58 protein-coding genes, 5 tRNA genes and 2 rRNA genes (2 of these 65 running past the window's edge) are annotated in these 52,329 nt (G+C 51.6%); 8 read left to right on the plus strand and 57 right to left on the minus strand.

Translation table 11 applies throughout. From position 1 onward, the window contains the following. The 6 genes from uvrA to ACJJIV_RS08345 all read left to right on the plus strand — a co-directional run. Window positions 1-1,842 carry the 3' portion of an excinuclease ABC subunit UvrA gene (gene uvrA, locus ACJJIV_RS08320; RefSeq protein WP_252084428.1) on the plus strand. 984 nt of this gene lie to the left of the window's left edge, so 1,842 of the gene's 2,826 nt are visible here — the last part of the coding sequence; its start codon lies beyond the left edge, outside the window; its stop codon occupies window positions 1,840-1,842. 172 nt (window positions 1,843-2,014) lie between these two features. Beyond that, window positions 2,015-2,617 carry a hypothetical protein gene (locus ACJJIV_RS08325; RefSeq protein ID WP_444891413.1) on the plus strand — a complete coding sequence of 201 codons (603 nt, stop codon included), beginning with the start codon at window positions 2,015-2,017 and terminating at the stop codon, window positions 2,615-2,617. Between the two features lie 36 nt (window positions 2,618-2,653). Beyond that, entirely contained in the window at window positions 2,654-3,403 is a 750-nt protein-coding gene (gene pxpA, locus ACJJIV_RS08330) for a 5-oxoprolinase subunit PxpA (protein WP_252084426.1), read from the plus strand. Window positions 3,404-3,432: 29 nt separating this feature from the next. Then, the gene (gene pxpB, locus ACJJIV_RS08335; RefSeq protein ID WP_444891414.1) at window positions 3,433-4,137 is read left to right on the plus strand and encodes a 5-oxoprolinase subunit PxpB; all 705 of its coding nucleotides are present in this window, start codon (window positions 3,433-3,435) and stop codon (window positions 4,135-4,137) included. 7 nt (window positions 4,138-4,144) lie between these two features. Next, window positions 4,145-5,122, plus strand: coding sequence for a 5-oxoprolinase subunit C family protein (locus tag ACJJIV_RS08340; RefSeq protein ID WP_444891415.1), 978 nt, complete (start codon window positions 4,145-4,147; stop codon window positions 5,120-5,122). 411 nt (window positions 5,123-5,533) lie between these two features. Then, a complete protein-coding gene (locus tag ACJJIV_RS08345; RefSeq protein ID WP_444891416.1) occupies window positions 5,534-6,988 on the plus strand; it encodes a pectin acetylesterase-family hydrolase in 1,455 nt (484 codons plus the stop codon). A gap of 52 nt (window positions 6,989-7,040) precedes the next feature. On the opposite strand, the gene ACJJIV_RS08350 is transcribed toward ACJJIV_RS08345, so the two are convergent. From ACJJIV_RS08350 to rpsJ, 30 genes are all read right to left on the minus strand, one after another. Then, window positions 7,041-7,676 carry a hypothetical protein gene (locus ACJJIV_RS08350; RefSeq protein WP_252084422.1) on the minus strand — a complete coding sequence of 212 codons (636 nt, stop codon included), beginning with the start codon at window positions 7,674-7,676 and terminating at the stop codon, window positions 7,041-7,043. 158 nt (window positions 7,677-7,834) lie between these two features. Beyond that, the gene (locus tag ACJJIV_RS08355) at window positions 7,835-8,089 is read right to left on the minus strand and encodes a YeaC family protein (protein WP_252084421.1); all 255 of its coding nucleotides are present in this window, start codon (window positions 8,087-8,089) and stop codon (window positions 7,835-7,837) included. A gap of 72 nt (window positions 8,090-8,161) precedes the next feature. Further along, entirely contained in the window at window positions 8,162-8,548 is a 387-nt protein-coding gene (gene rplQ / locus ACJJIV_RS08360; RefSeq protein WP_152451171.1) for a 50S ribosomal protein L17, read from the minus strand. Window positions 8,549-8,671: 123 nt separating this feature from the next. Beyond that, on the minus strand, window positions 8,672-9,676 hold the full coding sequence (locus ACJJIV_RS08365; protein ID WP_252084420.1) for a DNA-directed RNA polymerase subunit alpha: 1,005 nt from the start codon (window positions 9,674-9,676) through the stop codon (window positions 8,672-8,674). Between the two features lie 44 nt (window positions 9,677-9,720). Further along, on the minus strand, window positions 9,721-10,341 hold the full coding sequence (rpsD, locus tag ACJJIV_RS08370) for a 30S ribosomal protein S4 (protein ID WP_108731669.1): 621 nt from the start codon (window positions 10,339-10,341) through the stop codon (window positions 9,721-9,723). 15 nt (window positions 10,342-10,356) lie between these two features. Continuing rightward, window positions 10,357-10,746, minus strand: a complete 390-nt coding sequence (rpsK, locus tag ACJJIV_RS08375; protein ID WP_020411406.1) for a 30S ribosomal protein S11 — start codon at window positions 10,744-10,746, stop codon at window positions 10,357-10,359. 87 nt (window positions 10,747-10,833) lie between these two features. After that, complete coding sequence (gene rpsM, locus ACJJIV_RS08380) at window positions 10,834-11,190, minus strand: 30S ribosomal protein S13 (protein ID WP_152451165.1); 357 nt, start codon at window positions 11,188-11,190, stop codon at window positions 10,834-10,836. A gap of 348 nt (window positions 11,191-11,538) precedes the next feature. Continuing rightward, complete coding sequence (gene rpmJ / locus ACJJIV_RS08385; RefSeq protein ID WP_010133825.1) at window positions 11,539-11,655, minus strand: 50S ribosomal protein L36; 117 nt, start codon at window positions 11,653-11,655, stop codon at window positions 11,539-11,541. A 41-nt stretch (window positions 11,656-11,696) separates the two neighbouring features. Beyond that, window positions 11,697-13,043 carry a preprotein translocase subunit SecY gene (gene secY, locus ACJJIV_RS08390; protein WP_252084419.1) on the minus strand — a complete coding sequence of 449 codons (1,347 nt, stop codon included), beginning with the start codon at window positions 13,041-13,043 and terminating at the stop codon, window positions 11,697-11,699. An 11-nt stretch (window positions 13,044-13,054) separates the two neighbouring features. After that, on the minus strand, window positions 13,055-13,489 hold the full coding sequence (gene rplO / locus ACJJIV_RS08395; RefSeq protein WP_020411403.1) for a 50S ribosomal protein L15: 435 nt from the start codon (window positions 13,487-13,489) through the stop codon (window positions 13,055-13,057). A gap of 1 nt (window position 13,490) precedes the next feature. Beyond that, window positions 13,491-13,676, minus strand: coding sequence for a 50S ribosomal protein L30 (gene rpmD, locus ACJJIV_RS08400; protein WP_020411402.1), 186 nt, complete (start codon window positions 13,674-13,676; stop codon window positions 13,491-13,493). Between the two features lie 38 nt (window positions 13,677-13,714). Continuing rightward, the gene (gene rpsE / locus ACJJIV_RS08405) at window positions 13,715-14,221 is read right to left on the minus strand and encodes a 30S ribosomal protein S5 (RefSeq protein ID WP_252084418.1); all 507 of its coding nucleotides are present in this window, start codon (window positions 14,219-14,221) and stop codon (window positions 13,715-13,717) included. Between the two features lie 10 nt (window positions 14,222-14,231). Beyond that, the gene (gene rplR / locus ACJJIV_RS08410) at window positions 14,232-14,582 is read right to left on the minus strand and encodes a 50S ribosomal protein L18 (protein ID WP_252084417.1); all 351 of its coding nucleotides are present in this window, start codon (window positions 14,580-14,582) and stop codon (window positions 14,232-14,234) included. Window positions 14,583-14,595: 13 nt separating this feature from the next. Next, complete coding sequence (gene rplF, locus ACJJIV_RS08415; RefSeq protein WP_252084416.1) at window positions 14,596-15,129, minus strand: 50S ribosomal protein L6; 534 nt, start codon at window positions 15,127-15,129, stop codon at window positions 14,596-14,598. Window positions 15,130-15,141: 12 nt separating this feature from the next. After that, entirely contained in the window at window positions 15,142-15,534 is a 393-nt protein-coding gene (gene rpsH / locus ACJJIV_RS08420) for a 30S ribosomal protein S8 (protein ID WP_252084415.1), read from the minus strand. A gap of 40 nt (window positions 15,535-15,574) precedes the next feature. After that, window positions 15,575-15,880, minus strand: a complete 306-nt coding sequence (gene rpsN / locus ACJJIV_RS08425; RefSeq protein ID WP_020411397.1) for a 30S ribosomal protein S14 — start codon at window positions 15,878-15,880, stop codon at window positions 15,575-15,577. A 9-nt stretch (window positions 15,881-15,889) separates the two neighbouring features. Beyond that, window positions 15,890-16,429, minus strand: a complete 540-nt coding sequence (gene rplE, locus ACJJIV_RS08430) for a 50S ribosomal protein L5 (RefSeq protein WP_020411396.1) — start codon at window positions 16,427-16,429, stop codon at window positions 15,890-15,892. A gap of 31 nt (window positions 16,430-16,460) precedes the next feature. Continuing rightward, entirely contained in the window at window positions 16,461-16,772 is a 312-nt protein-coding gene (gene rplX / locus ACJJIV_RS08435) for a 50S ribosomal protein L24 (RefSeq protein WP_108731661.1), read from the minus strand. Window positions 16,773-16,792: 20 nt separating this feature from the next. Beyond that, window positions 16,793-17,161 carry a 50S ribosomal protein L14 gene (gene rplN / locus ACJJIV_RS08440; protein ID WP_067151032.1) on the minus strand — a complete coding sequence of 123 codons (369 nt, stop codon included), beginning with the start codon at window positions 17,159-17,161 and terminating at the stop codon, window positions 16,793-16,795. A 46-nt stretch (window positions 17,162-17,207) separates the two neighbouring features. After that, the gene (gene rpsQ, locus ACJJIV_RS08445) at window positions 17,208-17,471 is read right to left on the minus strand and encodes a 30S ribosomal protein S17 (RefSeq protein WP_108731660.1); all 264 of its coding nucleotides are present in this window, start codon (window positions 17,469-17,471) and stop codon (window positions 17,208-17,210) included. 2 nt (window positions 17,472-17,473) lie between these two features. Then, window positions 17,474-17,665 carry a 50S ribosomal protein L29 gene (gene rpmC / locus ACJJIV_RS08450; protein ID WP_020411392.1) on the minus strand — a complete coding sequence of 64 codons (192 nt, stop codon included), beginning with the start codon at window positions 17,663-17,665 and terminating at the stop codon, window positions 17,474-17,476. Then, the gene (gene rplP / locus ACJJIV_RS08455) at window positions 17,665-18,078 is read right to left on the minus strand and encodes a 50S ribosomal protein L16 (RefSeq protein ID WP_020411391.1); all 414 of its coding nucleotides are present in this window, start codon (window positions 18,076-18,078) and stop codon (window positions 17,665-17,667) included. Before rplP ends, rpmC begins: the two co-directional genes overlap by 1 nt. Before the next feature lie 11 nt (window positions 18,079-18,089). After that, entirely contained in the window at window positions 18,090-18,770 is a 681-nt protein-coding gene (gene rpsC, locus ACJJIV_RS08460) for a 30S ribosomal protein S3 (protein ID WP_444883682.1), read from the minus strand. A 19-nt stretch (window positions 18,771-18,789) separates the two neighbouring features. Beyond that, window positions 18,790-19,122, minus strand: a complete 333-nt coding sequence (gene rplV, locus ACJJIV_RS08465; protein WP_020411389.1) for a 50S ribosomal protein L22 — start codon at window positions 19,120-19,122, stop codon at window positions 18,790-18,792. Window positions 19,123-19,137: 15 nt separating this feature from the next. Beyond that, complete coding sequence (gene rpsS, locus ACJJIV_RS08470; RefSeq protein WP_020411388.1) at window positions 19,138-19,416, minus strand: 30S ribosomal protein S19; 279 nt, start codon at window positions 19,414-19,416, stop codon at window positions 19,138-19,140. A gap of 37 nt (window positions 19,417-19,453) precedes the next feature. After that, window positions 19,454-20,278, minus strand: a complete 825-nt coding sequence (gene rplB / locus ACJJIV_RS08475; RefSeq protein WP_020411387.1) for a 50S ribosomal protein L2 — start codon at window positions 20,276-20,278, stop codon at window positions 19,454-19,456. Window positions 20,279-20,292: 14 nt separating this feature from the next. Next, complete coding sequence (rplW, locus tag ACJJIV_RS08480) at window positions 20,293-20,589, minus strand: 50S ribosomal protein L23 (RefSeq protein ID WP_152451143.1); 297 nt, start codon at window positions 20,587-20,589, stop codon at window positions 20,293-20,295. After that, a complete protein-coding gene (rplD, locus tag ACJJIV_RS08485) occupies window positions 20,586-21,200 on the minus strand; it encodes a 50S ribosomal protein L4 (protein WP_252084413.1) in 615 nt (204 codons plus the stop codon). The genes rplW and rplD overlap by 4 nt, the downstream gene beginning before the upstream one ends. A gap of 18 nt (window positions 21,201-21,218) precedes the next feature. Next, the gene (rplC, locus tag ACJJIV_RS08490) at window positions 21,219-21,854 is read right to left on the minus strand and encodes a 50S ribosomal protein L3 (RefSeq protein ID WP_444891417.1); all 636 of its coding nucleotides are present in this window, start codon (window positions 21,852-21,854) and stop codon (window positions 21,219-21,221) included. A 111-nt stretch (window positions 21,855-21,965) separates the two neighbouring features. Further along, window positions 21,966-22,277, minus strand: coding sequence for a 30S ribosomal protein S10 (rpsJ, locus tag ACJJIV_RS08495; protein ID WP_010133849.1), 312 nt, complete (start codon window positions 22,275-22,277; stop codon window positions 21,966-21,968). 175 nt (window positions 22,278-22,452) lie between these two features. Between rpsJ and ACJJIV_RS08500 the strand changes: the two genes are divergently transcribed. Continuing rightward, complete coding sequence (locus ACJJIV_RS08500) at window positions 22,453-22,929, plus strand: aminoacyl-tRNA deacylase (RefSeq protein WP_444883681.1); 477 nt, start codon at window positions 22,453-22,455, stop codon at window positions 22,927-22,929. A gap of 669 nt (window positions 22,930-23,598) precedes the next feature. Here the strand turns inward: ACJJIV_RS08500 and tuf (ACJJIV_RS08505) are convergent. The 25 genes from tuf (ACJJIV_RS08505) to ACJJIV_RS08625 form a co-directional block, all read right to left on the minus strand. Next, complete coding sequence (gene tuf, locus ACJJIV_RS08505; protein ID WP_252084404.1) at window positions 23,599-24,792, minus strand: elongation factor Tu; 1,194 nt, start codon at window positions 24,790-24,792, stop codon at window positions 23,599-23,601. Window positions 24,793-24,868: 76 nt separating this feature from the next. Then, window positions 24,869-26,974, minus strand: a complete 2,106-nt coding sequence (fusA, locus tag ACJJIV_RS08510; protein WP_252084410.1) for an elongation factor G — start codon at window positions 26,972-26,974, stop codon at window positions 24,869-24,871. A gap of 90 nt (window positions 26,975-27,064) precedes the next feature. Next, complete coding sequence (gene rpsG, locus ACJJIV_RS08515) at window positions 27,065-27,535, minus strand: 30S ribosomal protein S7 (protein WP_143729448.1); 471 nt, start codon at window positions 27,533-27,535, stop codon at window positions 27,065-27,067. A gap of 110 nt (window positions 27,536-27,645) precedes the next feature. After that, window positions 27,646-28,020, minus strand: a complete 375-nt coding sequence (rpsL, locus tag ACJJIV_RS08520) for a 30S ribosomal protein S12 (RefSeq protein ID WP_067150990.1) — start codon at window positions 28,018-28,020, stop codon at window positions 27,646-27,648. Window positions 28,021-28,269: 249 nt separating this feature from the next. After that, entirely contained in the window at window positions 28,270-32,499 is a 4,230-nt protein-coding gene (gene rpoC, locus ACJJIV_RS08525) for a DNA-directed RNA polymerase subunit beta' (protein ID WP_444891418.1), read from the minus strand. Between the two features lie 131 nt (window positions 32,500-32,630). After that, complete coding sequence (rpoB, locus tag ACJJIV_RS08530) at window positions 32,631-36,704, minus strand: DNA-directed RNA polymerase subunit beta (RefSeq protein ID WP_252084408.1); 4,074 nt, start codon at window positions 36,702-36,704, stop codon at window positions 32,631-32,633. 294 nt (window positions 36,705-36,998) lie between these two features. After that, complete coding sequence (gene rplL, locus ACJJIV_RS08535) at window positions 36,999-37,367, minus strand: 50S ribosomal protein L7/L12 (RefSeq protein ID WP_252084407.1); 369 nt, start codon at window positions 37,365-37,367, stop codon at window positions 36,999-37,001. Between the two features lie 78 nt (window positions 37,368-37,445). Continuing rightward, a complete protein-coding gene (gene rplJ, locus ACJJIV_RS08540) occupies window positions 37,446-37,940 on the minus strand; it encodes a 50S ribosomal protein L10 (RefSeq protein ID WP_020411124.1) in 495 nt (164 codons plus the stop codon). Between the two features lie 279 nt (window positions 37,941-38,219). Next, window positions 38,220-38,915: a 50S ribosomal protein L1 gene (gene rplA / locus ACJJIV_RS08545; protein ID WP_152451120.1), complete on the minus strand. Its 696-nt coding sequence runs from the start codon at window positions 38,913-38,915 to the stop codon at window positions 38,220-38,222. Further along, on the minus strand, window positions 38,916-39,347 hold the full coding sequence (gene rplK, locus ACJJIV_RS08550; RefSeq protein WP_252084406.1) for a 50S ribosomal protein L11: 432 nt from the start codon (window positions 39,345-39,347) through the stop codon (window positions 38,916-38,918). It lies immediately after the preceding gene. A 158-nt stretch (window positions 39,348-39,505) separates the two neighbouring features. Continuing rightward, window positions 39,506-40,039: a transcription termination/antitermination protein NusG gene (gene nusG / locus ACJJIV_RS08555; RefSeq protein ID WP_252084405.1), complete on the minus strand. Its 534-nt coding sequence runs from the start codon at window positions 40,037-40,039 to the stop codon at window positions 39,506-39,508. A 10-nt stretch (window positions 40,040-40,049) separates the two neighbouring features. Beyond that, window positions 40,050-40,418, minus strand: a complete 369-nt coding sequence (gene secE, locus ACJJIV_RS08560; RefSeq protein WP_152451114.1) for a preprotein translocase subunit SecE — start codon at window positions 40,416-40,418, stop codon at window positions 40,050-40,052. A 116-nt stretch (window positions 40,419-40,534) separates the two neighbouring features. Then, window positions 40,535-40,610, minus strand: a tRNA-Trp gene (locus ACJJIV_RS08565). A 101-nt stretch (window positions 40,611-40,711) separates the two neighbouring features. Further along, a complete protein-coding gene (gene tuf, locus ACJJIV_RS08570) occupies window positions 40,712-41,905 on the minus strand; it encodes an elongation factor Tu (protein ID WP_252084404.1) in 1,194 nt (397 codons plus the stop codon). Window positions 41,906-42,035: 130 nt separating this feature from the next. Then, window positions 42,036-42,110: transfer RNA gene (locus tag ACJJIV_RS08575), tRNA-Thr, on the minus strand. A gap of 68 nt (window positions 42,111-42,178) precedes the next feature. Further along, window positions 42,179-42,252, minus strand: a tRNA-Gly gene (locus ACJJIV_RS08580). Between the two features lie 60 nt (window positions 42,253-42,312). Further along, window positions 42,313-42,396, minus strand: a tRNA-Tyr gene (locus ACJJIV_RS08585). Window positions 42,397-42,507: 111 nt separating this feature from the next. Next, a tRNA-Thr gene (locus ACJJIV_RS08590) sits at window positions 42,508-42,583 on the minus strand. Between the two features lie 192 nt (window positions 42,584-42,775). Beyond that, entirely contained in the window at window positions 42,776-43,450 is a 675-nt protein-coding gene (locus tag ACJJIV_RS08595; RefSeq protein WP_444891419.1) for an SPOR domain-containing protein, read from the minus strand. Window positions 43,451-43,465: 15 nt separating this feature from the next. Then, window positions 43,466-44,203 carry a type III pantothenate kinase gene (locus tag ACJJIV_RS08600; RefSeq protein ID WP_444891420.1) on the minus strand — a complete coding sequence of 246 codons (738 nt, stop codon included), beginning with the start codon at window positions 44,201-44,203 and terminating at the stop codon, window positions 43,466-43,468. Then, the gene (birA, locus tag ACJJIV_RS08605) at window positions 44,200-45,201 is read right to left on the minus strand and encodes a bifunctional biotin--[acetyl-CoA-carboxylase] ligase/biotin operon repressor BirA (RefSeq protein ID WP_444891421.1); all 1,002 of its coding nucleotides are present in this window, start codon (window positions 45,199-45,201) and stop codon (window positions 44,200-44,202) included. Before birA ends, ACJJIV_RS08600 begins: the two co-directional genes overlap by 4 nt. 5 nt (window positions 45,202-45,206) lie before the next feature. Then, window positions 45,207-46,319 (minus strand): alanine racemase, encoded by a 1,113-nt coding sequence (alr, locus tag ACJJIV_RS08610; RefSeq protein ID WP_444891422.1) that lies wholly within the window; start codon window positions 46,317-46,319, stop codon window positions 45,207-45,209. 25 nt (window positions 46,320-46,344) lie between these two features. Beyond that, window positions 46,345-47,535 carry an ABC transporter permease gene (locus ACJJIV_RS08615; protein ID WP_444891423.1) on the minus strand — a complete coding sequence of 397 codons (1,191 nt, stop codon included), beginning with the start codon at window positions 47,533-47,535 and terminating at the stop codon, window positions 46,345-46,347. Continuing rightward, complete coding sequence (locus ACJJIV_RS08620) at window positions 47,532-48,287, minus strand: ABC transporter ATP-binding protein (RefSeq protein ID WP_252084398.1); 756 nt, start codon at window positions 48,285-48,287, stop codon at window positions 47,532-47,534. Before ACJJIV_RS08620 ends, ACJJIV_RS08615 begins: the two co-directional genes overlap by 4 nt. Then, window positions 48,284-49,744: an alpha/beta hydrolase gene (locus ACJJIV_RS08625; protein ID WP_444891424.1), complete on the minus strand. Its 1,461-nt coding sequence runs from the start codon at window positions 49,742-49,744 to the stop codon at window positions 48,284-48,286. The genes ACJJIV_RS08620 and ACJJIV_RS08625 overlap by 4 nt, the downstream gene beginning before the upstream one ends. Window positions 49,745-49,897: 153 nt before the next feature. On the opposite strand from ACJJIV_RS08625, the gene ACJJIV_RS08630 reads away from it, so the two are divergent. After that, complete coding sequence (locus tag ACJJIV_RS08630) at window positions 49,898-50,860, plus strand: hypothetical protein (RefSeq protein ID WP_444891425.1); 963 nt, start codon at window positions 49,898-49,900, stop codon at window positions 50,858-50,860. 788 nt (window positions 50,861-51,648) lie between these two features. On the opposite strand, the gene rrf is transcribed toward ACJJIV_RS08630, so the two are convergent. Together rrf and ACJJIV_RS08640 are read right to left on the minus strand one after the other, a co-directional pair. Then, window positions 51,649-51,764, minus strand: a 5S ribosomal RNA gene (gene rrf, locus ACJJIV_RS08635). Between the two features lie 204 nt (window positions 51,765-51,968). Continuing rightward, window positions 51,969-52,329, minus strand: a 23S ribosomal RNA gene (locus ACJJIV_RS08640); it runs 2,521 nt beyond the window's last position.

The following is a 52,329-nucleotide window of genomic DNA, read 5'->3' on the forward strand; positions in this document are numbered from 1 at the left end:
TTCGATCTGGACAAACCCTGGAAGAAACTACGCAAGGGGCACCGCAAGATCATTTTACAGGGCAGTGGCGATGAGGAAATCGACTTCAGCTATGTGAATGATCGCGGCGATGTTACCGTGCGGCAGCACACTTTCGAGGGCATTATTCCCAACTTCCAACGCCGTTATCGGGACACCGAATCCCAATCTGTACGCGAAGAACTGGCCAAATACCTGAGCACACAAAAATGCCCTGAGTGCCATGGCACCCGACTGCGCCGCGAGGCCCGTCATATCTTTGTGGACAATCGCACCCTGGCACAGATTACCGAGCTGCCCGTCGGCGATGCTTTCAACTATTTTGATCACGAGCTGACCTTCAGAGGTGCCCAAAAAGAAATTGCCGATAAAATTCTTAAAGAGCTGCGCGATCGCTTTCGCTTCCTGGTAGATGTGGGGCTCAACTACCTAACTCTGAATCGCAGCGCAGAAACTCTATCTGGCGGTGAGGCACAGCGGATTCGCCTGGCCAGCCAGATCGGGGCCGGCCTGGTGGGCGTAATGTATATCCTCGACGAGCCTTCTATTGGCTTACACCAACGGGACAACGAACGCCTACTTAACACTCTTACCCATCTACGCGATATCGGTAACACAGTCATTGTCGTTGAGCACGATGAGGACGCTATCCGCAGTGCCGACTTTATTGTCGATATAGGCCCCGGTGCCGGTGTTCATGGTGGCGAAGTAGTCGCGGCTGGTACCGCGGATAAAATCACCAAATGTAAAAAATCTCTCACCGGACAATACCTGTCCGGAAAAAAGAAAATTGCTGTACCGGAAGAGCGCTATATCCCCAACGAGGACTATATGCTGCGCCTCGAAGGTGCCAGCGGCAACAATTTGCAAAACGTAGACCTGGAAATCCCCGTAGGCCTCTTTACCTGTGTCACTGGTGTCTCGGGCTCTGGTAAATCTACCCTAATCAATACCACCCTCTACCCTCTTGCTGCCACAGCACTCAATAAAGCCACCACCTTGAAGGCCTCCCCATATGAGTCCGTTCATGGGTTAGAGCATTTCGATAAATGTGTGGATATCGACCAGAGCCCTATAGGCCGCACCCCAAGGTCTAATCCGGCCACCTACACAGGTATTTTTACCCCGATTCGAGAGCTATTTGCCGGTACCCAGGAAGCGCGTTCACGTGGCTACAAGCCAGGCCGTTTCAGCTTTAATGTAAAAGGTGGTCGCTGTGAGGCTTGTCAGGGCGACGGTGTGATCAAAGTCGAAATGCATTTCCTGCCGGATATCTATGTGCCCTGCGACACCTGCCATGGTAAACGGTACAACCGCGAAACCCTGGAAGTACATTACAAAGGCAAAAATATCCACGAGGTATTGGAAATGACAGTGGAAGATGCGCGAGAGTTTTTTGACCCCGTGCCCGCAATTGCCAAGAAATTACAAACCCTGATGGATGTCGGTCTCTCCTATATCAAACTTGGCCAGGCGGCCACCACACTTTCCGGCGGCGAAGCACAGCGAGTAAAACTCTCCCGTGAACTGTCCAAGCGCGACACCGGCCAAACCTTGTATATCCTTGACGAACCCACCACTGGCCTGCATTTTGCCGACATCCAATTATTACTGGATGTCTTACATCGCCTGCGCGATCACGGCAATACCATCGTGGTTATCGAACACAATCTGGACGTCATTAAAACTGCCGACTGGATTGTGGACCTGGGCCCGGAAGGCGGCTCCGGTGGAGGACAGATTATTGCAGCAGGGACTCCAGAGGATGTGGCAGAAATGAAAGTTTCTCATACAGGGCGTTTCCTTAAACCCATGCTTGGATAAATTGATGGCCAGAACGCTTGGCCCCCTCGGCACTTTTCTGGCAAATCTCTATGCTGCTCTTAAAAGACTCTAAGTATTTTGTCTTGCTTCAGGGGGGCTATCCCCCTGAAGCAAGAGAAGTGCCTCTGTGAATTACTCGAAGGCTCCCCTTACCTTTTAAAGACCTAAACAAATGAATTTTCTCAATAAAGAAAGGCTCAACTTAATAATTGCATTATGCGCAATTTTAATTTCTATAGCCTCTTTTTATGCCACTTATCTGCAAGCCAAGGCCGCAAATAAACAAGTCCGAGTTATGACTATGCCTGTGGTTAAATTTGACCAAGGAAACTTTGATGGAGCGACACAAAAACCAACCATAATTTTCTCATTACATAACGCCGGCTCGGGACCCGCAATCCTGAAGTCTCTAGAGTTCACTTATCATGATAAGACTTACTCAGACCTTGAAGCTTTTCTAACCTCTTGCTGCCACAAAGAAGAAAAAAATTTATATCAGACGATTCACAATCTAGAAAATAAAGGAGAAAGCACTCTCGCGGCAAGGAGTGGCTTAAACACAGTAATATTGGAACAAGCCATTATCGCTTCACATTTCTCCCTAAAATTCTTGACACTTCAAAGAACAGCCGCCAATGAACCACTTTGGACAAAGTTAAATGCATTAAGAAATGACATTGAAGTGAAAGCATGTTTTTGCTCACCTCTGGGCGACTGCTATGAATCAAAAGGTGTGCAAATTTCTTCAGAGGTGAAGTCTTGCCCTACAAGTTGAAAATGAAATAGTTTAGGCCTAAAAGGGACTGATATTATGCGCATAGACATCAACTGTGACCTGGGTGAAGGTAGCGATCTAAAAAGCTGCATTAGGGACACGCAAATCATGCCCTTTATTTCCCGCTGCAATATCGCCTGTGGCGCTCACGCAGGAAACCGGGACATTATGCGCCTTTCCATTTTCAATGCACAAAAACATCATTTAAAAATTGGAGCACACCCCGGCTATCCAGACCGGGAAAATTTTGGAAGAAAGTCTGTCAAACTCCCAATAAATCTATTACTTGACTCATTGTTTCAACAGATCGAGCAGCTGCAATCCCTGACTACTGAAGCAGGTGTACTGCTGGATCACGTTAAACTACATGGCGCTTTATATAACGATGCCGAAGCAGATAGGTTACTCTCTAAAGAAATTATCTCACTCTTCGCCAAAGAGTATCCCTCTCTGAAAATTATCGGTTTAGCCAACGGTGCGATGGAGTCTGTGGCAATAGAGAAGCAGTGCACCTTTTATCGGGAGGGTTTTATAGATAGGCACTACTTAAACAAAGAAAAATTGGCCCCACGTAATCTACCTGGCTCAGTGCTAAATAATATTGAAAACTGCCTAGAACGAGCTATCGCATTGGCAAAGGGTACAGACTTCACAAGCTATTATGGCACACCGCTGAAATTCTCTGTGGATACGATTTGTTTACATGGTGACAATCCTGCCGCTCTAAAAATCGCAAAAGCACTAGTCAAGCACCTACAACATCATGGCCTGAACATACAATCGTGACATCCTCCAAACAAAGAAATCACTCGACTATGCTCGATTTTAGTGTTTACCCAAATGGAGATAGTGCGTTAGATATCCGCTTCAACTCAGAGCCAAGTGAAAACCTTAGCCGTCATATTATTGGGCTTAAAGAATATCTCCTTAACAAAAACCCCAATAACTTTATTGAATTAATTCCTGCCTATCAATGTCTGACTCTGATTTTTAACCCTGCTTTATTTGATAGCGAGATGCTCTCACAGAAAGTTCAACAATCAATTCAAGACTTCCTTAAAGCCCATAAAAACATTTCACGAAAATCCCGCACTATTCGCATTCCTGTGTGCTATGAATCAATTTTTGCTCCAGACATTTCAATATTGAGCAGGCACACTGGCTTATCCAGAAAAGAAATCATTAAGCTGCATACAGCACCCTCTTATCTCGTACATATGCTGGGCTTTACTCCCGGATTTTTGTATCTCGGCGGCCTCAACCCTAGACTGGAATGTCCTCGTAAAAAAAATCCACGAGTGCGCATACCTGCAGGAGCTGTTGGCATCGGCGGCAGCCAGACAGGAGTTTACCCACAGGCCACACCAGGGGGGTGGCAAATTATCGGCCAGACTCCCATTCAATTATTCCACCCCTATAGCAGCCATCCATTTCTTGCAGATCCATTAGATATCATTAAGTTCTATTCGATCAATCAAGCAGAATTTGACGATATTCATCAGTCTAGAATATGGAACTGATCCAACTATGAGTATCTATTTTATTCGTCCAGGACTACAAACGAGCATTCAAGACTTTGGACGCCCAGGTCTAATGCACTGTGGAATTCCCCAGGGGGGCGCAGCCGACATCCTGTCCATGCAACTTGTCAATCTGCTATTGGGTAACTGCCTTAACAACCCTGTATTGGAATTAACGTTAACTGGTCCAGTTATTAAGTTCGAATGTGATATATCAATAGCTATCGCAGGAGCACAATTCAATGTTCTGTTAAATAAAATAACTGTAGAAAATTACAAGGTCATCCAAGTTAAGCGGGGAGATATTTTAGAATTTGGTCAACTACTAAGTGGCACCAGAGCATATATTGGTTTATCCGCCACAATTTCCACCTCTCAGTCTTTCAACAGCGTATCAACACACTTAATCAGTCACTTTGGAGGCAACAAAGGAAAGGCTATCAGTTACGAAGAACGCCTTCATTTGAAAAATATTCGCATCGCAAAATCCGCTCACATAAATCGAAACCTGCAACCCTGCTATCAATCTCGACCACTTTTGAGAGTTATCTACGGACCAGAAAAAAAGCGATTTACAGAGTTAGCATTAAGTAATTTTTTCAGAAAAACCTTTCAAGTATCCGCCCAGAACAATCGCATGGGGATTCGCCTATCCCCATCAATCATTGTAGATTCAAAAGCTATTACGGACAGTTCGGATGAAATGATTTCCTCCGGACTTTACCCTGGCAGTATTCAGACACCTAACAATGGCGAACCCATCATTTCTTTTATTGAGGGGCAAACTATCGGCGGATATCCTCGTATTGCCCATATTATTCGAGCCGACCTGCATAGATTAGGACAACTCAAGGCTCAGGATAAAATTAACTTTCAACTAGTTCATCAAGCACAGGCAAGAGAGATACTATTAAAAAAAATGAAGTATCTTGAGAACCTTAAAAATAATCTAGCACCAGAAAATAATGAGTCTTTCATCCTCTAAAGCAAGGCTTAGGTTAACGCTTTTCACTTTATGTAAGACAAACAATTAAACTACGAAAGTCGCCTACTTATGTAGCAGCCTGGTCACACATTGTGGCTAAGCAATATTTATCCAAACCCTTAAAACCAACGCGCGTTCCAAAAACCATCGACAACCCCAGCTTAATAAAATATTTTCCACGAAACCTGTCAGACCAATTGGTCCAGCATGACTTATCAGTTTTAACTAGTCTTTAGCTAGACCAAAACTCCATTATTAACTAGTCTTCTTGGGTTTTACCTAAAGCGCGATTTGGACGAGTGTCCTACTTGGCTAACTGCAAGCGTTGAAGTGACGTTATTTTCTACAACTTGTGTTCGCGATGCGGCCTGGTCCAGAGAGAAAACACCAATTACCGGAAGGGGATTAATAATGATAAAAATTCTCCGTGGTTTAATCATGGCATTTATTGCCAGCTCACTCCTTATCACCTCATATGCACAAGCAGAACCAGGTGATTACAATTTCTGGAAAACCCTCAAACACCTCTTTGATCCTCCCAACGCTGATGCACCGGTCTCTACCCAGCAAGCTCAGGGAATGTACCCTCTGACCATGCATGACCCAAGCTTTAACGATGACTTCGAGCCTAAAGATTTTAATACTTGGCAAAAAGTAGATGTTCCTGCCAGTACTGGCGCCATGTGCGGTAATGGCTCCCCCTATAAATTTTTTGTTTATCGGGTGCCCGATACCAGCAATACCATTTTTTATTTTGAAGGTGGCGGTGCCTGTTGGGACTACGAAAGCTGCTCCGGCCAGACTGGTATTCGCGGGGCACGCAACCCTAATGGCATCCCTGATGACTATCTCAGTAATGTACACCTCTTAGATTTCACAAATTTCGATAATCTCACTACCGCAGGTGTTTCACCCCTTATTTATACTCACCACCCTTACAACCAGTATAAAACTGGCGAGTGGAACATGGTTTACGTTCCATACTGCACTGGTGATATTTATGTTGGTGATAAGACAGAGATATATAAGGATAAGACTGGACAGAATTCGGATCTAATTTGGCATCATAATGGCCTGCGCAATGTGCAGGCAGTAACCTCATGGGTAAAGAATAATTTGCAGAAACCCAAGCAAATGCTTGCCGCTGGTTGCAGTGCAGGCAGCGTAGGGGCTCTGTTAAATTACACGAAGCTTCGTGAGGATATGGATGTCGAATACGGCTATCTGATAGATGATTCCGGCCCGCTTTACAAAGCGCCTCTGGACAGTGATAACAACACTCAATACCCATCCTTACCGTTACACAACGAAGTGCTTCATTCCTGGACTACTTATACAACTGATGGGGATCCCAATGAAGAGAATCCTATTAATGCGATAAAATCTTTTACTCCAGGATTTGACAGCAATCAGCTGGCTTCGATATACCGCGCACTGTCAGATAAATTCCCTACAGATCGCCTGGGTATCACGCACTTCCTGGCGGATGGTAACTTTTCTTCATACTCCTATGAGCGCTTCTACGAAGATATTTACAACGACCCAGATGCCAACTCTCGTTTAGATAAACTGCGCCAGCGCTGGCAAAAGGACACCCATGAAAATCTAATACCACTCTTGGATCAAACCAGTAATTGGGGCTACTACTTCCCAATGTTTCGCAACCTAAATGAGAGCCACTGCACCACGATTATTGACCTCAAGTACGGTGAAATTGCTGAGCATGGATTGGAGTTAGAGGACTTCCTAAACAACATCGTGAACCACAACGGTGGTGGAATGATTCGCGCCTATGAGACAGATAAAGTATCTGACTTTAATAACAACAGTAATTGGTTCTATGACTTGATTGGCTTATTTATGTAAGAGAGCTAAGCGGAAGACAGTGCTGCTGACTTACAGCAGCACTGTTATTTGATTAGCTACCGTACACTGTTTCCCGAGCTTCCTGTAAGCGTTGTCGCAAATATTCTTGCTTATTCATTCCATTGGGGAAAGATGTCATTTGCTGAACCTCTTCAACAATAGAACGCTCTAGATCTTTATAGGTAGAGAAGCCTGGCACTTGGGTATGTGGGTCATAGCGACTAATCACTGACTGAGCCTTTTCTCGATAAATATTAAAAAGCTGTTCGGCGCGCTGCTTGAAATCGGCTTCGTTAAGACTATTTTTTTCTAACCAGGCTAGTTTCATCGACAGTGCTTCATAACCCGTTACTCGTTTTTCATTCTCCACCTGCTCAATCGCGTCCCAGGCCTCAGCACTGGATAAGTTCCCCAGGTCGGCAAAGTAATCTTTTAACTCCTGCTTTAACTTCTCACGATCGAGATAGGCCTTCACCCGAGGATGGTCCAGTAGTTCCACCATCTCCGTTGTATCCAGCTCTGACCAAGGTATTTTTTCAGAGATATCCTGTGCCAACCTATTATTTTCCTTTAATGGCTGCACAAACTGTTGCACTCTCGCCACACTTTCTTTGACATTAATATCGTAATGATCAATGCCGACAACAGCTAGGCTTACTGCACCGGCAAGCAATATCAGTTTTTTCATATCCAATTACCGAGCAAATTTAAATTTATATTTCGTTATGTCGGTAACTATATAAGCAGAGAAAAGCGGGGGGATGAATGGGAAGGGCGTCCCAGCTGAAGAGATATGCGCCAATATCTATTAAACAGCTGGAAAGTAAGTGAATCAGTTAAAGCGACTTATACCCAGCTCAAAGGTTGTTCATCACCTTTTTTAGCAGAACAGGGGTCTTTGGAGGTCTTTGGTGCTACATAGCCTAGCTGCTGCTCTTTAGGCAGATTTTGGGCCTCCCAGCTGGCAACCGCCTCTGCACAGAGACTACGTTGCTCTGCAGTAATCACAACACCACTGGGCCATTTGCCCAACTCAATTGCTCGCCGCAGGCTGGCAACAATTTGCGGGTTCAAATTATTTAACAACTGCTCAAAAGGCATACAAAATTCTCCCGTATATACAAAAAAGGCCGGTCTATGACCGGCCTTCCGTAGCAAAATTGCTAGTGCAACTTATGCTTCAGCAGCTTCGTCTTCAACTTGTGGACGATCCACCAGTTCTACGTAAGCCATCGGTGCTTTGTCACCAGCGCGGAAACCACACTTCAGGATACGGATATATCCACCTGGACGGGCTTCGTAACGAGGACCCAGCTCATCGAACAGCTTACGCACAGCATCCTTATCACGGATACGAGCGAAAGCCAGACGACGGTTGGCAACACTGTCTTTCTTAGCCAGGGTAATCAGCGGCTCGGCGACGCGACGCAGCTCCTTGGCTTTTGGCAGTGTAGTTTTGATCAGTTCGTGCTCTACCAGAGAAGCGGTCATGTTCTTGAACATGGCCTTGCGGTGAGCGCTGGTACGGCTGAATTTACGGCCACTATAGCGATGACGCATGACTCAATTCCTTACGACCACAGTTGCTGTCTCAGCAGGTCGTTCTGGAGCGGTGTCGCGCTAAGCTGTGGCACCGCTCGGGTTCTTTCTACTAGTCGCGACATCGCCGCGACTACCAAATGCTTACAGGGGGCTTAATTTGCTATCGCCTTTAAGGCTGGCCGGTGGCCAGTTTTCCAGACGCATACCCAGTGACAAACCACGGGAAGCCAGTACATCCTTGATTTCAGTCAGAGACTTCTTGCCAAGGTTCGGAGTCTTCAGCAGCTCTACTTCAGTGCGCTGAATCAGGTCACCGATGTAGTAGATGTTTTCCGCTTTCAGACAGTTAGCCGAACGTACGGTGAGTTCCAGGTCGTCAACCGGGCGCAGCAATACTGGGTCAACTTCGGGCTCTTCCGCCTTCGGTTGCGCATCTTTCTCGCCTTCCAGGTCCACAAATACTGCCAGCTGTTGCTGCAGAATAGTGGCTGCACGACGAATAGCTTCTTCTGGGTCCAGAGTACCATTGGTCTCCAGGTCCAAAACCAGCTTATCCAGATCGGTACGCTGCTCTACACGCGCGCTTTCCACGCTGTAAGATACACGGCGAACCGGGCTGTAAGATGCGTCCAGCTGCAGACGGCCAATCGCGCGGCTTTCCTCTTCCTCATCACGGCGAGCATCGGCGGGCTGATAACCACGCCCACGCGCAACAGTGAGTCGCAGGTTGAGTTCTACATCACCTGTGATATTGGCAATCACGTGTTCAGGATTCACAATCTCGATATCGTGATCTACCTGGATATCTCCAGCGGTCACTGCACCCGGGCCCTTCTTGCTCAGGCTTAATACCGCCTGATCTTTGCCGTGCATAACAACCGCGATTTCTTTCAGGTTAAGCAAGATTTCAATAACATCTTCTTGCACACCTTCAATCGCGCTGTACTCGTGCTCGACACCGTCGATTTCTACTTCGGTGACGGCGCAGCCCGGCATGGAGGACAGCAGGATGCGACGCAGCGCATTGCCAAGAGTGTGGCCGAAACCACGCTCCAGGGGCTCCAGAACCACTTTGGCGTGATTCGGATTGTACTCGGTGACGTCAATACGACGCGGTGTCAAAAACTCGTTGACAGCAGTCTGCATAGCCATACCTGTTTACAGTTGCATTCCTTAAAGTGGACTAATTGTTACTTGGAGTACAGTTCCACAATAAGGTTTTCGTTGATCTCTGCCGGCAGATCGACACGATCCGGAGTGCGCTTAAAAGTGCCTTCCAGTTTGCTCGCGTTTACGTCTACCCACTCGACATCGCCACGCTGGGCAGCGAGGGAAACGGAATTCTGGATACGCAGCTGCTTCTTGGCTTTCTCACGTACAGCGATAACGTCGCCTTCTTTAACTTGGAAAGAAGGGATGTTAACGGTAGTGCCGTTTACAAGAATTGCTTTGTGGGAAACCAGCTGACGCGCTTCAGAGCGAGTTGAGCCGAAGCCCATGCGGTAAACCACGTTGTCCAGACGCTGCTCGAGAAGTTGCAGCAGGTTTTCACCTGTAGCGCCCTTCAGACGTGCTGCTTCCTTATAGTAGTTACGGAACTGCTTTTCCAGTACGCCGTAGATACGACGAACTTTTTGCTTTTCACGCAGCTGGATGCCGTAGTCGGACAGACGGCCGCGACCAGCGCCATGCTGACCGGGCTTAGATTCTGCGCGACACTTGGAGTCGTGCGGACGTACACCACTCTTCAGCTGCAGGTCAGTCCCTTCACGACGGGACAGTTTACATTTTGGTCCAATATAACGTGCCATTCTATCAGCCCCCTCTTACACGCGACGTTTCTTGGGCGGACGACATCCGTTATGCGGGATAGGCGTCACGTCGGTGATGTTGGTGATTTTGTAGCCGCAGTTGTTCAGTGCGCGAACAGCGGATTCGCGACCGGGGCCAGGGCCCTTCACTTCTACGTCGAGGTTTTTCAGGCCGTATTCCTGAGCTGCAGTACCTGCGCGCTCAGCGGCAACCTGGGCTGCAAACGGGGTGCTCTTACGTGAGCCACGGAAGCCAGATCCACCTGCGGTGGCCCAGCTGAGGGTATTACCCTGGCGATCAGTGATCGTCACGATCGTGTTGTTGAACGATGCGTGGATGTGGGCAATACCGTCGACAACGGTCTTTTTGACCTTTTTGCGAACAGTAGTTTTTGGCTTAGCCATACCAGTATCCTAAATCCTGTATCAAATCCCCTCGGCGATTAGCCGGCCGGGGCATCTTGAACCGCGATTTCGCGCCTTAGTTAAGGCTTACTTGCGAATCGGCTTGCGCGGACCCTTACGGGTACGAGCATTGGTCTTGGTGCGCTGACCACGCAGCGGCAAGCTGCGACGGTGACGCAGACCGCGATAGCAACCCAGGTCCATCAAACGCTTGATGTTCATGGATACTTCACGGCGCAGGTCGCCTTCTACGGTAAGCTTTGCAACTTCACCGCGGATGGTTTCGATCTGCTCTTCAGACAGGTCGCGGATTTTGGTGGATTCAGCGATACCAACCGCTGCCAAAATAGACTTAGCCGTAGTAAGACCTACCCCATAAATGTGGGTCAGGGAGATCACGGCGTGCTTGTGGTCTGGTACATTGACACCAGCAATACGTGCCATAGAGGCGTACTCCACGTATTGGGAGCCACTGCTTTATATTAAGTATGTGACTCTACTTTGATTTCGGCGCTGACAGCGACTAAAAAACCGACGGCGCCACCAAAAAGGCGCGCAAGAATAGCTTTTCAGACACCAAATTGCAATAGCCCACGCCCACCACGGCCTCCCGCAGCGGATGTGGACGACAGTCAACGCCCCCTAGCGGAGGTCCAACCTTTAGGCTGACCTCCCACCATAAAGAAATTCTTTATGGTGTTGCCATTCATTACGGGGCTGTAACAAATAGCGAATTTTTCCAGCTTTTACAGAGGCGCCCAACGGACGCTCTCTGTAAGGGGCTGGCCCCTATTAGCCTTGACGCTGCTTGTGACGTGGCTCAGCGCTGCAGATTACCCGCAGAACGCCCTTGCGACGCACGATTTTGCAGTTACGGCAGATCTTTTTTACAGAAGCGCGTACTTTCATGACCTTACCTCAATTCAATCAAACTGCGAGCAGGTGACGCACTAGCGACGACCGTAGCTTTGCAGGTTCGCTTTTTTCATCAAGCCTTCGTACTGGTGTGACAACAGATGCGATTGTACCTGTGCCATAAAGTCCATCACTACTACTACAACGATCAGCAATGAGGTACCCCCCAGATAGAAGGGAACGTTAAACCCAACCACCAGGAACTGCGGCAGCAGGGATACCAGTGCGATATACACAGCACCTACCAGAGTGAGTCGGGTCAACACACTATCGATATAGCGGGCTGTCTGCTCACCTGGACGAATACCAGGTACATAGGCACCAGACTTTTTCAGGTTATCTGCAACTTCATTCGGGTTGAACATCAACGCCGTATAGAAGAAACAGAAGAAACCAATCAGCAGTGCGAACAGAATAATGTTCAGCGGCTGCCCTGGCCCCAGCTGCAATGCCATCCACTGCAGAATCTGGGCACCGACACCTTCACCACCTTGTCCAAACCACTGTGCCAGCGTCGCTGGGAATAGCAGGATACTGCTGGCGAAGATCACCGGGATAACACCGGCCATATTCACCTTCAGAGGCAGGTGGCTCGCCTGCGCAGCCGGAGCTGCGGAGTAGCGACCGGCTTGTCGTCTGGCGTGGTTGATTGTAATTCGGCGCTGACCGCGCTCCATTACTACAACAAAGAACACCACAGCTAAAGCGATAACACCGATGATAAGCAGCATAAGAATATGCAACTCACCCTGTCGGGCCTGCTCAAACGCCTGTCCGATAGCGCCGGGTAACCCAGCAACGATACCGGCAAAAATCAGCATGGAAATGCCGTTGCCCACACCGCGCTCAGTGATCTGCTCACCGAGCCACATCATGAATACGGCACCGGTCACCAGTGACGTTACCGCCACAAAGTAAAAACCAAACGCAGGCTCAGGTGAGTAAGCCAGATTTTGCCCTGCCAACCCGAAGGCCATGCCGATACCCTGAATCAGGGCCAACACCACCGTCAGATAACGGGTGTACTGGTTGATCTTACGCCTTCCGGCCTCCCCTTCTTTCTTCAACGCTTCCAGAGAGGGAGTCACCGCACTCATCAATTGCATAATGATGGATGCGGAGATGTAGGGCATGATGCCCAAAGCCAGAATACTCATCCGTTCCAGGGCGCCGCCTGAAAACATGTTAAACAGACCAAGGATGGTTCCCTGGTTCTGGCTAAACATGTTTGACAGCTTTTCCGGATCAATGCCGGGCACCGGAATGTGTGTTCCCAAACGATAAACAAGTATCGCTAGAAACAGAAAACGAAGGCGAGCCCAGAGCTCGCCCAATCCCTTGCTGTTGCCCAGGGGATTTCCACCGGATCCTGGTCGTGCCATTGGCGCCTCGATTAGTCTTCTATTTTACCGCCAGCAGCTTCGATAGCCGCCTTTGCACCTTTGGTCACTCCCAGCCCCTTTACGGTTACAGCTTTAGTCAGCTCGCCTGAGAGAAACACTTTGGCGCGTTTAATATGGCTGCCGATGATATCGGCATTCTTCAGCGCTGCCAAATCGATTACGTCACTTTCTACCTTGGCCAGCTCTGCCAGACGTACTTCTGCGGTGAAGCGAGAAACACGAGCGGTGAAACCGTACTTAGGCAGACGCTTCTGCAAAGGCATCTGACCGCCTTCGAAGCCCGGACGAACGCTGCCGCCGGAACGCGCTTTTTGACCTTTGTGGCCGCGGCCACCGGTCTTACCTAAACCACTACCAATACCACGGCCAACGCGCTTGGCGCTGTGCTTGTGGCCTTGTGCGGGAGACAGGTCATTCAAACGCATGTTATTCCCCCTCAACCTTAACCAGGTAGTTTACTTTGTTGATCATGCCGCGTACGGAAGGAGTATCTTCCACTTCCACTGTGTGGCCGATGCGGCGCAGGCCCAGACCCGCAACGCACGCCTGATGACTTTTCAGGCGTCCGTTGATGCTTTTGGTCTGGGTGACTTTAATGGTCTTCTTAGCCATGGTCTTAACCCACCAATAACCTTAAATCTGGGCTGTGATTAGCCCAGAATCTCTTCGACTGATTTACCGCGCTTGGCAGCTACATCTTCCGGGCTCTGCATTTGATCCAGAGCTTTGAAAGTTGCACGTACTACGTTCACCGGATTGGTAGAGCCGTAGCACTTAGCCAGTACGTTGTGTACACCAGCCATTTCCAGTACGGAGCGCATGGCACCGCCGGCAATTACACCGGTACCCTGGGAGGCGGGTTGCATGTAAACCTTGGAACCGCCGTGGCGACCATTGGTAGCGTACTGGATAGTGTCACCATTCAGCTCTACCTGGATCATGTTGCGGCGTGCAGCTTCCATCGCTTTCTGGATCGCAACAGGCACTTCACGCGCCTTGCCACGTCCGAAACCGACACGGCCATTGCCATCACCAACTACGGTCAGTGCGGTAAAGGCGAAGATACGACCACCTTTAACAGTCTTGGCAACGCGATTGACCTGGACCAGCTTCTCCTGCAGGCCTTCGTCGTTGCTTTTGTCTTTCTCTCTAGCCATAACTCAACCCTTAGAATTTCAGACCGGCTTCGCGGGCAGCGTCAGCCAGAGCCTTTACACGGCCATGGAACTTGAAGCCACTGCGATCGAAGGCAACTTCTTCAACACCAGCGGCTTTCGCGCGCTCAGCGATCAGTTTGCCAACCGCGGAAGCGGCGTCGACGTTACCGGTTTTACCTTCGCGCAGGTCCTTGTCCAGGGTAGAGGCAGAAGCCAATACCGCATTGCCTTCGGCAGACAGGATCTGTGCGTAAATGTGACGCGGTGTGCGGTTCACGGTGAGGCGAACGGCGCCCAGCTCACGGATCTTGGCGCGGGCACGACGTGCACGACGCAAGCGAGATGCTTTCTTAACGTTCATATCTATGCCCTATTTACTTCTTCTTGGCCTCTTTGCGATACACGCGTTCATCGGCATAACGGACACCCTTACCTTTGTAGGGCTCCGGCGGACGGAACGCACGGATCTCAGCGGCCACTTGGCCCAGCAGCTGTTTATTGCTGCTCTTAAGTACGATTTCAGTCTGGGATGGCGTTTCCGCAGTCACACCTTCCGGCAACTGATAATCGATCGGATGGGAGAAGCCCAGGGTCAGGTTAACCGCTTTACCGGCGGCTTTCGCACGATAACCAACACCCAGCAACTGCAGCTTCTTCTCGAAGCCCTTGCTTACGCCTATCACCATGTTATTGACCAGAGCACGGGTAGTACCCGCCAGCGCTTTGGCCTGTTTGGAGTTATTGCGCGCGGCAAAAGTCAGCTGGCTTTCAGCCTGGCTTACTTCTACATCACCGTGAATAACCATATCCAGGTTACCGATACCGCCTTTAACAGCGATGTTCTGACCTTTCAGGTCTACGGTAACACCTGCGGGGAGAACTACCGGACTATTTGCTACTCGAGACATTGCAACCCCCGCTTAGAATACGGTGCAAAGCACTTCGCCACCGACACCAGCCTGGCGTGCAGCGCGATCAGTCATCACACCATTAGAGGTGGAAACGATCGCGATACCCAGGCCACCGCGTACGGTAGGCAGAGCTTTTTTACCAGTGTAAGCGCGCAGGCCCGGACGGGAAACGCGATTCAGCTCGGCAATAACCGGCTTGCCCTGGAAGTATTTCAGAGCAATGGTCAGTTCCGGCTTTGCGCCTTCGCTTACATTTAAATCAGTAACGTAACCTTCGTCTTTTAGGACTTTGGCCACTGCTACTTTCAGTTTGGATGATGGCAGGGTGACTTCCGCCTTTCCGCGTGCCAGGGCATTGCGGATGCGAGTCAGCATATCTGCCAACGGATCTTGCATACTCATCTTATGAGACTCCTCAAATCTGCCTTAAACCAGCTGGTAATTACCAGCTGGACTTCACGAGGCCAGGAACATCACCACGCATCGCAGCTTCGCGAAGCTTGTTACGGCACAGGCCGAACTTGCGGTATACAGCGTGGGGGCGACCAGTAATACGACAGCGGCGTTGCTGACGTACCGGGCTTGCATCGCGCGGCATTTTCTGCAGCTTGAGTTGAGCCTCCCACTGCTCCTCTTCGGAAGCAGTGGAACTGGCGATGATCGCCTTCAGCTCTTGACGCTTTTCGGCGTACTTAGCTGCGGTTCGAGCGCGCTTGTTTTCGCGCGCAATCATGGATTTCTTCGCCATGGAATCCTCTTAACCCTTAAAAGGGAAGTTGAACGCTTTCAGCAGCGCACGACCTTGATCGTCGTTTGCAGCTGTAGTGGTAATACAAATATCCAGACCGCGGAGTTTGTCTACTTTGTCGTAGTCAATTTCCGGGAAGATGATTTGCTCAGTCACGCCCATAGAGAAGTTACCGCGGCCGTCGAACTGCTTCGGGCTAATGCCACGGAAGTCGCGGATACGCGGAATCGCGATATCAACCAAACGCTCCAGGAACTCATACATGCGCTCACCGCGCAGAGTTACCTTGCAGCCGATCGGCCAACCGTCGCGAATCTTAAAGCCCGCAATAGACTTGCGCGCTTTAGTAACGATGGGCTTTTGACCAGTAATTGCTGTCATATCGTTGACAGCGTGCTCCAGCACCTTCTTATCACCAATCGCTTCACCAACACCCATGTTGATGGTGATCTTGGTGATGCGCGGCACTGCCATCACATTCTCGAGACCAAGCTCTTCTTTTAGCTTGGCCACGAGGTCCTTAGTGTAGAGCTCTTTAAGCTTTGCCATGATCTACCAACCTGCTTTTGCGTCAAGAGCCTTAGATGGCTTCGCCGCTGGATTTGAAGACGCGAATCTTAGTGCCGTCTTCCAGTACTTTAAAGCCCACCCGGTCAGCCTTCTGGGTGTTAGGGTTGAAGATGGCTACGTTGGAAGCTTGGATAGCAGCTTCTTTCTCAACGATGCCACCCGCAATACCCATCTGTGGGTTTGGCTTTTGGTGCTTTTTGATCATCTGTATGCCGGAGACAATCAGACGGCCGTCGTTCAGTACTTTACGTACTGAACCACGTTTGCCCTTGTCACGACCGGCGATAACGATCACTTCGTCGTCACGCTTGATCTTGCGCATAACTCTTCTCCGCTCGAGGCCTAGATAACTTCGGGAGCGAGGGAGATGATCTTCATGAACTTCTCACCGCGCAATTCGCGAGTTACCGGACCAAAAATACGGGTGCCAACCGGCGCCAGTTGCTGGTTCAGCAGCACCGCTGCGTTATCGTCAAATTTAATCAGGGAACCGTCCGCGCGACGCACACCTTTTTTGGTGCGAACCACAACGGCGTTCATTACCTGACCTTTCTTCACTTTACCGCGGGGAATGGCTTCCTTAACGGTTACCTTAATAATGTCGCCCACGCCGGCATAACGACGATGGGAGCCGCCCAGCACCTTGATGCACATGACGCGGCGAGCCCCACTGTTGTCAGCTACTTCTAAGTAGGATTCCGCTTGAATCATTGTCTCTCTCCGAAACCTTTCAATTCGGCAGTCAATGCGCTAGGGGTTATACCTTCGCCGCACGCTCTACAATTTTCTGCAAAGCCCAAGATTTGCTCTTGGACAGCGGACGAGATTCCTCGATGGTTACAACATCGCCGATGCTGCAATCATTGTTCTCGTCATGTGCCTTAAGCTTTGTGGACTTGTTTACAATTTTGCCGTAGATCGGGTGCTTAACACGGCGCTCGATCAAAACGGTGATGGTTTTATCCATCTTGTCACTCACGACCTTACCGGTCAGAGTACGCTTCAGTTTTGCTTCAGCCATGATTAGTTACCTGCCTTCTCGGTCAACACAGTCTTTATGCGAGCAATGTCGCGACGAGTCTGCTTCAGCAGATGAGTCTGAGCCAGCTGACCGGTGGACTTTTGCATACGAAGCTTGAATTGAGCTTCGAGCTGGTTCAGCAGTTCCTGGTTCAGCTCTTCAACTGACTTTTCGCGTAGATCTGCAGTCTTCATTACATCACCGAACGCTTAACGAAAGTTGTTTTTACAGGCAGCTTGGCCGCAGCAAGTGCGAAAGCCTCACGAGCCAGCTCTTCGGACACACCCTCCATTTCATAGAGGACTTTGCCCGGCTGGATCTGAGCTACCCAGTATTCAACGCCACCTTTACCTTTACCCATACGGACTTCGAGGGGCTTATTGGTAATTGGCTTGTCCGGAAACACGCGAATCCAGATTTTACCGCCACGTTTAACGTGACGAGTCATAGCGCGACGAGCCGCTTCGATCTGGCGCGCAGTAATGCGACCGCGACCGATGGCCTTGAGGCCAAACTCGCCAAAGCTCACTTTAGAGCCGCGCTGAGAAAGACCGCGGTTGCGACCCTTCTGTACCTTGCGGAATTTTGTACGCTTTGGTTGCAACATTTGCGTACCCCTTATTTAGCAGCTTTCTTGCGGCTCTTTACCGGCTTTTCATCGGGCATTTCGTCACCGATGACTTCACCTTTAAAGATCCACACCTTGATACCGATGATGCCGTAGGTAGTCATCGCTTCAGCAGTGGCGTAGTCGATATTGGCACGCAGGGTATGCAGGGGCACACGACCTTCGCGGTACCATTCGGTACGTGCGATTTCCGCACCGCCGAGACGACCACTTACCTGAATTTTGATACCTTCGGCGCCCTGACGCATAGCGTTCTGTACGGCGCGCTTCATCGCGCGACGGAACATAACGCGGCGTTCCAGCTGCTGGGCAACGTTCTGGCCAACCAGAGCGGCGTCCATATCAGGCTTGCGCACTTCTTCGATATCGATGTGCACAGGTACGCCCATCTGCGCACTAACAGCGTTGCGCAGACGTTCTACGTCTTCACCTTTTTTACCGATCACGATGCCTGGACGCGCAGTGTGAATAGTCACACGAGCGGTGTTCGCCGGACGTTCGATCTCGATACGGCTCACGGAAGCGTGGGCCAGTTTTTTGCGAATAAATTCGCGAACTTTCAGATCCGTGTACAGCTTGTCTGCGTACTCGTCGCTGCCGGCATACCAAACAGAGGTATGCTTTTTAACGATACCCAGACGAATGCCGGTAGGATGTACTTTTTGTCCCATGGTTTTCTCGCCTGCTCTCTTATTTCTCGGCCACTTTCACAGTGATGTGACAAGTACGCTTAAGAATGCGATCTGCACGACCTTTCGCACGCGGTTTAATGCGTTTCATGGTCATACCTTCGTCCACAAAAATTGTGGAAACCTTCAGCTCGTCAACGTCAGCACCTTCGTTGTGCTCGGCGTTGGCAATGGCCGATTCCAGTACTTTCTTGACGATCGCCGCACCCTTTTTATTGCTAAATGCAAGAATATCCAGGGCTTCTTCAACGCCTTTGCCGCGAACCTGATCAGCTACCAGTCGCGCCTTTTGCGCCGATAGACGTGCGCCGCGTAATTTTGCTGCTACTTCCATCTTTTTAACCTCGGCTTAGCGCTTCTTCGCTTTCTTGTCCGCAGCGTGACCGCGGTAAGTGCGGGTAGCAGCGAACTCGCCCAGTTTATGGCCAACCATTTCTTCGTTAACCAAAACGGGCACGTGTTGACGACCGTTGTGAACGGCAATCGTCAGTCCAACCATTTCCGGCATAATCATGGAACGGCGGGACCAGGTTTTAATCGGTCGACGATCGTTTGCTTCAATCGCCGCCTCCACCTTCTTGATCAAGTGCAGATCAATAAAGGGACCTTTTTTTAATGAGCGTGGCACTGTCGATTCCTCTCTAGCTGCTCAGACATCGCGCGGCTTACTTGCCGCGACGACGTACAATCATCTTATCGGTGCGCTTGTTCTTGCGCGTTTTCTTACCCTTGGTCGGAACGCCCCACGGGGTAACAGGGTGACGGCCACCAGAGGTACGACCTTCACCACCACCGTGCGGGTGATCTACCGGGTTCATCGCCACACCGCGAACGGTAGGACGAACACCACGCCAGCGTGCAGCACCAGCTTTACCCAGCTTGCGCAGGCTGTGCTCGGAGTTGCTCACTTCACCCAGGGTTGCGCGGCACTCAGCGAGAACCTTGCGCATTTCGCCGGAACGCAGACGAATAGTCGCGTACTGGCCTTCACGGGCTACCAGCTGTACAGAAGCACCCGCAGAGCGGGCCAACTGAGCGCCTTTACCAGGCTTCAGCTCGATACCGTGAATTACAGAACCCACCGGAACGTTGCGCAGAGGCAGGGTGTTGCCCACAGCAATCGGTGCGGCATCGCCGGACTGAATGGTGGCGCCAGCCTTAAGGCCTTTCGGTGCGATAATGTAACGACGCTCACCATCCGCGTAACAAACCAGAGCGATATGTGCGCTGCGGTTGGGATCGTACTCCAGACGCTCAACTTTAGCGGGGATACCGTCTTTGTTGCGCTTGAAGTCGATTACGCGGTAGTGCTGCTTGTGACCACCGCCGATATGACGAGTGGTGATACGACCGTTGTTGTTACGGCCACCGCTTTTGCTCTTGCTCTCTAAAAGAGGAGCGTAAGGAGCACCCTTGTGCAGGTCGGGGTTAACAACCTTAACCAGGTGTCGACGGCCGGCGGAGGTCGGTTTTGTTTTTACAATTGCCATTGTAACAGTCCCCTTTACTCAGCAGCTTCAAAGTTGATGTCGCTGCCTTCGGCCAGGCGAACGTAGGCTTTTTTCCAATCGCTGCGACGGCCCATGCCGTAGCGGGTACGCTTGGTTTTACCTTTAACGTTCACGGTGCGAACCTGTTCAACAGAAACGTTAAACAGCTTTTCAACCGCGGCCTTGATCTCAGCTTTTTCGGCATCGGTGGAAACCTTGAAAACTACTTGGTTGGCGCTATCGGCCAGCACAGCAGCTTTTTCGGAAATTACCGGGCCCAGCAGTACTTTGTAGAGTCGCTCTTGGTTCATCCCAGCACCTCTTCAATTTTCTTGAGCGCAGAAACGGTAACCACGACCTTATCAAAGCGAATCAGGCTTACTGGATCGATCGCCTGCACATCACGAACATCGATTTTGTGCAAGTTGCGAGCGGCCAGGTACAGGTTTTCGCTAACCTCTTCAGTCACGATCAGCGCATCGGACAGGTCAAACTGAGCCAGTTTGCTAACCAGTTGCTTGGTCTTGGGCGCGTCCACATCGAAGGACTCAACCACTATCAAGCGCTCCTGACGAGCCAGCTCAGACAGGATGCAGCGCAGTGCAGCGCGGTACATCTTTTTGTTCAGCTTAACGCTGTGATCACGCGGGTCAGCGGCGAAAGTTACACCACCGGAGCGCCACAGCGGGCTGCGGATAGTACCGGCACGTGCGCGGCCAGTACCTTTTTGGCGCCAGGGCTTTTTACCACCACCGGAAACATCAGAACGGTTCTTCTGCGCCTTGGTACCCTGACGAGCGCCAGCCATGTAGGCGACAACTGCCTGGTGTACCAGATCTTGGTTGAACTCACGTCCGAAAGTCACTTCAGAGACAGCTACTGTGCCTTTAGCGCCTTCGGGAGTAGCGATATTCAGTTCCATATCTAATTCCCCTCAGACTTAGGCTTTTACTGCCGGACGAACGATAACGTTGCCACCGGGAGCACCGGGAACAGCGCCTTTAACCAGCAGCAGGTTGCGTTCGGCATCGACACGAACTACTTCCAGGTTCTGCACGGTTACACGCTCAGCACCCATGTGTCCGGCCATTTTCTTGCCTTTCCATACGCGGCCAGGAGTTTGGCACTGACCGATAGAACCGGGAGCGCGGTGAGACAGGGAGTTACCGTGGGTTGCGTCCTGAGTACGGAAGTTCCAGCGCTTAACGCCACCCTGGAAGCCTTTACCTTTGGAAGTGCCGGTTACGTCGATCTTCTGGCCAGCTTCAAAGCTGCTTACAGTGATTTCAGAACCGATTTCGAAAGTCTCTTCGGAAGCGTCAGTACGCAGCTCGAAAAGATTAGTGCCAGCCTCTACATTGGCTTTGGCGAAGTGGCCCGCTTCGGGCTTGGAGACACGGGAAGCCTTACGGTTACCCACTGCTACTTGAACAGCGGTATAGCCATCGGTTTCCACAGTTTTCACCTGGGTGACGCGATTCGGAGCAACCTCAACAACGGTTACCGGAATGGATACGCCATCTTCAGTGAAGACGCGAGTCATGCCGCTCTTGCGGCCGACAATACCTATAGTCATCTTATTAACCTCTCAGTGCACGGGGCTTTAACCCACTGCGGCCGCCCAATTTCAGAGCGTTACACTACCCAGACCTTTTTCGCCCGGGATTCGGTAGTTAGTTAAAAGTGTTTAGCCGAGACTAATTTGGACCTCAACACCGGCCGCCAGATCGAGCTTCATCAGCGCGTCGACGGTTTTCTCGGTAGGCTCAACGATGTCCAGCAAACGCTTGTGAGTACGGATCTCATACTGGTCGCGAGCGTCTTTATTAACGTGCGGGGAAATCAGTACGGTGTACTTCTCTTTGCGAGTCGGCAGCGGGATAGGACCGCGAACTTGTGCGCCAGTGCGCTTAGCCGTCTCTACGATCTCCTGAGTAGACGCGTCGATCAGCTTGTGATCGAAGGCCTTCAGGCGAATTCGGATACGTTGACCCTGCATGGAATCAAACTCCAACTTATGAACTAAAGAACGTCCTTTCTCGCAACCCCGAGGGCGGGCGAAAAGGAGCGCGAATTCTACGGGGCGCACAAGAGGCTGTCAACTGTACAGCATGATCAAATTTCAATCGGCTCAAACTACAATGGAGTACCTTAGGTAAATCGAGGGTAACGACATGACTATTGCTGCGAGATTAAGTCAATACTTGAATGACCAGTCAGTTGACTACCACCTAATACAGCATCCACACACACGCACCAGTCGAGAGAGTGCGCACGCTGCTCATGTGCGCGAAGACCAGGTAGCCAAGGCAATCCTGTTGCGCGATAAGGAGGGGTTCGTGATGGCGGTAATACCCGCCAGCAGCAGCCTGGATCTACGCGCAGTGCACACTGAAACTGGCCGCAACGACCTGGAGATGGTCGCAGAAAATGAGCTTGGATCGGTCTTCCCAGACTGCGAGCTGGGCGCCCTACCCCCTGTCGGCCAGGCTTATGGCATTACTACTCTGATAGACAGTGGGCTCAGCCGCTGTGAGACGATCTTTTTTGAGGCGGGTGACCACGAAGAACTGGTAGAAATGAATGGACCACAATTCAATAAACTGTTTGCCGGGTGTCGAAGCGCTGATCTTAGTAAGGACTGGCCATAAGCAACCCTAGAAGCAGAAGGATTTGAAATATCAGCCTGAATAAGGCGCCACAAAGAAATGTAATCCTGTGGTGCTGCTCAAGCCAGAACCACAGGATTCTGACCAGCAAACACTGCCTTCCACTAACCTATCCAATTAGATAAGCACCCCACCAGCTACCAGGCTAGACCAGCAAATCGCTGGGCACAGGGATATTTGTTTTAACTACACCAAACATCTCTGCAAAACACAAAACAAATACATACCCTGAAGAGGTTTTAGCTTGTAAAGCAGGACACCTACGCTACTTAAAGCCCTGCAGAGCCACAATGAGAACACAGCAAATCCTAACGCTCAAAAAGCTATACACAAGATAAAACAACCCCCAATTTAACTCTCTCCAATACGCTATCGCGAATAAATATCTCTCAAATAAAGCCTTTATAAATCTTTATCAAATTGCACAACTACAGCTACGCTCATCATAAATTACGAGGCTAAACTTGAACCTCTCCGACAACCTTTTTTACGGTTTTTCTTTGCAAACACCTGCCCACAAAACCCTCCCAAGCAGCCAATTCAAATAAACACTTAACAGGCTGTATTGGCGAGAAAAAACAAAAAAATATCAGGCAAAAAAAAACCGCAGCGCGTCCGCTGCGGTTTTTTTATTTAGATCAAAAGTAACTATTACTCAATGATCTTAGCAACAACGCCCGCACCTACGGTACGACCACCTTCGCGGATAGCGAAGCGCAGGCCGTCTTCCATGGCGATCGGAGCGATCAGGGTAACAACCATTTGAATATTGTCGCCCGGCATTACCATTTCAGTGCCTTCCGGCAGCTCAACCGCACCAGTTACGTCGGTAGTACGGAAGTAGAACTGAGGACGGTAGCCTTTAAAGAACGGGGTGTGACGACCACCTTCGTCCTTGGACAGGATGTACACTTCCGCTTCGAACTTGGTGTGCGGAGTGATGGAGCCCGGCTTAGCCAGCACCTGACCGCGCTCTACTTCGTCACGCTTGGTACCACGCAGCAGCGCACCGATGTTCTCACCAGCACGACCTTCGTCGAGCAGCTTGCGGAACATTTCAACACCAGTACAGGTAGTGGTGGTGGTTTCTTTAATACCAACGATCTCAACTTCGTCGCCAGTGTTGATTACACCACGCTCTACACGACCAGTTACTACGGTACCACGGCCAGAGATGGAGAATACGTCTTCGATCGGCATCAGGAACGGCTGATCTACTGCACGCTCCGGCTCAGGAATGTACTCGTCCAGAGTTTCTACCAGCTTCTTAACAGCGGTAGTACCCATTTCGTTGTCGTCTTCACCGTTCAGGGCCATCAGAGCGGAACCAACGATGATCGGAGTGTCGTCACCCGGGAACTCGTACTGGTCCAGAAGTTCGCGAACTTCCATTTCTACCAGCTCGAGCAGCTCTTCGTCGTCTACCATGTCCGCTTTGTTCAGGAATACAACGATGTAAGGTACACCTACCTGACGGGACAGCAGGATGTGCTCACGAGTCTGCGGCATGGGGCCATCAGCTGCGGAACATACCAGGATAGCGCCGTCCATCTGAGCAGCACCGGTGATCATGTTCTTAACGTAGTCGGCGTGTCCCGGGCAATCTACGTGAGCGTAGTGGCGAGTCGGGGACTCGTACTCAACGTGAGAAGTAGCGATGGTGATACCGCGCTCACGCTCTTCCGGTGCATTGTCAATACCGTCGAAAGCAACAGCGTCACCGCCCCATACTTCCGCACATACGCGGGTCAGAGCAGCGGTCAGGGTGGTTTTACCGTGGTCAACGTGACCGATGGTGCCCACGTTCACGTGGGGCTTGGAACGTTCAAATTTTTCTTTTGCCATCTTTAGATGTCCTCTAGCTAAAAGTTTGCCAAAGGGGCCCCAGCTGTTGGCCCAGCCCCCTTTAAGCAGAAGTTAATTAGGCTTTGTTCTTGGCGATGATCTCATCGGCAACGTTTTTCGGCGCTTCAGAGTACTTCAGGAATTCCATGGTGTAGGTAGCACGGCCCTGAGTAGCAGAGCGCAGGTCGGTTGCGTAACCGAACATCTCTGCCAGAGGCACTTCTGCGTTTACCACCTTACCAGCGGGATTGTCTTCCATACCCTGGATCAGGCCGCGACGACGGTTGAGGTCGCCAACTACGTCACCCATGTTCTCTTCTGGAGTTACTACTTCCACCTTCATCATCGGCTCAAGCAGTACCGCGCCGCCCACAGAGGAGAGCTTCTTGGTCGCCATAGAACCGGCGATTTTAAACGCCATTTCACTGGAGTCCACATCGTGGTAGGAACCATCATACAGAGTCGCTTTCAGGCCTAGCAGCGGGTAGCCAGCCAGAACACCGTTTTGCATCTGCTCTTCGATACCTTTTGATACCGCAGGGATATATTCCTTAGGTACTGCACCACCCACGATTTCGTTAACGAATTCCAGGCCTTCTGCGGACTCATCCTCAGCGGGCTCGAATTTCACCCAAACGTGACCGAACTGACCGCGACCACCGGACTGACGAACGAACTTACCTTCGATCTCAGAGGTGTTACGGATCGCTTCGCGGTAGGCCACCTGAGGCTTACCGATGTTCGCTTCTACATTGAACTCGCGACGCATACGGTCGACGATGATGTCCAGGTGCAGCTCACCCATACCAGAGATAATGGTCTGACCAGTTTCTTCGTCGGTCTTCACGCGGAAAGACGGGTCTTCCTGGGCCAGCTTGCCGAGGGCAATACCCATTTTTTCCTGGTCCGGCTTGGACTTGGGCTCAACCGCTACGGAGATTACCGGCTCTGGGAATTCCATGCGTTCCAGAACAATTTTGTTGCTCTCGGCACACAAGGTGTCACCAGTGGTCACGTCTTTCAGACCAATCGCAGCTGCGATGTCACCCGCCAGTACTTCTTTAATCTCTTTACGATCGTTGGAGTGCATCTGCACCATACGACCAACGCGCTCTTTCTTCATTTTTACGGAGTTGTATACCGCAGTACCGCTCTCCAGCTTACCGGAGTAAACGCGGAAGAAAGTTAGAGTACCAACGAAGGGGTCGGTAGCAATTTTGAACGCCAGAGCGGCGAACGGAGCGTCATCGTCGGCTTCGCGAGTCTCAACGGTTTCGCCGTCTTCCAGAGTACCTTCGATCGCCTTTACTTCAGTCGGCGCCGGCAGGTATTCGATAACCGCGTCCAGCATGGCCTGCACGCCCTTATTCTTGAACGCAGAGCCGCCCAGAACCGGTACGATTTCATTGGCCAGGGTACGCTGACGGATAGCTGCCTTGATCTCTTCTTCGGTCAGCTCACCCTCTTCCAGGTACTTTTCCATCAGCTCTTCGCTGGCTTCAGCGGCCGCTTCTACCAGGTACTCGCGCATTTCGTCGCACTCGTCCTGCAGCTCAGCGGGGATGTCAGCGTAGTCGAAGGTCATGCCCTGATCGGCTTCATTCCACAGAATGGCCTTCATTTTCACCAGGTCAACAACACCCTTAAACTCGTCCTCAGCACCGATGGTCATTTGCAGCGGTACAGCGTTCGCGTTCAAACGATCTTTCAGCTGGTCCACAACGTTGCGGAAGTTCGCACCGGCGCGGTCCATTTTGTTCACGAATACCATACGCGGCACGTGGTATTTGTTGGCCTGGCGCCAAACGGTTTCAGTTTGCGGCTGAACACCAGAGGAACCACACAGTACAACAACCGCGCCGTCGAGTACGCGCAAGGAGCGCTCTACTTCAATGGTAAAGTCAACGTGTCCTGGGGTGTCGATGATGTTTACGCGGTGCTGATCGAACTGCTGCTGCATGCCAGCCCAGAAACAGGTGGTTGCAGCGGAGGTGATAGTAATACCACGCTCCTGCTCCTGCTCCATCCAGTCCATGGTTGCGGCGCCTTCGTGCACCTCACCAATTTTGTGGGACAGACCAGTGTAGAAAAGTACGCGCTCAGTAGTGGTGGTTTTACCGGCGTCTACGTGGGCACAGATACCGATGTTACGGTAGCGTGCGATAGGCGTTTTACGTGCCACAGTTGTATCCTCGATATAACGGCAAAAGGCAGCCTGGAAATTTCCGTGCTGCCTTTCGGTATTAATTTCCGATGTTGGTAATCATCAGACTTAGAAGCGGTAGTGAGAGAACGCCTTGTTGGCTTCCGCCATGCGGTGTACATCTTCACGCTTCTTGACCGCGCCGCCCTTGTTCTGAGCTGCATCGATCATTTCATTGGCCAGGCGCTGAGCCATAGACTTCTCGCCGCGTTTGCGGGAGAACTCTACCAGCCAACGCATTGCCAGAGCCGTACGGCGCGAGGGGCGCACTTCTACAGGCACCTGATAGGTCGCACCACCAACACGGCGGGATTTAACTTCCACCATAGGCGCGATGTTTTCCAAAGACTCTTCAAATACTTCGATCGGGTCTTTGTTCAATTTTTCAGAAATAGTATCAAGGGCACCGTATACAATGCGCTCTGCTACTGATTTCTTGCCGCTGATCATGACGTGGTTCATGAACTTGGCTAGGGTGACGTTCCCGAACTTGGGGTCGGGCAGTACTTCGCGCTTAGCGACTACTCGTCTTCTCGGCATGGGAATTGCCTCTCTTCAGGGTTATTCTGAGACGCCGCCGTAAAACCTTACAATCCGGCGAGCTCAGCCTTACTCCGGTTGGAAACCGAAACGCAAATCGTTAAAGGCGATTAACCTTTAGGACGCTTGGCGCCGTATTTAGAACGGCCCTGCTTGCGATCGTTTACGCCGGCACAGTCAAGTGCACCGCGTACAGTGTGGTAGCGCACACCCGGCAGGTCTTTTACACGACCGCCGCGAATCAGTACCACGCTGTGCTCCTGCAGGTTGTGGCCTTCACCACCGATGTACGAAGTTACTTCGTAACCGTTGGTCAGACGCACACGGCAAACTTTGCGCAGTGCGGAGTTCGGCTTTTTCGGTGTAGTGGTGTACACGCGAGTGCAAACTCCACGACGCTGCGGGCTAGCCTGCAGAGCGGGAACGTCGCTTTTTTCGACTTTGCGTTTTCTCGGCTTACGAACCAACTGGTTGATCGTTGCCATTAAAAATCACTCCAAAAATAAAATGCCCCCACCTCTAACAGTGAGGGCCTGTCGTCTGTGTGTAGCGCCGACTCGAAAGCCGGACGAAACACCCCACATCAGCGGGGGCCGCATTCTATAAGCGACAACCCGCCTAGTCAATCGGCGACGGAAGTAAGTGCTTACATCACAGACAGTCGCCAATATCAGATCGAGCACCGAAGTGCCCCGACCTACCCCACTCCAACATAAGGTGGAGTGGAATACGCCTTATTCGCCAGAGGACTTGAGGGCCTCGGTCAGTGCCGCTTCTACCTCTGCTGCAGAAGGACCTTCGCCGAAGGTTTCTTCCAGCTGCAGGTTGCGCTTGCGCTTGCGTTCTGCGTGGTAGGCCAGGCCGGTACCGGCCGGAATCAAGCGGCCCACAACCACGTTCTCTTTCAAACCGCGCAGGCTATCTTCTTTACCGGTTACCGCCGCCTCGGTCAGAACGCGGGTAGTCTCCTGGAACGAAGCCGCAGATAGGAAGGACTCAGTGGCCAGAGACGCTTTGGTAATACCCAGCAACAGGCGTTCGAACTGAGCGGGCTGTTTGCCTTCGGCGCGCAACTGCTCGTTCTCTTCGATCACGCGCTGGTATTCCACCTGGTCGCCCTTAATTAAGCTGGAATCGCCCATCTCGAGGATTTCCACCTTGCGCAGCATCTGGCGCACGATAGTCTCGATGTGCTTATCGTTAATACCTACACCCTGGAGACGGTAAACTTCCTGGATCTCGTTAGTGATGTAGCGCGCTAGTTCTTCAACGCCTTTCAGACGCAGAATGTCGTGCGGGTTGGACGGGCCATCAGAGATAACCTCACCCTTCTCTACAGTTTCACCCTCGAACACAGTCAGCTGACGGTGCTTCGGAATCAGAACCTCGTAGTGGTCCTTACCGTTAGCCAGCGGCTTGCCATCACGCGGGGTGATCTGCAGACGCACCTTGCCTTTGGTCTCTTTACCGAAGGAAACGGTACCGGAGATCTCCGCCAGGATGGACGGTTCTTTCGGTTTACGCGCTTCAAACAAGTCGGCAACACGTGGCAGACCACCGGTGATGTCCTTGGTACCGCCAGATTCCTGCGGGATACGTGCGATTACGTCACCCACGTTCACCTTGTCACCATTCTTCAGGCTGAGAATTGCACGTGCCGGCAGTGCGTAGTGCGCGGGGGCATTACTGTTGGCCAGAGTCAGTTCTTCACCGTTCTCATCCAACAGAGTTACCGCCGGACGCAGGTCTTTACCTGCCGCCGGACGCTCGGCTGGATCGATAATTTCGATTGAGGACAGACCGGTAATTTCATCGGTCTGCTTGCGGATGGAGAGACCCTCTTCCATACCGGACAATTTCACCCAACCGGCAACCTCAGTGATGATCGGGTGGGTGTGCGGATCCCACTTGGCCACAATCTGGCCACCATCAACCTCAGCACCCTCATAGACACTGATTACAGCACCGTAAGGCAGCTTGTAGCGCTCGCGCTCGCGCCCGGCGCTATCGGCAATTGCCAACTCACCGGAGCGGGAAACCGCTACCAGGTTGCCAGCTTCAGTCTTAACGGTCTTCACATTGTGCAGACGTACAGTACCGCCCAGCTTCACTTGAATGCTGTCTGCAGCAGAGGCGCGGCTCGCAGCACCACCGATGTGGAAGGTACGCATGGTCAGCTGGGTGCCCGGCTCACCGATGGACTGTGCGGCAACAACGCCCACAGATTCACCCGGGTTGGCACGGTGGCCTCGGGCCAGGTCGCGGCCGTAACACTGGGCACAGATACCGTGTGCAGTAGTACAAGTGATCGGGGAGCGAACCAGAACCTCATCGATACCCATGGCTTCGATGCGCTCTACCCACTTCTCGTCGATCATAGTGCCGGCGGAAACGGCGATTTCATCGCTGCCGGGCTTCAATACATCGCGGGCTACCACACGACCGAGGATACGGTCACCGAGGGATTCGATAACGTCACCACCCTCGATTACCGGCGCCATGGTCAGGCCGTCGTCAGTGCCACAATCCAGTTCGGTAATTACCACGTCCTGAGCAACGTCCACCAGGCGACGGGTCAGATAACCGGAGTTCGCGGTTTTCAGTGCGGTATCCGCCAGACCTTTACGAGCACCGTGGGTCGAGATGAAGTACTGCTGTACAGTCAGACCTTCACGGAAGTTCGCGGTAATGGCGTTCTCGATAATGGAGCCGTCTGGACGGGCCATCAGACCACGCATACCAGCGAGCTGACGAATCTGTGCTTCGGAGCCCCGTGCACCGGAGTCTGCATACATGAAAACAGAGTTGAAAGAGTCCTGCTGGGTCTCTTTGCCCTCTCGGTCAATCACCCTCTCTTTCTTAATACCCGCCATCATTGCCTGGGTCACCTTATCGTTGGTACGGGACCAAACATCGATGACCTTGTTGTATTTTTCACCCTGGGTTACCAGACCGGAGGCAAACTGGCTTTCAATTTCCTTCACTTCCGCTTCCGCGGATTCGATCAACTGAGCTTTCTCGGCCGGGATTTCGAAGTCGTTCACACCAATGGAGGAACCGGACTTGGTAGAGAAATCAAAACCGGTGTACATCAGCTGGTCGGCGAAGATAACCGTCGCCTTCAGGCCCACCTTACGGTAGCACTCGTTCAGTACACGGGAAATAGACTTCTTCTTCATCGGCTGGTTAACCAGCTCGAAGGGCAGGCCTTCCGGGACAATATTCCACAGCAGCGCGCGGCCTACAGTGGTGTCCTGTACAGAGATGGTTTCGTGTTTCTCACCATCTTCACCCACAATATTTTCGCGGATACGCACTTTAACCTTCGCCTGTAAGCCAACCTGCTTGGCATAAAAGGCACGGCTCACTTCTTTGATATCGGAGAAGGACATACCCTCGCCTTTATCGTTGACGCGCTCGCGGGTCATCCAGTACAGGCCCAGTACCACGTCCTGGGACGGTACGATGATCGGCTCACCATTGGCGGGCGACAGGATGTTGTTGGTGGACATCATCAGCGCGCGGGATTCCAGCTGCGCTTCGATGGTCAAAGGTACGTGTACCGCCATCTGGTCGCCGTCGAAGTCGGCGTTATAGGCAGCACAAACCAGCGGATGTAGCTGGATCGCTTTACCTTCAATCAGTACCGGCTCGAACGCCTGAATACCCAGACGGTGCAGGGTCGGTGCTCGGTTGAGCAGTACCGGGTGCTCGCGGATCACCTCGTCGAGGATATCCCAAACGATGGCCTCTTCGCGCTCCACCATTTTCTTGGCGGCTTTGATTGTAGTGGCCAGACCACGAGTTTCGAGCTTGCCGAAAATAAACGGTTTGAACAGCTCCAGAGCCATTTTCTTGGGCAGACCACACTGGTGCAGGCGCAGGGTCGGGCCAACCACGATCACGGAACGGCCGGAGTAGTCCACACGCTTACCCAGCAGGTTCTGACGGAAGCGACCCTGCTTACCTTTAATCATGTCAGCCAGGGACTTCAGCGGGCGCTTGTTGGATCCGGTGATAGCGCGGCCGCGACGGCCGTTATCCAACAGTGCATCGACAGATTCCTGCAGCATGCGCTTTTCGTTGCGCACGATAATATCCGGCGCATTCAACTCAAGCAGGCGCTTCAGGCGGTTGTTACGGTTGATCACACGACGGTAGAGGTCGTTTAGATCGGAGGTCGCAAAGCGGCCACCATCCAGCGGTACCAGCGGACGCAGATCCGGTGGCAGAACCGGCAAAGCCTTCATTACCATCCACTCCGGGTTGTTACCGGATTTGTAGAAGGCTTCCAGCAGCTTCAGGCGCTTGGACAGTTTCTTGATCTTGGTTTCGGAATTGGTCGCCGGGATCTCTTCACGCAGGCGCTGGATCTCAACTGGCAGCTCAATATCTGCCATCAATTCCTGGATTGCCTCGGCACCCATTTTCGCTTCGAACTCATCGGCGAACTCTTCCATCGCCTCAAAGTACTGCTCATCGTTCAGCAGCTGGCCGCGCTCCAGGGTGGTCATGCCGGGCTCGGTTACCACGTAGGATTCGAAGTACAGCACGCGCTCAATATCGCGCAGGGTCATATCCAGCAACAGGCCAATACGGGACGGCAGGGATTTCAGGAACCAGATATGCGCAACCGGGCTGGCCAGTTCAATGTGGCCCATACGCTCACGGCGCACCTTGGCTTTGGTGACCTCAACGCCGCACTTCTCACAGATAATACCGCGGTGCTTCATGCGCTTGTACTTACCGCACAAGCACTCGTAGTCTTTTACCGGGCCGAAGATCTTGGCGCAGAACAAGCCTTCACGCTCAGGCTTGAAGGTACGGTAGTTGATGGTCTCCGGCTTCTTCACTTCGCCGTAGGACCAGGAGCGGATCATGTCCGGCGAGGCCAGACCGATACGAATCGCATCAAACTCTTCCAGGTGCTCCTGGGACTTCACCAGATTTAATAAATCTTTCAAGGCCTTTCCTCCACTAGGGGGTAGTCAACCCGGCCGTTACGCCGGGCCGGGCGGGCCGGCAACCCCACTGCTTCCAGGGTGCCGGCGCTTGTCTCAATTCACCTGCGAACAGGCTTTTGCACCAATCGGTCTTACTCGTGCTCGAGCTCGAAGTTCATACCGAGAGAGCGGATTTCCTTAACCAGTACGTTGAAGGACTCCGGCATGCCAGGCTCCATACGGTGGTCGGAATCCACGATGTTTTTGTACATCTTGGTCCGCCCTTCCACGTCGTCGGATTTGACCGTGAGCATTTCCTGCAGGGTGTATGCGGCGCCGTAGGCTTCCAGCGCCCACACTTCCATCTCCCCGAAACGCTGACCACCGAACTGTGCCTTACCACCCAGCGGCTGCTGGGTAACCAGGCTGTAGGAGCCAGTGGAACGCGCGTGCATCTTGTCGTCCACCAGGTGGTTCAACTTCAGCATGTACATGTAGCCCACGGTAACCGGGCGCTCGAAAGCATCACCGGTACGACCGTCGTGCAGAGTGATCTGGCCGGAATCGGGGATATCGGCGAGGCGCAGCAATTGCTTGATCTCGCTCTCATCGGCACCGTCGAATACCGGGGTCGCCATGGGTACACCGCGACGCAGGTTTTGCGCCATGGTCATGACTTCCTGATCGGAGAACTGATCCAGTTCTTCCTTGCGACCGCCTGTGGAGTTGTAGACCTCTTCCAGGAATCCGCGCACCTTGGCGACTTCCTGCTGCTCCTTGATCATCTTGTCGATTTTGACGCCAAGACCTTTAGCAGCCATACCCAGGTGCATTTCCAGAACCTGACCAACATTCATCCGCGAGGGAACACCCAGTGGGTTCAGAACGATATCTACCGGCTCACCGTTTTGGTCGTAAGGCATGTCTTCAACGGGCTTGATTACGGAGATCACACCCTTGTTACCGTGGCGACCGGCCATCTTGTCGCCCGGCTGGATGCGGCGTTTGATCGCTAGGTAGACCTTGACGATTTTCAATACGCCCGGAGCCAGGTCATCGCCGGACTCCAGTTTTTTCTTCTTGTCTTCAAAGGCTTCGTCGAGCAGCTTGCGACGCTCTTTCAGCTGTACTTCTGCCTTCTCCAGCTGCTCGTTGAGACCCTCGTCTTCCATGCGCAGCTTGAACCAGTCTTCACGTGGCAGAGTGGCGAGTACTTCAGTGGTGAGTTCCTGGCCCTTGCTAATACCTTTACCACCGGCAGCCTTCTGACCCTGCAGAGCTTGCTGCAGACGCTCAAAGGTAGCGCCTTCAACAATGCGGTACTCTTCATTCAGGTCCTTGCGAACCTCATCCAGCTGCGCCTTCTCGATATCGATGGAACGCTGATCTTTCTGCAGGCCGTCACGGGTGAATACCTGAACGTCGATCACCGTACCGCGGGTGCCACTGGGCGCGCGCAGGGAAGTGTCTTTAACGTCGGAAGCTTTTTCACCGAAGATTGCACGCAGCAGCTTCTCTTCTGGGGTCAGCTGTGCTTCGCCTTTAGGAGTCACCTTACCGACCAGGATATCGCCGGCACCTACTTCCGCACCGATATATACAATGCCGGACTCGTCCAACTTATTCAGCGCAGACTCACCCACATTGGGGATATCCGCAGTGATCTCCTCACTACCCAGTTTGGTATCTCGGGCAATACAGGTCAGTTCCTGGATGTGAATAGTGGTGAAGCGGTCTTCCTGTACAACGCGCTCACTAATAAGGATGGAATCCTCAAAGTTGTAACCATTCCAGGGCATAAAGGCGATGCGCATATTCTGGCCAAGAGCCAGCTCACCCAGATCTACAGAAGGACCATCGGCGAGGATATCGCCCCGGGTTACGCGATCACCAGTGTTAACAATCGGGCGCTGATTGATACAGGTATTCTGGTTGGAGCGGATGTATTTGGTCAGGTTATAAATATCTACACCTGCATCACCGGCTTCCACCTCAGCGTCCGCCACGCGGACTACCACACGGCTGGAATCAACACGTTCAATCACACCGCCACGCTTGGCTACCACACATACCCCGGAGTCGCGCGCTACGGTGCGCTCCATACCGGTGCCTACTAGCGGCTTTTCAGCACGCAGGGTCGGTACCGCCTGACGCTGCATGTTCGAGCCCATCAATGCACGGTTGGCGTCATCGTGCTCAAGGAACGGGATCATCGCCGCAGCGACAGAAACCACCTGCTTGGCGGAAACATCCATATACTGGATTTCACCCGGTGCCTTCAGGGTAAATTCGCCATGGTGACGCACGCTGATCAGGTCATCAATGAAGTTGCCGTTGTCATCTACTTCCGCAGACGCCTGGGCAATAATGTAATTTGCTTCATTGATCGCTGACAGGTAAGCGATTTCGTCGGTTACCTTGCCATCAACCACTTTGCGATAAGCACTTTCGAGGAAACCGTAGTGGTTAGCGCGAGCGTAAGTGGCCAGGGAGTTGATCAGACCGATGTTCGGTCCTTCCGGCGTCTCAATCGGACATACGCGGCCGTAGTGAGTCGGGTGCACGTCGCGCACCTCAAAGCCAGCGCGCTCACGGGTCAAACCACCTGGGCCCAGTGCGGAAACACGACGCTTGTGAGTCACTTCCGACAGCGGGTTGTTCTGGTCCATAAACTGGGACAGCTGCGAGGAACCGAAGAATTCCTTCACTGCAGCGGCAACCGGCTTGGCATTGATCAGGTCCTGCGGCATCAGGCCTTCGGACTCCGCCATGGACAGGCGCTCTTTGACCGCGCGCTCCACACGTACCAGACCAACGCGGAACTGGTTCTCGGCCATCTCACCAACGGAGCGCACGCGGCGGTTCCCCAGGTGATCGATATCGTCCACCATGCCCTGGCCGTTACGGATATCGATCAAGGTCTTCAGTACATCAACGATATCTTCTTTGCTCAGGGTGCCTTCGCCGGTCTCGTCTTCACGGCCCAGGCGACGATTGAACTTCATGCGACCAACGGCGGACAGATCGTAGCGCTCGTCGGTGAAGAACAGGTTTTCAAACAGGGATTCCGCAGACTCCTTGGTGGGCGGCTCGCCTGGGCGCATCATGCGGTAGATCTCTACCAGCGCTTCCAGCTGAGTGCGGGAAGGCTCTGCACGCAGGGTATCGGAGATAAACGGTCCACGGTCTAGATCATTCGTGTACAGCGTTTCGAAAGTCTTAATATTGAGTGTGCGTAACTGGGCGATTACTTCAGCGGTAATCTCAGCATTACACTCAACTGCAATTTCACCAGTAGACTCATCGACAATATCGTGAGCCAGAATACGGCCAAACAGGTATTCCAGTGGCGCGTCCAGCTTTTCTACGCCGGCTTTCTCCAGCTGGCGAATATGACGCGGGGTGATACGACGCCCCTCTTCCACAATCACCTTGCCCTGGCCATCTTTAATATCAAAAGAGGCCACGTCACCGCGCAAGCGGGAGGGAATCAGTTCCAGGCTAACGCGGTCTTCCTGCAGCTCAAACTTGCTGGTCTCGAAGAACATCTCCAGCATTTCCTGGGAGCTATATCCCAGTGCACGTAACAGAATTGTCGCAGGCAGTTTGCGACGGCGGTCGATACGAACGAATACCAAGTCCTTTGGATCGAATTCGAAGTCCAGCCAGGAGCCACGATAAGGAATTACACGCGCGGCGTACAGCAGCTTACCGGAGGAATGGGTCTTGCCTTTGTCGTGATCGAAAAATACACCCGGGGAACGGTGTAGCTGGGATACGATAACACGCTCAGTACCATTAATTACAAAGGTGCCGTTGTCCGTCATGAGCGGGATTTCGCCCATGTAAACTTCCTGCTCTTTGATGTCCTTAATGGACTTATTCGCAGACTCTTTATCGTAAATAATCAGGCGCACACGTACACGCAGCGGACAGGCGTAGGTCACGCCGCGCAGAGTACATTCCTTAACATCGAAAGCGGGCTTACCCAGTGTGTAGCTCACGTACTCCAGAGCGGCATTGCCTGAATAGCTGACAATCGGAAATACGGATTTAAACGCCGCCTGCAGGCCGACATCTAAGCGATCGTCGGGGCGCTTGTCGGCCTGTGTAAAATTGCGATATGAATCCAGCTGTATCGCAAGCAGGAAGGGCACATCCATGACCTTAGGCAGTTTGCCAAAATCCTTGCGGATACGTTTTTTCTCAGTATATGAGTAAGCCATTCAAATTCCCCAGCTTGATCAGTGACAAGACTTCGTGGGACTCCATTCGGGAGCCCCTCCGGGCGAGAAGCCTCTGAACAACACAGTTTGCCTGTGCTGTTCAGAAACCTCTCCGCTTGCTTTCGGGCAGCGCAACTGCGCTATGGTTAAATGAGGTTTGCCACGGTTTTATACCGCCGGCACCGCTAAAACCTCAGTACCGCAAACGGCAAAAAGGCCGGCGGACAAAAGTCCACCAGCCTTACCGCTATGTGTCGTTTTAGGCGACCAATAGCGGGAATCGCAACAACCGAATTACTTCAGTTCTACAGTTGCGCCAGCTTCTTCCAGCTCTTTCTTAGCGGCTTCAGCTTCGTCTTTGGTTGCGCCTTCTTTCAGCGGGCTTGGAGCGCCGTCAACCAGTGCCTTGGCTTCTTTCAAGCCCAGGCCGGTGATGCCGCGAACAACCTTGATCACGTTCACTTTCTTGTCGCCTGCAGAAGTCAGAACTACGTCGAAAGAGTCTTTCTCTTCAGCGGCAGCTTCGCCACCAGCCGGGCCGGCTACAACTGCTGCAGCAGCAGTTACACCGAACTTCTCTTCCATTGCTTCGATCAGCTCAACAACGTCTTTAACAGACATTTCGGCAACAGCGTTGATGATATCTTCTTTAGTCAGAGACATGAGTCATTACCTGAATTGGTTTGAGCAGTAGCTGCTCGTATTTCGTTTTGAAACCGCGATTCGCTAAAGCGAATACAATTACGCAGCTTCCTGCTCTTTTTGGTCGCGAACGGCCGCAATAGTGCGGACCAGCTTGCCAGCAGATGCTTCTTTCAACACGCTCATCAGCTTGGCGATCGCCTCGTCGTAAGTCGGCAGGCTTGCCAACAATGCGACGTCGGTGATCGCGCCTTCGAAGGCAGCACCTTTCAGTTCCAGCTTGTCATTGCCCTTGGCGAACTGGCTCAGGATGCGCGCGCCGGCACCTGGGTGTTCGTTAGAGAATGCAATGATGCTAGGACCTACGAATTTGTCAGTCAGACATTCGTAATCGGTTCCTGCCAGAGCGCGACGCGCCAGAGTATTGCGGACGACTTTCAACCAAACGCCGTTCTCGCGAGCCTCTTTGCGCAGGGCAGTCATGTCATTTACGGTAACGCCGCGGGAATCCGCAACTACCGCAGACAGAGCACCCTCAGCAGCTTGCTGGACATCTGCGACAATCGCTTTCTTGTCTTCGAGTCCAATAGCCATAGTGTCACTCCTGGATTTGAAAAAAACCGGGCTCAAAGCCCGATCCGTTCCGGTGCATAAAGCTCAAATCCAGTAAAAATACTGGTTTGGGCGACACCGTCTGCGTAGGCTCAAACCTCTCAACGGCCAACCTGGCCGAGATTTGGATTAAGCCAGACACGTTAAACCTCAACGCATCTGGCACCTACGGTCTTTGACGGCCCACATTTCTGCCTAAGCATCAAGTGGACCCCAAAGTTCGATTTACTATGCGCCAACAGTGTCAGCGCACAGCTTCAATTAGATGTTCAGGGAAGACTGGTCGATAACCAGACCTGGGCCCATAGTGGTGCTCAGGGTGATCTTCTTCAGGTACACACCTTTTGCAGAAGCCGGCTTGGCCTTCTTCAGGTCTGCTACCAGAGCTTCCAGGTTCTCTTTCAGCAAGTTCGCATCGAAAGCAACTTTGCCGATACCACCGTGGATGATGCCGCCTTTGTCAGCGCGGAAACGCACCTGACCAGCTTTGGCATTTTTAACTGCGGTAGCAACGTCTGGAGTTACAGTGCCAGTCTTCGGGTTCGGCATCAGGCCGCGCGGGCCGAGGATTTGACCCAGCTGACCTACAACGCGCATCGCATCGGGAGAAGCGATTACTACGTCGAAGTCCATCTTGCCCGCTTTAACGTCGGCAGCCAGCTCGTCCATACCGATCAGGTCAGCGCCCGCTTCTTTAGCGGCATCAGCGTTTGCACCCTGGGTGAAAACAGCTACGCGAACTTCTTTACCGGTACCATGCGGCAGAGTGGTCGCACCGCGAACAGCCTGGTCGGATTTACGCGGATCGATACCCAGGTTTACAGAAGCGTCTACAGTCTCTGCAAACTTAACGTTGGACAGCTCTTTCAGCAGAGCTACGGCTTCTTCGATGCCGTATGCTTTACCAGCTTCAACTTTCTCAGCGATTACGCGCTGACGCTTGCTCAATTTAGCCACTTAGAGACCCTCCACTTCGATACCGGCACTGCGTGCGGAACCGGCGATTGTGCGCACGGCCGCGTCCATATCGGATGCAGTCAGGTCAGCCTTTTTCATTTCTACGATCTCTTCGATCTGAGCGCGGGTAACCTTACCGACCTTGTCGGTATTCGGGCGACCGGAACCACTCTTGATCTTGGCGGCCTTGCGCAGCAGTACTGCGGCGGGCGGGGACTTCATGATGAAGGTGAAGGAACGATCGCTGTATACAGAGATCACAACCGGCACCGGCAGACCCGGCTCAAGGCCTTGAGTCTGGGCGTTGAACGCCTTACAGAATTCCATGATGTTCACGCCGTGCTGACCCAGCGCAGGACCAACGGGCGGACTTGGGTTGGCCTGACCGGCCTTAACTTGCAGCTTGATATAAGCTTCTACTTTCTTAGCCATTACAGCTCTCCTCTAGATGGGTGGTAACGCCTGCTACACCTAACCGTTAATGGTTACTGCAACTGGCTCCCCGCCCCGACCAATAAAATCTATTTTCCGGGGACGCGAAAACCCCCTTCCACCTTGCGGCGAAAGAGGGCAAAAAATTTATACTGGAATCAGGTTTTCTCTACCTGACTGAACTCCAGTTCAACTGGAGTGGAGCGTCCAAAGATCAACACGGCCACTCGCAAGCGACTCTTCTCGTAGTTGACCTCTTCGACCACACCGTTGAAATCATTAAACGGACCATCGATAACCCGAACCATCTCACCTGGCTCAAATAGGGTCTTGGGCTTGGGCTTATCGGCGGAATCGTCGATTCGATTCAGGATAGCCTGCGCTTCGCGATCAGTGATCGGGGCCGGCCTATCCGCCTTGCCTCCGATAAAACCGAGCACTCGAGGAGTTTCTTTTACCAAGTGCCAAGTATCGTCATTCAGTTCCATTTCCACCAGGACATAACCGGGGAAGAACTTGCGCTCACTCTTGCGCTTTTGCCCTGCCCGCATCTCCACCACTTCTTCGGTGGGAACCAGCACTTCACCAAACAGGTGATCCATTTCGTGCAGCTCAATTCGCTCCTTGAGAGAGCTAGCTACACGCTTCTCATAGCCCGAGTAAGCCTGGACCACATACCAATGCTTTGACATGTATCAACCTTTAGCCGATGAGTTTGGATGCCGCCCAACCTAAAGCGGAGTCCAGCGCCCAGAGAATTAGCGCCATAATCAACACAAAAACCACCACAATCACAGTCGTCTGGGTGGCCTCTTGACGAGTCGGCCAAACCACGCGCCTGACTTCCGTTTGCGCTTCGCGCAACAGTTGCCAGAGTGCATTACCCTTCGCAGTATTCACCGCGACAACCAGGGCAGCCAGGCAGATTGCAGTCACTGCCAGCACGCGGTAAATCAAGGGGAATTCGGCATAATAAGAATTGCCCGCCACAGCACCACCAACCAGCAGCACTATTAGCAGCCATTTCAGGCCGTCAAGACGAAAGGTTTTCGCTTCTGCTTTAGCATTCATATATGAAGCCCTTAGCGCACTACAGATAAGCCCTTAGTGCTCAAAAACACAAAAGCCCCACTGACAAGTAGGGTCTTGCGACACCCCTAAACTTATTTCAAGTGGAGTGTTTAAAATGGCAGGCCAGGAGGGACTCGAACCCCCAACACCCGGTTTTGGAGACCGGTGCTCTACCAATTGAACTACTGGCCTGTACAGCTTGGATGCCTTAGCATCCGAAGATAAAGAGGGCTACAGACCACCCTCTCATCTACTGCGCCGTCAGGGAACCCTGGCGACACGAAGATCAAAGATTACTCAATGATCTTAGCAACAACGCCCGCACCTACGGTACGACCACCTTCGCGGATAGCGAAGCGCAGGCCGTCTTCCATGGCGATCGGAGCGATCAGGGTAACAACCATTTGAATGTTGTCGCCCGGCATTACCATTTCAGTGCCTTCCGGCAGCTCAACCGCACCAGTTACGTCGGTAGTACGGAAGTAGAACTGAGGACGGTAGCCTTTAAAGAACGGGGTGTGACGACCACCTTCGTCCTTGGACAGGATGTACACTTCCGCTTCGAACTTGGTGTGCGGAGTGATGGAGCCCGGCTTAGCCAGTACCTGACCACGCTCTACTTCGTCACGCTTGGTGCCACGCAGCAGCGCACCGATGTTCTCACCAGCACGACCTTCGTCGAGCAGCTTGCGGAACATTTCAACACCAGTACAGGTAGTGGTGGTGGTTTCTTTAATACCAACGATCTCAACTTCGTCGCCAGTGTTGATTACACCACGCTCTACACGACCGGTTACTACGGTACCACGGCCAGAGATGGAGAATACGTCTTCGATCGGCATCAGGAACGGCTGATCTACTGCACGCTCCGGCTCAGGGATGTACTCGTCCAGAGTTTCTACCAGCTTCTTAACAGCGGTAGTACCCATTTCGTTGTCGTCTTCGCCGTTCAGGGCCATCAGAGCGGAACCAACGATGATCGGAGTGTCGTCACCTGGGAACTCGTACTGGTCCAGAAGTTCGCGAACTTCCATTTCTACCAGCTCGAGCAGCTCTTCGTCGTCTACCATGTCCGCTTTGTTCAGGAATACAACGATGTAAGGTACACCTACCTGACGGGAAAGCAGGATGTGCTCACGAGTCTGCGGCATGGGGCCGTCAGCAGCGGAACATACCAGGATAGCGCCGTCCATCTGAGCGGCACCGGTGATCATGTTCTTAACGTAGTCGGCGTGTCCCGGGCAGTCTACGTGCGCGTAGTGGCGAGTCGGGGACTCGTACTCAACGTGAGAAGTAGCGATGGTGATACCGCGCTCACGCTCTTCCGGAGCATTGTCGATACCGTCAAAAGCAACAGCGTCACCGCCCCATACTTCCGCACATACGCGGGTCAGAGCAGCGGTCAGGGTGGTTTTACCGTGGTCAACGTGACCGATGGTGCCCACGTTCACGTGGGGCTTGGAACGTTCAAACTTTTCTTTTGCCATTGCAGCCTCCTAATATAGATGAGCCGCTAACGGCACCACCCACGTACAGAACATGCGCATCCGACCCGGAAAAGCCCGACCCCGGACACAAACAACCGCAAGAGCTTTCACCCTTGCGGCTATTGAAAAATGGAGCTCATGGGCGGATTTGAACCGCCGACCTCACCCTTACCAAGGGTGTGCTCTACCCCTGAGCTACATGAGCAAATCAACGCCTTCCTAGGCGACCACAAGGCTTGCCATTTTGGAGAGCATTCCAGCCGAACCCATAGTTGGAGCGGGCAGCGGGAATCGAACCCGCATCATCAGCTTGGAAGGCTGAGGTTCTACCATTGAACTATGCCCGCTTGCGGGAGCCTCCAGACAAAACTACCTGTCTTGCCGGCAACACCTTACGGTGTAAAAAATGGTGCAGGGGGGTGGATTCGAACCACCGAAGCTTTCGCGTCAGATTTACAGTCTGATCCCTTTGGCCACTCGGGAACCCCTGCCTCAATGCGGAGTGCATTTTCTACACCTTCCGCCGCGCTGTCAACATTTTTTTCTTTAAATTTCACAGACTTAGCTGAAAAATCCAATGTCGAGCAGCGCCGGGATAAAAATGGAGCTGGCGAGAGGAGTCGAACCCCCGACCGGCTGATTACAAGTCAGCTGCTCTACCAACTGAGCTACGCCAGCCCTATCCCGTCCATTGCCGAAGCTGAATAGTCACCCTCGTCAATGGAGGCGGGATTCTATGGGAAGTTATCCCGACACGCAACACCCTTTTTGCAGAAAAATCAGAATTTTTATGTCGCCTGTTGCCACGTATAGAAAAATACGGCGAACCTTGTTTCACGGCTGGGGACCTAGACCTCCAGCCCACCCCCATCAACCGGACACTTCTGCACAAAGATTACGGCGACGATCCAGCTCGGGATGCTCTTGCTGCAACTGCAACCAAAAATCCGGGGCTAAACTATCTGAGGCGCCTGGCGCCAATACGATCCAGCGTTCGGCGTGGGTCTGAGGCTCCTCGCGAAATTGAGCCCGTATGCCTTTCTCGATCAACTCACCTGTCAGAGATTCAGCACGCGAACGCTCACTGAAAATGCCAAAGGAAATACCATCTGCCAACGCACCTTTGGGGATCACATAACTATCTATTCCCTGTGCCTGCAATTCTCGTAAACGATTGTAGGCTTCTCGCCTGGAATTCAATGGTGGCAGAAAAACCCAGTACCGCATCTGCCCTTGCATCTCCACATCTCGCAATACGGCAGAAACCTGCAGGGACTTTAAGCGCTGTACTATCGCCTCTCCAAGTGACTCCTCCGCAAATGGGCCAAGCAAAGTGCAGAGCTGCTCAGTAGAGCTTGCCTTTGCGGGCGACACGGGAGCCACCGGCAGAGGAGATATCTCATTGACCAGGGCAATACTCTGGACCTGTACCTCCGCCCTTTTATCGGCAACCCTTATTCTCTCTTTATCAGAGGTTGAAGTACCAACAAACCAAGCAAAGACGCCGAAATTTAACAGTATTAAGAAAAGAGCTATCCAGCGCATAGGGTGTTATTTATTTCAAGGATTACTTAACGCCAAGCCATCCATTACCAGCTCAGGAACCAAATGGTGCTCCCGCTGATAAAGAGCTGACAGCACTGGGGCATCGCCGCCTGTCAACCACAACAGCGGTTCTTCAGCACAGTATCCACGCAACTCTTCCAGTGCACGATCGATGGCACCAAGTACCATAAGCAGGAGGCCTCGGTTTATGGCTTCATCGGTACTGCGGCCTGCACCGAGGGACTCCGTTAGAGCAATATCCTGCGCACTTTTAGCCGCATGAGTATCCAGATACAAAGAACGTTGCATAAGGCCGACACCAGGGACAATGTAGCCCCCCAAGTGACGCCCGCTATTGTCGACCAAATCCAGAGTGACCGCGCTGCCGCAGTCGACAATTAGGGCCGCCTCCCGCTCTCGATCATAGGCAGCCAGCATAGCCAGCCAGCGATCAGTGCCGAGCAGGCGGTGATTATCATAGCCACAGGCTACTCCAGCACATTCCAGCAGTACCTGAGAAAACTCCACCTCAAGTGAAAACAACTCCTGAATATGCCCGATCAGCGTCTCCGCAACTTGCGGTCCGGCCACATTGACCACGCGTACTCTCCGCGGATCCAACAGATCCCACCCATCGGGCAAATGCCCATCGCGCAGATCGGCAGTCATAAAGCTACCCCTGGCACTTACCTGTACTTCATCTAACAGGCGCCACTTGCCCCGGGTATTACCGATATCCAGTTCGAGAATCAAACCTGCCCCCGTAAAGAAATCTCACCACCATGGAAGTGTTGCACTTGCCCGCCCATATTTAACTTCAAAGCACCCTTTTCACTAACGCCAGCTGCAACTCCGCTCCAGGTTTGACTACCTGCCTGCAGAGTTACCTTTTGCCCAGCAAACTGATCCAGCTTCATCCAGGCTTCACGGTAAGCAACAAAACCTTGTTCGGTATAGCTGTATAAAAGCGGTAGCAGCTCAGTCAGAATCGCTGCCACCAGTTGATTGCGAGATATTCCGGGCTTCACTTGTTGCAAGTCTGCCCATGGCTGATCTATTTCCGTGGCAATCTCACTTCGCAAGCCACTATTTAAGCCAATACCAATCACCACAGCACAGCGATCCGTAAGATCGCCTTTAAGCTCCAGTAAAACACCGGATAACTTTCGACCGCGACACCAAACATCATTTGGCCATTTGAGGCGAACATCTGGCACCGAAAAGCGCTCCAATGCCCGGGCAATAGCCACCCCAACGGCGAGGCTCAACCCTTCGAGGCATTGCACCCCCCCATTGAACTCCCACCCAATGGATAGGCTGATGCCCGTTCCATAGGGGCTAACCCATTGCCGACCACGACGACCGCGGCCGGCACTCTGCCGCTCGGAGAGCAGTGCAACCCCATGCCCTCTTCCCTCCTCCATGAGTGATAGCAACTGGGTATTGGTGGAGTCGACCTCATCAAATAGCATCAACTCTCGCAATAGCACCCCGGCTTGCTCACCCAATGTGCTGTAAATTTTTTCTGAGGACAGGAGCTCCAAACCACCAGGCAAGCGGTAGCCTTGCCCCTTAATGGACTCCAAAGCCAATCCGTACTGCTCTAGCTTCTGTAACTGTTTCCAAACCGCAGCCCGGCTTACTCCTAGAGCCAATCCGAGCGCCTCGCCAGAGTGCGTCTCGCCATCAGCCAATAATTCCAAAACTGGGCGCAATGGTTCCAGTGGACTTTTCTTAATAGTGTCTAGCAAGGTAATTAACTTTTTATATAGCGACGGAAATAACGGTGCCCTAAGCTGGTCAGCACTTCATAACCTATGGTGCCAGCGTATTCAGCCACCTCATCTACCGTCAGGTCTTTATTCAGTATCTCAATTGATTGGAGGGATTCCCGCTCCTCTTGAGAGAGAGCAGAAATATCAAATGTTGTGGAATCCATGGAAATCCGGCCAATTATCGGCAGTTGGCGGCCATAGGCCCAGCCACAACCGCGCCCTCCCTGAGCCCGGATTATCCCATCGGCATATCCACCACGGGCTACCGCCAACCAGCTGCCCGCTGCTATTTGTTGGGTAGCTCCATAGCCTACCCATTGTTCACGACTGACAAATCGCTTTTGCACGATAGGCAGACTGAGTGCCACAGCTGAGCGCATAGGGTTTGTGGTCCCGGGTATTGGATTGACGCCATAAAGCGCAGAGCCCGGCCGCGCAATATCAAAGTGATACTCTTCACCTAGGAAAATACCCGATGAATTGGCGAGACTCAGCTGAACCTCAGGGCACAGGGCCCTCAACCTTTCCCCAGCCGCTTTAAAGCTACGCAACTGAATATTGTTTTGTGGATGCTGGGGTTCATCCGCACAGGCAAGGTGGCTCAGCAAAATACGAATATCCGCCGAGCGCAACAACTGACTATCTCTCAGCAGTAGGTCAAACTCTTCGGGAGACATACCCAGGCGAGTCATACCCGAATCTATCTTTACCGCACAAGGCGCCTTAATCCCCTCGCTAACGGAAATATCCACCCAGTTGCGCAACTGCTCTAGTGTGAAAAGTGTCGGCATTAATCCTGCGCGTGCACATTCTAGCTCTGCCCCGGTGCGCACCCCGGTCAAGATAACAATGCGAACGTTATCACCTAACTCTTTACGCAGGCGTTCCCCTTCCGTTTGCGTTGCCACAAAAAAGTCTCGGCAACCCTGTCTATACAGAGCCGGCACTACCTGATTCATACCAAGGCCATAGGCATCCGCTTTGACTACTGCGCCACAGCGAGTACCCGCGGCCAGTCGCTTAGTCAGATCCAGGTAGTTGTCAGCAATGGACTGCAAATTGATACTCAGCAGCCCCTCGCGAAAATCGTTCATGCCATTACAACTCTCAGTTCACCAGCTAGGTTGCCCCAAGTAAGCTTTCACGCCGTAAAGCACGGGCACCTACTAATATACACAGCCCGACCAAAGAAAGGGTGACCAGGGAACCAGCTATCACCAGGGAGACAGAAACGGACTCCCCAGCCATTAATGCACTCAACCACTGCTGCTGCCCGATAAGTGGAGTCAACTGCCACAAGGGCGAGTCCAGTTCAATATTGGACAACTTCAATACAATTAACAGTGTGACAGGTAGAGCCTGTAAAATACTCAGCTGAATCTGGGCATCTTTAAAGGAACGGGAACGCAGAGATAGCAGAATCTGCAATACCGCAACCAGAAGTGCTAAGGGCAGTAAAATAAGACTTATCGCCATCAGTTCATTGATGCCAGCTGAAAAGCGGACACCAATCTCAGCCAAGGGAAGCAAGCCAAGTGATACAGTTAAAACTGCCAGAGAAAGAAGTGCACCAAACCAACCAATACTGGTAACGGCTACAGCTTTCGCCACCACAAGTTGCCAGCTGCTTATAGGCTGCTGTAATAATACCTCGATGGTCATGCGCTCACGCTCCCCAGCAGAAGTATCAATAGAAGGGGCCGCACTACACACTAGCAGTGCCATTATCAGTAACAAGGGAACCATCAGCCCCCAAATTGCCAATCCTCGACTGGACGGCGTACTGACATCCCGCACCTCAAGCTGCCACGGTGCTAAAACCTGAGTTGCTAAACCTCTGGCTGCTAAACGCTGCCGCACAATCACCTGCTGAAATAGCGCCAACTGCTGCTGCACCAGCTGTGCAGCACGCCCCGCAGACTGATCTGCACTATTTACATACAGATAAATCTTGGGAGACAACAGGCTTCGATAATCTTCAGTAAAGTTTTGCTCTATTCGCAGAACCACATCATATGTATCTGCTAAAAGCGCTTGAGGAGCCCCATCTTGCAAGCGCTCAATTCGCAAGTCCCCTGTCTGTAACTGCTCCTCCAACAGCGGCGCATACTCAGCCCCAATAATAGCTACATCAAAGGAGGTATCAGACATTACCTTCAAAGATAAAGCGCCACTACTAATGATCAGCACAGGGAACAATAAGGTGAAACCTAGTGTGATCATTAGGGCGCGTCGATCACGCCAAACTTCGCGTAACTCTTTAAGAAGTAATGCTCGCATCTGCAAAGAAAATAGATTTTTAAAACTCATCCTACCGGCTCACCGCATTTGTCTTTTTCTAACAAATTCCCATAGGCAAGCTCCACAAAGCTATCCTCAAGGCTTGCGGAGCCAGTCTGTTGCATAAGTTCATCCGGGGTCCCGCTCCCCACTATCGAACCTCCCGCCATAACTAGAACCCTGTCGGATAGCTCGAGCACTTCAGCCATAATATGGCTGGAAAATAAAACAGCAGTTCCCTCTGCCCTCAAGCGCAAAAGCGTCTTACGTAACAGGCGAGCAGCAAGTATATCCAACCCCCGGGTTGGCTCATCGAGCACCAAGTGACTCGGACGATGCACCAATGCTCTAGCGAGAGAAACTTTCATCCGCTCTCCCTGAGAAAACCCCTTGGTTCGGCGATTCCACAGGTTCGATAGTTCTAATTCTTCCTTAACCGATTGCAGTGCAAATTCTAATTCTGACCCAGTCAGCCCTTGAGCACAGGCAAAAAAGGATAAATATTCTGCAACAGTGAGCCGCTCATAAAGCCCCTCCCTATCACCTACAATACCAAGCTGCCTACGAGCACCTTTTGGGTTTTTACAAGGGTCTATATCACCAACAAAAACTTTGCCGCTATCTGCATTCAAAAGACCGGCAATTATTCTCAGGCACGTGGTCTTTCCAGCACCGTTAGCACCAAGCAAGGCCGTTATCTCACCATCTGGCACAGAAAAGCTAAGATTGCGCAGTATAGAAACCCCAGAAAATTGCTTATTTACCCCCTCAACCTTAATCACAGTGCATTCTCCCCAAGCTTTCCACTTGTAGTGGTAGGCGCTACGCGCTGCATTATCTCTGGCCCATAAATTCCACTCACAAACGGTGGCCTGTGAATTTCATCAACACAAGTCGTTGCCAATTCTCTCCCTGAAGAGTCCAGGAACTCTTCGATTAACTGCGGTACACAACCTCTCATGGAATTAATATGACCACCGCTAGCAATGATTAAATGCTGTTTATTGGTCAAGTAGCCAAGTTGTTTTTCGGCATATCTTGGAGGTGTTATTGGATCGGCTTCCCCGGAAATTAGTAAAACCGGGTGCTCTCTATGTTGTGGTTTAGCATAGGAGCGATCGGCAACAGGCCAAACTTCACAACCACGTTCAAATATCTCAAGAAAAGCATTTCCCGCAAAAGACCCATTAGTATCAGCTAAAATCTCCTCCTCACTGATACGGGATAATTCTTCCGCACAAGCAATAGAAAGCGTTAAGCCAAGGAACATACCTAAAGCTGACTCGGGAAATAAACCAGTAATACCCGCAAGCGGATAATAATTCCCCAAGCCAGCCTGCTGAATAGCAAAGGGTAATTGCGCAGCAGCTTCTGGAGAGTAAAGGGCGGCACGTATGGTATTTTGTAGCACCCAACGAGACATTGAATGCTTCATTGGCTTTCCTGTCACAGGATCAGGGAAATCCATGGATTTAGACTCATCCCATTGACTTAATAATTTATCCAATACCTCCCTCCAGTTTCCAAACTTAGAGCAGCTCAGCTCTAAGCTGCAATCACGCATCAGTATTTGAATAGCGTCTTCCGCAGCTGCCGCACTTAGAAAGACTTTAGTATCGATAGGTGCAACCGCATCGAGCACCAATGTTTTCAAACTGTTCGGATGCCACTGTTGATAAAGAAGTGCTGTTCGGGTCCCCCAAGATCCCCCCCAAAGAGATATTTGCTTGTGATTAAAATACTTTCGTACCTTTTCCAGGTCCTCAACCGCTTGTCGACTACTCAATGAATTAGCAAAAGTAGCCTGCTGTAGATAACACTGCTCCAATTCTTTGGAAATCAGTGATAAATCCATTGGTGTATGCCGATCTATACCACAATCAAATGACCGAGAGTGCCCGGTTCCCCTCCGGTCAACCATGACTATTGCCCGGTTCTGATTAATTTTTCGGAATGTGTGCAATAGCGGAATCAAACCACTCGCGGCCTGACCTGGACCACCAGCAAGAAGATATAAAGGCTCTCGCTGCGTCTCATCTAGAGCCGGTGAAACAAATACTGCTAAATTTACCTTGCTATCTCCGTGCCCCACTGAAATTCGCTCGCACCTTAATGGGTGCCGCCAACCATCCAAATAGCATTCCTGCGTATTAGACAATTCCTTTGCAGTTATTACCGGCGCTATTAACAAGACGCTTAATATGGCGATAGCAGTTCGAAGACTGTTTACCCCTAACACGTTATTATTCTCCTTAACCTATGGTGCCAAGCTTCGCAGTGTATCCAACTTCCAACATCTCTGTCCCCAGCCACTCAATCTCGAAGAATTGCATTAGCACCCATCTGCTCTGAGTGGTAAGGTTTCAGTTTTAGCTTGCCCATGACTGCACCCATGAGCTTTTCAGACCGTGAAAAACACTTAATTCGAGCCGCTTTTGCCTGGGGCCAGATCACCCAGCAGGAGGGCTATACACTTTCTGACCTTGAAATTGAGAAGTCTGTACTTTTCCGTCGCTTACTTGGTGGCCGACCAGCACTGGCTTTTCCTCCCCCCCTGCGCCACGGTTTTCCTTGGTATGAAGTTATTGAGGGGCGTGCTGAGCATATCGTCAGTGCTTCTGAAGCATCTCCCGAGTGCAGTATCATCGCGCCAGGATGTAAAATTGGTGAAACTTGCATACTTATTGATGGCGCTTTTTGGCGAGTGGTTGAAACCATTTCTGAGCGGGAAGAATATATCGTTGAGTGGGGACTATACCCCATGCAATGGCGATTAAAAAAACACTGGGAAGTCAATTATGAGATGACCCAACAACTACACAGCTTCCGCAGAGACAACCCCACCGCCAAAGTCTCCTTTGACAATTACCTTAGCCAAAGAGACTATCGAGAATTCCGTATTGATGACGATCAAACTGTCTGGTTGTGTGAGTGGCAGCTTAGCCGTATAAGCCTCCCTGGCTGGGTTTGGGTAGGTACCTTACTATCCCCAACCGACACAGATTTTGCTCCTGTCGACGAAGACTCTCTCGGCCCTATAGTCTTTGGAGAACCTGGAAAGGAAGCCGGTATTGCCTGGCTCCGTATAGAAGAAGCTGGCGCCGAAGCTCGTTTTGTCAGGCTCAATGGCACACATGATTACCAATCCCTCTCCAATGCCAGTGCAACCCACCTAAAGGGCTTGTTACATAGTCTGCAGGAGACACAGGAAGATATTGAGATAATAGACTGCCAGGCAGGTACAGTTATTCGGCACTTTACTCTTCCCTCAGCTCTTGTTCCCCTTGATGAATTACGCTTGAAAGAAATGCAGTATGATCTAGTTCCGGACAATGCCTATGAGCAGGTAAATTAATTCAAGTTGTAAGTACTTTCTGAAGCCCCTCTCTAGGGGCTTTTTATTACTCCCCTTTTACACACACCCGAACATCCTTCCAAGTTACCCACAACACCAAGGCATATTTCTGTTTCCTGCTGATGACCATTCCATTAACAGGCTGTTACTAACAGAATCCATGGATAGAGCTGTGTATAACTCAGGGATATCCACGCTCAGGCCCCTGTTTCCGCGGGGGCCTTTTCAACGGGTAAAAAAACACCAGCCATTTATCCACTGTCCACCGCTTGGCGTTATTAACAGAAAGTCTGGATAGACTTGTGCATAACTGCGGTATATCCGCGCTAGGCCCCGTGGTTGCACAGGTTCATTAAAACGTGCAAAAAATCACCGGTATTTTTATTGGTATTTCTGCGCCGTTTTTTTCAACGCAATAATTTTTCTAGGTTAAAGAGCACTTTTTAATTTCAGGTATTTTTTTGGTGGTGCCTGAGGTGCAGATTAAATAAAGCGCGTTATTTTTTTGTATTTCCATTTTTTCCTTACAGAAAAAATTTAAGAAAGTGCTTTATTTATAGGAGGGAAGGCTCTTCGGAGCTTTTTAGAGCCTGCGCTTTTTTCATTAGCTTTTACCGAGTTGGATTTTTCGGCGGGAGTGTTGCGAGTAAAAATTCGATTGGGCTTTTTATTTTTTCTGCACTTTGAATTTATTTTTTTATTCTCTGTTTTTATTTTTTGATGCATTCAATATTTTTTTGCACATAAAAAAAGGGCCACCCTATTGGGTGGCCCTTTTCGGATTAGAAGCCTGACGATGACCTACTCTCACATGGGGAAGCCCCACACTACCATCGGCGATGTTGCGTTTCACTTCTGAGTTCGGCAAGGGATCAGGTGGTTCCACAACTCTATTGTCGTCAGGCAAACTGGCTTGGGTTGGCGTTGGTCTTATAAGCAATTTTGCTTGGCCTACCGTGTTATCGCTGTTTGCCTCGGTCTGCTGACCGGCGATAACCCCAAATAAGTCGGTAAAACAATCTGTAGTAATACACCGCAAGCGATCATTGTGTGTCTTTCATTCCACAATCCGCTAGCTTAGCTAGTCGTTAGTAACCATCTCTGTTGTATGGTCAAGCCGCACGGGCAATTAGTACTGGTTAGCTCAACGCCTCACAACGCTTCCACACCCAGCCTATCAACGTGGTAGTCTTCCACGGCCCTTTAGGACTCTCAAGGAGTCAGGGAAATCTAATCTTGAAGGAGGCTTCCCGCTTAGATGCTTTCAGCGGTTATCCCGTCCGAACATAGCTACCGGGCAATGCCACTGGCGTGACAACCCGAACACCAGAGGTTCGTTCACTCCGGTCCTCTCGTACTAGGAGCAACTCTTCTCAAATTTCCAACGCCCACGGCAGATAGGGACCGAACTGTCTCACGACGTTCTAAACCCAGCTCGCGTACCACTTTAAATGGCGAACAGCCATACC

This window comes from Microbulbifer mixtoriginis (SeqCode) (assembly GCF_052466765.1).

What these genes read in the sequence shown, in the direction of transcription:
- ACJJIV_RS08325 (WP_444891413.1), top strand. Translation starts at nt 2,015, where the DNA reads ATGAATTTTCTCAATAAAGAAAGGCTCAACTTAATAATTGCATTATGC.
- pxpA (WP_252084426.1), top strand. Translation starts at nt 2,654, where the DNA reads ATGCGCATAGACATCAACTGTGACCTGGGTGAAGGTAGCGATCTAAAA.
- pxpB (WP_444891414.1), top strand. Translation starts at nt 3,433, where the DNA reads ATGCTCGATTTTAGTGTTTACCCAAATGGAGATAGTGCGTTAGATATC.
- ACJJIV_RS08340 (WP_444891415.1), top strand. Translation starts at nt 4,145, where the DNA reads ATGAGTATCTATTTTATTCGTCCAGGACTACAAACGAGCATTCAAGAC.
- ACJJIV_RS08345 (WP_444891416.1), top strand. Translation starts at nt 5,534, where the DNA reads ATGATAAAAATTCTCCGTGGTTTAATCATGGCATTTATTGCCAGCTCA.
- ACJJIV_RS08350 (WP_252084422.1), bottom strand. Translation starts at nt 7,676, where the DNA reads ATGAAAAAACTGATATTGCTTGCCGGTGCAGTAAGCCTAGCTGTTGTC.
- ACJJIV_RS08355 (WP_252084421.1), bottom strand. Translation starts at nt 8,089, where the DNA reads ATGCCTTTTGAGCAGTTGTTAAATAATTTGAACCCGCAAATTGTTGCC.
- rplQ (WP_152451171.1), bottom strand. Translation starts at nt 8,548, where the DNA reads ATGCGTCATCGCTATAGTGGCCGTAAATTCAGCCGTACCAGCGCTCAC.
- ACJJIV_RS08365 (WP_252084420.1), bottom strand. Translation starts at nt 9,676, where the DNA reads ATGCAGACTGCTGTCAACGAGTTTTTGACACCGCGTCGTATTGACGTC.
- rpsD (WP_108731669.1), bottom strand. Translation starts at nt 10,341, where the DNA reads ATGGCACGTTATATTGGACCAAAATGTAAACTGTCCCGTCGTGAAGGG.
- rpsK (WP_020411406.1), bottom strand. Translation starts at nt 10,746, where the DNA reads ATGGCTAAGCCAAAAACTACTGTTCGCAAAAAGGTCAAAAAGACCGTT.
- rpsM (WP_152451165.1), bottom strand. Translation starts at nt 11,190, where the DNA reads ATGGCACGTATTGCTGGTGTCAATGTACCAGACCACAAGCACGCCGTG.
- rpmJ (WP_010133825.1), bottom strand. Translation starts at nt 11,655, where the DNA reads ATGAAAGTACGCGCTTCTGTAAAAAAGATCTGCCGTAACTGCAAAATC.
- secY (WP_252084419.1), bottom strand. Translation starts at nt 13,043, where the DNA reads ATGGCACGACCAGGATCCGGTGGAAATCCCCTGGGCAACAGCAAGGGA.
- rplO (WP_020411403.1), bottom strand. Translation starts at nt 13,489, where the DNA reads ATGCGTTTGAATGACCTGTCTCCCGCACAAGGCCACAAGCACAGCGCC.
- rpmD (WP_020411402.1), bottom strand. Translation starts at nt 13,676, where the DNA reads ATGGCTAAGAAGACCATTAAAGTCACCCAGACCAAAAGCATCAACGGA.
- rpsE (WP_252084418.1), bottom strand. Translation starts at nt 14,221, where the DNA reads ATGGCTAGAGAGAAAGACAAAAGCAACGACGAAGGCCTGCAGGAGAAG.
- rplR (WP_252084417.1), bottom strand. Translation starts at nt 14,582, where the DNA reads ATGAACGTTAAGAAAGCATCTCGCTTGCGTCGTGCACGTCGTGCCCGC.
- rplF (WP_252084416.1), bottom strand. Translation starts at nt 15,129, where the DNA reads ATGTCTCGAGTAGCAAATAGTCCGGTAGTTCTCCCCGCAGGTGTTACC.
- rpsH (WP_252084415.1), bottom strand. Translation starts at nt 15,534, where the DNA reads ATGAGTATGCAAGATCCGTTGGCAGATATGCTGACTCGCATCCGCAAT.
- rpsN (WP_020411397.1), bottom strand. Translation starts at nt 15,880, where the DNA reads ATGGCGAAGAAATCCATGATTGCGCGCGAAAACAAGCGCGCTCGAACC.
- rplE (WP_020411396.1), bottom strand. Translation starts at nt 16,429, where the DNA reads ATGGCAAAGCTTAAAGAGCTCTACACTAAGGACCTCGTGGCCAAGCTA.
- rplX (WP_108731661.1), bottom strand. Translation starts at nt 16,772, where the DNA reads ATGCGCAAGATCAAGCGTGACGACGAAGTGATCGTTATCGCCGGTCGT.
- rplN (WP_067151032.1), bottom strand. Translation starts at nt 17,161, where the DNA reads ATGATTCAAGCGGAATCCTACTTAGAAGTAGCTGACAACAGTGGGGCT.
- rpsQ (WP_108731660.1), bottom strand. Translation starts at nt 17,471, where the DNA reads ATGGCTGAAGCAAAACTGAAGCGTACTCTGACCGGTAAGGTCGTGAGT.
- rpmC (WP_020411392.1), bottom strand. Translation starts at nt 17,665, where the DNA reads ATGAAGACTGCAGATCTACGCGAAAAGTCAGTTGAAGAGCTGAACCAG.
- rplP (WP_020411391.1), bottom strand. Translation starts at nt 18,078, where the DNA reads ATGTTGCAACCAAAGCGTACAAAATTCCGCAAGGTACAGAAGGGTCGC.
- rpsC (WP_444883682.1), bottom strand. Translation starts at nt 18,770, where the DNA reads ATGGGACAAAAAGTACATCCTACCGGCATTCGTCTGGGTATCGTTAAA.
- rplV (WP_020411389.1), bottom strand. Translation starts at nt 19,122, where the DNA reads ATGGAAGTAGCAGCAAAATTACGCGGCGCACGTCTATCGGCGCAAAAG.
- rplB (WP_020411387.1), bottom strand. Translation starts at nt 20,278, where the DNA reads ATGGCAATTGTAAAAACAAAACCGACCTCCGCCGGCCGTCGACACCTG.
- rplW (WP_152451143.1), bottom strand. Translation starts at nt 20,589, where the DNA reads ATGAACCAAGAGCGACTCTACAAAGTACTGCTGGGCCCGGTAATTTCC.
- rplD (WP_252084413.1), bottom strand. Translation starts at nt 21,200, where the DNA reads ATGGAACTGAATATCGCTACTCCCGAAGGCGCTAAAGGCACAGTAGCT.
- rplC (WP_444891417.1), bottom strand. Translation starts at nt 21,854, where the DNA reads ATGACTATAGGTATTGTCGGCCGCAAGAGCGGCATGACTCGCGTCTTC.
- rpsJ (WP_010133849.1), bottom strand. Translation starts at nt 22,277, where the DNA reads ATGCAGGGTCAACGTATCCGAATTCGCCTGAAGGCCTTCGATCACAAG.
- ACJJIV_RS08500 (WP_444883681.1), top strand. Translation starts at nt 22,453, where the DNA reads ATGACTATTGCTGCGAGATTAAGTCAATACTTGAATGACCAGTCAGTT.
- tuf (WP_252084404.1), bottom strand. Translation starts at nt 24,792, where the DNA reads ATGGCAAAAGAAAAATTTGAACGTTCCAAGCCCCACGTGAACGTGGGC.
- rpsG (WP_143729448.1), bottom strand. Translation starts at nt 27,535, where the DNA reads ATGCCGAGAAGACGAGTAGTCGCTAAGCGCGAAGTACTGCCCGACCCC.
- rpsL (WP_067150990.1), bottom strand. Translation starts at nt 28,020, where the DNA reads ATGGCAACGATCAACCAGTTGGTTCGTAAGCCGAGAAAACGCAAAGTC.
- rpoB (WP_252084408.1), bottom strand. Translation starts at nt 36,704, where the DNA reads ATGGCTTACTCATATACTGAGAAAAAACGTATCCGCAAGGATTTTGGC.
- rplL (WP_252084407.1), bottom strand. Translation starts at nt 37,367, where the DNA reads ATGTCTCTGACTAAAGAAGATATCATCAACGCTGTTGCCGAAATGTCT.
- rplJ (WP_020411124.1), bottom strand. Translation starts at nt 37,940, where the DNA reads ATGGCTATTGGACTCGAAGACAAGAAAGCGATTGTCGCAGATGTCCAG.
- rplK (WP_252084406.1), bottom strand. Translation starts at nt 39,347, where the DNA reads ATGGCTAAGAAAGTAGAAGCTTATATCAAGCTGCAAGTTAAGGCCGGT.
- nusG (WP_252084405.1), bottom strand. Translation starts at nt 40,039, where the DNA reads ATGTCAAAGCATTGGTATGTGGTCCAGGCTTACTCGGGCTATGAGAAG.
- secE (WP_152451114.1), bottom strand. Translation starts at nt 40,418, where the DNA reads ATGAATGCTAAAGCAGAAGCGAAAACCTTTCGTCTTGACGGCCTGAAA.
- tuf (WP_252084404.1), bottom strand. Translation starts at nt 41,905, where the DNA reads ATGGCAAAAGAAAAGTTTGAACGTTCCAAGCCCCACGTGAACGTGGGC.
- ACJJIV_RS08595 (WP_444891419.1), bottom strand. Translation starts at nt 43,450, where the DNA reads ATGCGCTGGATAGCTCTTTTCTTAATACTGTTAAATTTCGGCGTCTTT.
- alr (WP_444891422.1), bottom strand. Translation starts at nt 46,319, where the DNA reads ATGAACGATTTTCGCGAGGGGCTGCTGAGTATCAATTTGCAGTCCATT.
- ACJJIV_RS08615 (WP_444891423.1), bottom strand. Translation starts at nt 47,535, where the DNA reads ATGAGTTTTAAAAATCTATTTTCTTTGCAGATGCGAGCATTACTTCTT.
- ACJJIV_RS08630 (WP_444891425.1), top strand. Translation starts at nt 49,898, where the DNA reads ATGAGCTTTTCAGACCGTGAAAAACACTTAATTCGAGCCGCTTTTGCC.